Annotated in this window: 55 protein-coding genes (1 of these 55 cut by a window edge); 25 read left to right on the top strand and 30 right to left on the bottom strand. The window is 60.8% G+C overall.

The annotated features are described in order from the left end of the window. Positions 1-335 precede the first annotated feature (335 nt). The 7 genes from KHU30_RS14805 to KHU30_RS14775 all read left to right on the top strand — a co-directional run bounded on the left by KHU30_RS14805 (position 336) and on the right by KHU30_RS14775 (position 6,802). Positions 336-740, top strand: a complete 405-nt coding sequence (locus KHU30_RS14805; protein WP_211443399.1) for a hypothetical protein — start codon at positions 336-338, stop codon at positions 738-740. Between the two features lie 93 nt (positions 741-833). Continuing rightward, positions 834-2,285, top strand: a complete 1,452-nt coding sequence (locus KHU30_RS14800; RefSeq protein ID WP_211443398.1) for a bifunctional 2-methylcitrate dehydratase/aconitate hydratase — start codon at positions 834-836, stop codon at positions 2,283-2,285. A gap of 172 nt (positions 2,286-2,457) precedes the next feature. Beyond that, positions 2,458-4,350 carry a propionate--CoA ligase gene (locus tag KHU30_RS14795; RefSeq protein ID WP_211443397.1) on the top strand — a complete coding sequence of 631 codons (1,893 nt, stop codon included), beginning with the start codon at positions 2,458-2,460 and terminating at the stop codon, positions 4,348-4,350. Between the two features lie 115 nt (positions 4,351-4,465). Beyond that, on the top strand, positions 4,466-4,960 hold the full coding sequence (locus KHU30_RS14790) for an arsinothricin resistance N-acetyltransferase ArsN1 family B (protein ID WP_211443396.1): 495 nt from the start codon (positions 4,466-4,468) through the stop codon (positions 4,958-4,960). Then, positions 4,957-5,853, top strand: a complete 897-nt coding sequence (locus KHU30_RS14785) for an RluA family pseudouridine synthase (protein WP_211443395.1) — start codon at positions 4,957-4,959, stop codon at positions 5,851-5,853. Before KHU30_RS14790 ends, KHU30_RS14785 begins: the two co-directional genes overlap by 4 nt. Positions 5,854-5,901: 48 nt before the next feature. Further along, positions 5,902-6,159, top strand: coding sequence for a hypothetical protein (locus KHU30_RS14780; RefSeq protein WP_211443394.1), 258 nt, complete (start codon positions 5,902-5,904; stop codon positions 6,157-6,159). A gap of 7 nt (positions 6,160-6,166) precedes the next feature. Continuing rightward, a complete protein-coding gene (locus KHU30_RS14775; RefSeq protein ID WP_211443393.1) occupies positions 6,167-6,802 on the top strand; it encodes an esterase/lipase family protein in 636 nt (211 codons plus the stop codon). Between the two features lie 17 nt (positions 6,803-6,819). Here the strand turns inward: KHU30_RS14775 and KHU30_RS14770 are convergent, their stop codons facing one another. From KHU30_RS14770 to KHU30_RS14760, 3 genes are all read right to left on the bottom strand, one after another. Further along, positions 6,820-8,127 (bottom strand): MFS transporter, encoded by a 1,308-nt coding sequence (locus tag KHU30_RS14770; protein ID WP_211443392.1) that lies wholly within the window; start codon positions 8,125-8,127, stop codon positions 6,820-6,822. After that, positions 8,124-8,573 carry a MarR family winged helix-turn-helix transcriptional regulator gene (locus KHU30_RS14765; protein WP_211443391.1) on the bottom strand — a complete coding sequence of 150 codons (450 nt, stop codon included), beginning with the start codon at positions 8,571-8,573 and terminating at the stop codon, positions 8,124-8,126. The genes KHU30_RS14770 and KHU30_RS14765 overlap by 4 nt, the downstream gene beginning before the upstream one ends. Before the next feature lie 382 nt (positions 8,574-8,955). Next, a complete protein-coding gene (locus KHU30_RS14760) occupies positions 8,956-9,570 on the bottom strand; it encodes a hypothetical protein (RefSeq protein WP_211443390.1) in 615 nt (204 codons plus the stop codon). An 836-nt stretch (positions 9,571-10,406) separates the two neighbouring features. Here KHU30_RS14760 and xth point away from each other — a divergent pair. Then, the gene (gene xth / locus KHU30_RS14755) at positions 10,407-11,174 is read left to right on the top strand and encodes an exodeoxyribonuclease III (RefSeq protein WP_211443389.1); all 768 of its coding nucleotides are present in this window, start codon (positions 10,407-10,409) and stop codon (positions 11,172-11,174) included. A 77-nt stretch (positions 11,175-11,251) separates the two neighbouring features. Here the strand turns inward: xth and KHU30_RS14750 are convergent, their stop codons facing one another. Continuing rightward, a complete protein-coding gene (locus tag KHU30_RS14750; RefSeq protein WP_211443388.1) occupies positions 11,252-12,775 on the bottom strand; it encodes a leucyl aminopeptidase in 1,524 nt (507 codons plus the stop codon). 38 nt (positions 12,776-12,813) lie between these two features. On the opposite strand from KHU30_RS14750, the gene lptF reads away from it, so the two are divergent. Genes lptF through KHU30_RS14735 form a run of 3 tightly spaced genes read left to right on the top strand, consistent with a single transcriptional unit; the run spans position 12,814 to position 15,521 of the window. Continuing rightward, a complete protein-coding gene (gene lptF, locus KHU30_RS14745) occupies positions 12,814-13,977 on the top strand; it encodes an LPS export ABC transporter permease LptF (RefSeq protein WP_211443387.1) in 1,164 nt (387 codons plus the stop codon). Then, entirely contained in the window at positions 13,974-15,107 is a 1,134-nt protein-coding gene (gene lptG, locus KHU30_RS14740; protein ID WP_211443386.1) for an LPS export ABC transporter permease LptG, read from the top strand. Before lptF ends, lptG begins: the two co-directional genes overlap by 4 nt. Before the next feature lie 18 nt (positions 15,108-15,125). Continuing rightward, on the top strand, positions 15,126-15,521 hold the full coding sequence (locus KHU30_RS14735; protein WP_211443385.1) for a sirohydrochlorin chelatase: 396 nt from the start codon (positions 15,126-15,128) through the stop codon (positions 15,519-15,521). Here KHU30_RS14735 and KHU30_RS14730 read toward each other — a convergent pair. Next, complete coding sequence (locus KHU30_RS14730; protein ID WP_211443384.1) at positions 15,502-16,413, bottom strand: LysR substrate-binding domain-containing protein; 912 nt, start codon at positions 16,411-16,413, stop codon at positions 15,502-15,504. The genes KHU30_RS14735 and KHU30_RS14730 overlap by 20 nt on opposite strands. 133 nt (positions 16,414-16,546) lie before the next feature. Here KHU30_RS14730 and KHU30_RS14725 point away from each other — a divergent pair, with 133 nt between their 5' ends. Beyond that, positions 16,547-16,753, top strand: coding sequence for a DUF3563 family protein (locus tag KHU30_RS14725; protein ID WP_211443383.1), 207 nt, complete (start codon positions 16,547-16,549; stop codon positions 16,751-16,753). A gap of 257 nt (positions 16,754-17,010) precedes the next feature. Here KHU30_RS14725 and KHU30_RS14720 read toward each other — a convergent pair whose 3' ends face one another. Then, positions 17,011-17,319 (bottom strand): hypothetical protein, encoded by a 309-nt coding sequence (locus KHU30_RS14720; protein ID WP_211443382.1) that lies wholly within the window; start codon positions 17,317-17,319, stop codon positions 17,011-17,013. Here KHU30_RS14720 and KHU30_RS14715 point away from each other — a divergent pair. The 3 genes from KHU30_RS14715 (at position 17,318) to KHU30_RS14705 (ending at position 18,591) form a co-directional block, all read left to right on the top strand. Then, positions 17,318-17,722 (top strand): hypothetical protein, encoded by a 405-nt coding sequence (locus KHU30_RS14715; RefSeq protein WP_211443381.1) that lies wholly within the window; start codon positions 17,318-17,320, stop codon positions 17,720-17,722. The genes KHU30_RS14720 and KHU30_RS14715 overlap by 2 nt on opposite strands. Positions 17,723-18,061: 339 nt before the next feature. Further along, positions 18,062-18,268, top strand: a complete 207-nt coding sequence (locus tag KHU30_RS14710; RefSeq protein ID WP_211443380.1) for a hypothetical protein — start codon at positions 18,062-18,064, stop codon at positions 18,266-18,268. A gap of 146 nt (positions 18,269-18,414) precedes the next feature. Then, a complete protein-coding gene (locus tag KHU30_RS14705) occupies positions 18,415-18,591 on the top strand; it encodes a hypothetical protein (protein WP_211443379.1) in 177 nt (58 codons plus the stop codon). Positions 18,592-18,625: 34 nt separating this feature from the next. Here the strand turns inward: KHU30_RS14705 and cobA are convergent, their stop codons facing one another. The 7 genes from cobA to KHU30_RS14670 form a co-directional block, all read right to left on the bottom strand. Continuing rightward, the gene (cobA, locus tag KHU30_RS14700; RefSeq protein WP_211443378.1) at positions 18,626-19,417 is read right to left on the bottom strand and encodes a uroporphyrinogen-III C-methyltransferase; all 792 of its coding nucleotides are present in this window, start codon (positions 19,415-19,417) and stop codon (positions 18,626-18,628) included. A 32-nt stretch (positions 19,418-19,449) separates the two neighbouring features. After that, positions 19,450-20,802: a sulfate adenylyltransferase subunit 1 gene (locus KHU30_RS14695; protein WP_230427397.1), complete on the bottom strand. Its 1,353-nt coding sequence runs from the start codon at positions 20,800-20,802 to the stop codon at positions 19,450-19,452. Further along, the gene (gene cysD, locus KHU30_RS14690) at positions 20,802-21,737 is read right to left on the bottom strand and encodes a sulfate adenylyltransferase subunit CysD (protein ID WP_211443377.1); all 936 of its coding nucleotides are present in this window, start codon (positions 21,735-21,737) and stop codon (positions 20,802-20,804) included. Before cysD ends, KHU30_RS14695 begins: the two co-directional genes overlap by 1 nt. 62 nt (positions 21,738-21,799) lie before the next feature. Then, complete coding sequence (locus KHU30_RS14685) at positions 21,800-22,543, bottom strand: phosphoadenylyl-sulfate reductase (RefSeq protein ID WP_211443376.1); 744 nt, start codon at positions 22,541-22,543, stop codon at positions 21,800-21,802. Positions 22,544-22,545: 2 nt separating this feature from the next. Beyond that, positions 22,546-23,091 (bottom strand): DUF934 domain-containing protein, encoded by a 546-nt coding sequence (locus KHU30_RS14680; RefSeq protein ID WP_211443375.1) that lies wholly within the window; start codon positions 23,089-23,091, stop codon positions 22,546-22,548. Next, positions 23,078-24,772 (bottom strand): nitrite/sulfite reductase, encoded by a 1,695-nt coding sequence (locus tag KHU30_RS14675; protein WP_211443374.1) that lies wholly within the window; start codon positions 24,770-24,772, stop codon positions 23,078-23,080. The genes KHU30_RS14680 and KHU30_RS14675 overlap by 14 nt, the downstream gene beginning before the upstream one ends. 87 nt (positions 24,773-24,859) lie before the next feature. Further along, positions 24,860-25,633: a sulfite exporter TauE/SafE family protein gene (locus KHU30_RS14670; RefSeq protein ID WP_211443373.1), complete on the bottom strand. Its 774-nt coding sequence runs from the start codon at positions 25,631-25,633 to the stop codon at positions 24,860-24,862. Positions 25,634-25,877: 244 nt separating this feature from the next. Between KHU30_RS14670 and KHU30_RS14665 the strand changes: the two genes are divergently transcribed. Then, positions 25,878-26,819 (top strand): CysB family HTH-type transcriptional regulator, encoded by a 942-nt coding sequence (locus KHU30_RS14665; protein WP_014007481.1) that lies wholly within the window; start codon positions 25,878-25,880, stop codon positions 26,817-26,819. A gap of 67 nt (positions 26,820-26,886) precedes the next feature. On the opposite strand, the gene KHU30_RS14660 is transcribed toward KHU30_RS14665, so the two are convergent. The 3 genes from KHU30_RS14660 to KHU30_RS14655 form a co-directional block, all read right to left on the bottom strand. Next, on the bottom strand, positions 26,887-27,345 hold the full coding sequence (locus KHU30_RS14660; protein WP_211443372.1) for a hypothetical protein: 459 nt from the start codon (positions 27,343-27,345) through the stop codon (positions 26,887-26,889). 181 nt (positions 27,346-27,526) lie between these two features. Beyond that, positions 27,527-27,655, bottom strand: coding sequence for a hypothetical protein (locus KHU30_RS25395; RefSeq protein WP_268906984.1), 129 nt, complete (start codon positions 27,653-27,655; stop codon positions 27,527-27,529). 168 nt (positions 27,656-27,823) lie between these two features. Beyond that, a complete protein-coding gene (locus tag KHU30_RS14655) occupies positions 27,824-29,419 on the bottom strand; it encodes an MFS transporter (protein WP_211443371.1) in 1,596 nt (531 codons plus the stop codon). A gap of 230 nt (positions 29,420-29,649) precedes the next feature. Between KHU30_RS14655 and KHU30_RS14650 the strand changes: the two genes are divergently transcribed. From KHU30_RS14650 to KHU30_RS14640, 3 genes are all read left to right on the top strand, one after another. Then, positions 29,650-30,654: a molecular chaperone DnaJ gene (locus KHU30_RS14650; protein ID WP_211443370.1), complete on the top strand. Its 1,005-nt coding sequence runs from the start codon at positions 29,650-29,652 to the stop codon at positions 30,652-30,654. Positions 30,655-30,812: 158 nt separating this feature from the next. After that, the gene (locus tag KHU30_RS14645; RefSeq protein WP_230427396.1) at positions 30,813-32,216 is read left to right on the top strand and encodes a chloride channel protein; all 1,404 of its coding nucleotides are present in this window, start codon (positions 30,813-30,815) and stop codon (positions 32,214-32,216) included. After that, positions 32,213-32,860, top strand: coding sequence for a class I SAM-dependent methyltransferase (locus KHU30_RS14640; RefSeq protein WP_211443368.1), 648 nt, complete (start codon positions 32,213-32,215; stop codon positions 32,858-32,860). The genes KHU30_RS14645 and KHU30_RS14640 overlap by 4 nt, the downstream gene beginning before the upstream one ends. Before the next feature lie 6 nt (positions 32,861-32,866). Here KHU30_RS14640 and KHU30_RS14635 read toward each other — a convergent pair whose 3' ends face one another. The 9 genes from KHU30_RS14635 to KHU30_RS14595 all read right to left on the bottom strand — a co-directional run bounded on the left by KHU30_RS14635 (position 32,867) and on the right by KHU30_RS14595 (position 44,046). Then, positions 32,867-35,128 (bottom strand): mechanosensitive ion channel family protein, encoded by a 2,262-nt coding sequence (locus KHU30_RS14635; protein WP_211443367.1) that lies wholly within the window; start codon positions 35,126-35,128, stop codon positions 32,867-32,869. Between the two features lie 133 nt (positions 35,129-35,261). Continuing rightward, positions 35,262-36,239 (bottom strand): D-erythronate dehydrogenase, encoded by a 978-nt coding sequence (gene denD, locus KHU30_RS14630; protein WP_211443366.1) that lies wholly within the window; start codon positions 36,237-36,239, stop codon positions 35,262-35,264. A gap of 33 nt (positions 36,240-36,272) precedes the next feature. After that, entirely contained in the window at positions 36,273-37,061 is a 789-nt protein-coding gene (otnI, locus tag KHU30_RS14625) for a 2-oxo-tetronate isomerase (RefSeq protein WP_211443365.1), read from the bottom strand. 23 nt (positions 37,062-37,084) lie between these two features. Beyond that, positions 37,085-38,407: an MFS transporter gene (locus KHU30_RS14620; RefSeq protein ID WP_211443364.1), complete on the bottom strand. Its 1,323-nt coding sequence runs from the start codon at positions 38,405-38,407 to the stop codon at positions 37,085-37,087. 54 nt (positions 38,408-38,461) lie between these two features. Next, on the bottom strand, positions 38,462-39,109 hold the full coding sequence (gene otnC / locus KHU30_RS14615; RefSeq protein WP_211443363.1) for a 3-oxo-tetronate 4-phosphate decarboxylase: 648 nt from the start codon (positions 39,107-39,109) through the stop codon (positions 38,462-38,464). After that, positions 39,106-40,419 carry a 3-oxo-tetronate kinase gene (gene otnK, locus KHU30_RS14610; RefSeq protein WP_211443362.1) on the bottom strand — a complete coding sequence of 438 codons (1,314 nt, stop codon included), beginning with the start codon at positions 40,417-40,419 and terminating at the stop codon, positions 39,106-39,108. Before otnK ends, otnC begins: the two co-directional genes overlap by 4 nt. 3 nt (positions 40,420-40,422) lie before the next feature. Continuing rightward, positions 40,423-41,316 (bottom strand): L-threonate dehydrogenase, encoded by an 894-nt coding sequence (gene ltnD, locus KHU30_RS14605; protein ID WP_211443361.1) that lies wholly within the window; start codon positions 41,314-41,316, stop codon positions 40,423-40,425. 13 nt (positions 41,317-41,329) lie between these two features. After that, positions 41,330-42,088 (bottom strand): FadR/GntR family transcriptional regulator, encoded by a 759-nt coding sequence (locus tag KHU30_RS14600; RefSeq protein WP_211443360.1) that lies wholly within the window; start codon positions 42,086-42,088, stop codon positions 41,330-41,332. A gap of 299 nt (positions 42,089-42,387) precedes the next feature. Further along, positions 42,388-44,046 carry a hypothetical protein gene (locus KHU30_RS14595; RefSeq protein ID WP_211443359.1) on the bottom strand — a complete coding sequence of 553 codons (1,659 nt, stop codon included), beginning with the start codon at positions 44,044-44,046 and terminating at the stop codon, positions 42,388-42,390. 328 nt (positions 44,047-44,374) lie between these two features. On the opposite strand from KHU30_RS14595, the gene KHU30_RS14590 reads away from it, so the two are divergent. From KHU30_RS14590 to KHU30_RS14570, 5 genes are all read left to right on the top strand, one after another. Next, the gene (locus KHU30_RS14590) at positions 44,375-45,538 is read left to right on the top strand and encodes an ABC transporter substrate-binding protein (protein WP_211443358.1); all 1,164 of its coding nucleotides are present in this window, start codon (positions 44,375-44,377) and stop codon (positions 45,536-45,538) included. Positions 45,539-45,569: 31 nt separating this feature from the next. Next, positions 45,570-46,742, top strand: coding sequence for an HPP family protein (locus tag KHU30_RS14585; RefSeq protein WP_211443357.1), 1,173 nt, complete (start codon positions 45,570-45,572; stop codon positions 46,740-46,742). 731 nt (positions 46,743-47,473) lie between these two features. Beyond that, positions 47,474-49,357 carry a TonB-dependent receptor plug domain-containing protein gene (locus KHU30_RS14580; protein WP_211443356.1) on the top strand — a complete coding sequence of 628 codons (1,884 nt, stop codon included), beginning with the start codon at positions 47,474-47,476 and terminating at the stop codon, positions 49,355-49,357. 168 nt (positions 49,358-49,525) lie between these two features. Beyond that, complete coding sequence (locus KHU30_RS14575) at positions 49,526-50,518, top strand: FecCD family ABC transporter permease (RefSeq protein ID WP_230411181.1); 993 nt, start codon at positions 49,526-49,528, stop codon at positions 50,516-50,518. Between the two features lie 10 nt (positions 50,519-50,528). Next, on the top strand, positions 50,529-51,338 hold the full coding sequence (locus KHU30_RS14570; RefSeq protein WP_211443355.1) for an ABC transporter ATP-binding protein: 810 nt from the start codon (positions 50,529-50,531) through the stop codon (positions 51,336-51,338). On the opposite strand, the gene KHU30_RS14565 is transcribed toward KHU30_RS14570, so the two are convergent. The 4 genes from KHU30_RS14565 to KHU30_RS14550 form a co-directional block, all read right to left on the bottom strand. Then, positions 51,330-52,190, bottom strand: a complete 861-nt coding sequence (locus KHU30_RS14565; RefSeq protein WP_211443354.1) for a cobalamin-binding protein — start codon at positions 52,188-52,190, stop codon at positions 51,330-51,332. The genes KHU30_RS14570 and KHU30_RS14565 overlap by 9 nt on opposite strands. A 58-nt stretch (positions 52,191-52,248) precedes the next feature. Then, on the bottom strand, positions 52,249-53,088 hold the full coding sequence (gene panC / locus KHU30_RS14560) for a pantoate--beta-alanine ligase (protein ID WP_098493834.1): 840 nt from the start codon (positions 53,086-53,088) through the stop codon (positions 52,249-52,251). A gap of 88 nt (positions 53,089-53,176) precedes the next feature. Further along, positions 53,177-54,040, bottom strand: a complete 864-nt coding sequence (locus KHU30_RS14555; protein WP_211443353.1) for a segregation and condensation protein A — start codon at positions 54,038-54,040, stop codon at positions 53,177-53,179. A 21-nt stretch (positions 54,041-54,061) separates the two neighbouring features. Next, complete coding sequence (locus KHU30_RS14550) at positions 54,062-54,271, bottom strand: DUF3460 family protein (RefSeq protein WP_211443352.1); 210 nt, start codon at positions 54,269-54,271, stop codon at positions 54,062-54,064. Positions 54,272-54,435: 164 nt separating this feature from the next. Here KHU30_RS14550 and bamE point away from each other — a divergent pair, with 164 nt between their 5' ends. Beyond that, on the top strand, positions 54,436-54,942 hold the full coding sequence (gene bamE / locus KHU30_RS14545) for an outer membrane protein assembly factor BamE domain-containing protein (protein ID WP_211443351.1): 507 nt from the start codon (positions 54,436-54,438) through the stop codon (positions 54,940-54,942). 25 nt (positions 54,943-54,967) lie between these two features. Here the strand turns inward: bamE and KHU30_RS14540 are convergent, their stop codons facing one another. Next, positions 54,968-54,980, bottom strand: the 3' portion of a protein-coding gene (locus KHU30_RS14540) for a GNAT family N-acetyltransferase (protein WP_211443350.1). 467 nt of this gene lie beyond the right edge of the window; only the last 13 of its 480 coding nucleotides appear in the window; the start codon falls outside the window, past its right edge; its stop codon occupies positions 54,968-54,970.

The following is a 54,980-nucleotide window of genomic DNA, read 5'->3' as shown; positions in this document are numbered from 1 at the left end:
CAGGAAGCCGGAAGCGCTGAAATGAGATAGTGGCTTCTGCTTTAGTTGGGGCCACAAGGCAGCGCAGCTGATCCTTATGTATTGCGCCGCGGCGGCGAGATCGCTGCACTTCCGACTGGCGGGCCTATCATCGAGCAACGCATCGGTAACAAGATTATTCGTCCATCCACGAATCATGCGGGTCCAGAAGCTTTAAAATTTGTCCCGATTGGCAAACGCAAATTCTGTCTGTGGTCAGAACGACAATGCAGGCATGTGAGCGAGCCAACGGGTGGCGGCGTCGCCGTTTCTGCGATGTTGCCTATGCTTACTTATTGCCTGACGGCAGGGACCACATGATTGCTCGTAACTACCTGAATTACCGTATTGCCTCCGCCTTGACGCTCACTGCCTTGCTGGCCGCCTGCGGCTCCAGCGTGCCGCTGGCCGAAACCAAGCCGGAACCGGCCTTGCCGAACCTGCTCAAGCTGGAGCCGGCGCCGGCCGCGAACCTGCTGACCGGCAATTTCTACTGCGAGCTGGGCAACCGGGTCGATCTCGCTAGCGCCGCCGCCGACGGCAGCGTCAAGCTGAGCTGGAAGGGCCGCAGCTATTCGATGAGCACGGTCAGCACCACCACCGGCGCGGTGCGCCTGGAAGACCAGGCCAGCGGCCTGGTATGGATACAGATCCCGGCCAAGTCGATGCTGCTCAACTCCAAGCTCGGCCAGCAGCTGGCGAACGAGTGCAAGCTGCGCTGATTGCCTGAACGGGTAAGGCGTTCGAGTTGAGAGTACAAATAGAAGCATTGCGGTTCCTGGTTTTCCGTGTTGATTTTGACCTCAAGGAAAATAATGTCGGCTCCCATCTCCAACGTCCGCCCGAAATACGACAAGGTGCTGGTCGACATCGTCGACTACGTGAGCAAATACAAGATCACTTCCAAAGTGGCGTACGACACCGCGCGCAACTGCCTGATCGATACCCTGGGCTGCGGCCTGGAAGCCTTGGAATATCCGGCTTGCAAGAAGCTGATGGGGCCGATCGTCCCGGGCACGGTGGTGCCTAACGGCGCCAAGGTGCCAGGCACGCAGTTCCAGCTCGATCCGGTCCAGGCCGCCTTCAATATCGGCGCGATGATCCGCTGGCTGGATTTCAACGACACCTGGCTGGCAGCCGAATGGGGGCATCCGTCGGATAACTTGGGCGGCATCCTGGCGACTGCCGACTGGCTGTCGCGCAACGCCATCGCCGCCGGCAAGAAGCCGCTGAAGATGAAAGACGTGCTGACCGCGATGATCAAGGCGCATGAAATCCAGGGCTGCATCGCGCTGGAGAATTCCTTCAACAGGGTCGGCCTCGACCATGTGGTGCTGGTCAAGGTAGCCTCGACTGCGGTGGTAGCCGAAATGATGGGCCTGACCCGCGCAGAAATCCTCAATGCGGTATCGCTGGCCTGGGTCGATGGCCAGTCGCTGCGCACCTACCGTCACGCGCCGAATACCGGTTCGCGCAAATCCTGGGCGGCTGGCGATGCGACCTCGCGCGCGGTACGCCTGGCGCTGATCGCCAAGAGCGGCGAAATGGGCTATCCATCGGTGCTGAGCGCCAAGACCTGGGGCTTCTACGATGTGCTGTTCAAAGGCCAGCCATTCAAGTTCCAGCGCAAATACGCATCGTATGTGATGGAAAACGTGCTGTTCAAGATTTCCTATCCGGCCGAATTCCATGCGCAAACCGCGGTGGAGGCGGCCATGACCCTGCACGCGGCGCTGGTCAAGGCCGGCAAGCCGGTGGACGACATCAAGAAGATCACGATCCGCACCCACGAAGCCTGCATCCGCATCATCGACAAGAAGGGGCCGCTCGACAATCCGGCCGACCGCGATCACTGCATCCAGTACATGGTGGCGCTGCCGCTGATTTTCGGCCGACTGACTGCCGCCGACTATGAAGACCAGGTCGCCGCCGACAAGCGCATCGATGTCCTGCGCGGCAAGATCGTTTGCGTCGAAGACCCGGCCTTTACCAAGGATTATCACGATCCCGAGAAACGTTCCATCGCCAACGCGCTGACGCTGGAATGGAAGGACGGCAAGAAGCTGAAGGAAGTCGTGGTCGAATATCCGATCGGCCACGCACGCCGCCGCAAGGAGGGCATTCCGCTGCTGGAAGCCAAGTTCAAGGTCAACCTGGCGCGCCAGCTGCCGCTCAAGCAGCGGCAGAAGATCCTGGCAGTCTCGCTGGACCAGAAGAAGCTGGAAGACATGGCGGTCAACGAGTATGTCGACCTGTATGTGATTTGAAAATAGCGCCCTGTCACGACGTGGGGCAATTGCATTTGCACTTGTTTGCACTTATTTGTACGAGGACGCCCGCAGAGGCGTAGGTTGGGCGCCAGTGCCAACGCATCATTCGGCAATGCACGGGCAAGGTTTGCCTACCCTGCAATTTTTTTAAGAAAAATGAGGAGACAGCATGAGTTTCGCCACCTTTTACCAGCGCTCGATCGATGAGCCGTCAGCGTTCTGGGCCGAGCAGGCGCGCCGGATCGACTGGCACCACCCATTCTCGCAAGTGCTTGACGACAGCCGGCCGCCGTTTGCCAGATGGTTTGCCGGCGGCACCACCAACCTGTGCCATAACGCAGTCGACCGCTGGGTAGCGACGCGCGGCGAGCAGCCGGCGCTGATAGCAATTTCTACCGAGACCAATGCGGAGAAGACATACTCCTTCCGCGAACTGCATGCGGAAGTCAACCGTACCGCGGCCATCATGCAGTCGCTCGGCGTCGGCCGCGGCGACCGCGTGCTGATCTACATGCCGATGATCGCCGAGGCAAGCTTCGCCATGCTGGCTTGCGCCCGCATTGGCGCCATCCATTCGGTGGTGTTCGGCGGCTTTGCCTCGCACAGCCTGGCGAGCCGCATCGACGACGCCACGCCGAAGCTGATCGTCTCTGCCGACGCCGGTTCACGCGGCGGCAAGGTGCTGCCATACAAGGGGCTGCTGGACGAGGCCATCAAGCTGGCCAAGCACAAGCCGGCGCACGTCCTGCTGGTCGACCGCGGCCTGGCTGCGATGGAAACGGTGGCAGGCCGCGACGTCGATTACGCCGGGCAGCGCCAGTTGCATATGGACGCCAAGGTACCGGTGACCTGGCTGGAATCCAACGAGGCGTCCTATATCCTGTACACCTCCGGCACCACCGGCAAGCCCAAGGGCGTGCAGCGCGATGTCGGCGGTTATGCGGTGGCGCTGGCGACGTCGATGGATACCATCTTTTGCAGCAAGGGCGGCGGCACGTTTTTCTGCACCTCCGACATTGGCTGGGTGGTCGGCCATTCCTATATCGTCTACGGCCCCTTGATCGCGGGCATGGCGACGATTTTGTACGAGGGTCTGCCGATCCGGCCCGACGCCGGCATCTGGTGGAGCATCGTCGAGAAATACAAGGTTACGCGCATGTTCTCGGCGCCGACAGCGATCCGGGTATTGAAAAAGCAGCCGCCCGAGCTGATGAAGAAATACGACCTGTCGTCCCTGCAGGCGCTCTACCTGGCCGGCGAGCCGCTGGATGAAAGTACCTCCAGCTGGATTTCCGGCGCGCTGGGCGTGCCGGTGATCGACAACTACTGGCAGACCGAGTCCGGCTGGCCGATCATGACCATCGCCAAGAATATCGAAAACAAGGCGAGCAAGCTGGGCAGTCCCGGCCTGCCGATGTACGGCTACAAGGTGCGGCTGCTGAACGAATCCACCGGCGCGCTGTGCGGCGCCAACGAGAAGGGCGTGGTGGTGATCGAATGGCCGCTGCCGCCGGGATGCCTGCAAACCATCTACGGCGACGACCAGCGCTGCGTCGCCACTTATTGGGCGACGCAGATGCCCGACAGCGGCCGCCCGGCCTACTCGACCTTCGACTGGGGCATACGCGACGAGGATGGCTATTACTTCATTCTCGGCCGCACCGACGACGTCATCAATGTCGCCGGCCACCGGCTCGGCACGCGCGAAATAGAAGAGAGCATTTCCAGCCATCCGAATGTGTCGGAGGTGGCGGTGGTCGGCGTCGAGGACAAGCTGAAGGGGCAGGTGGCGGTGGCTTTCGTGATTCCCAAGGTGACCGAAAGCAGCGCCGAGGGACGGGCCAGGCTGGAGGCGGAGATCATGCGCGTGGTGGACCAGCGGCTTGGCAGCGTGGGCCGGCCGGCACGCGTCTATGTGGTCGGCCTGTTGCCGAAAACCCGCTCCGGCAAGCTGCTGCGCCGTTCCATACAGGCGCTCTGCGAAGGGCGCGATCCCGGCGACCTGACCACGATCGAGGACCCCGCTTCGCTGCAGCAGATCAAGGATGCCTTGCTTGGCTGAGGGTATCGGGACAATGCCATGGCGCGCATTTGAGCAATGTGGCGCCGGCGATGCAGGTTTGCGCGGTATGATGAGGGATTAGCTCTTGTAACCTGCTTTCATATCCATCCCAGCCATGACGCACATCATTCGCCCGGCCACCGTCGCCGATGCAGCAGCTATTTGCCATATCTATAATCCCTACATCCTCGACACCGTCATCAGCTTTGAAACCGAGCCGGTGACGGCTGAGCAGATGCGCCAGCGCATCCTCGACATCACAGCCAACCTGCCCTGGCTGGTGTGCGTCGAAGGTGATGAAATCCTGGGCTACGCTTACGCCACCAAATGGCGCGCGCGCGCAGCTTACCAGCATGCGGTGGAAAGCTCGGTATACCTGTCGCCGCTGGCTGCCGGCAAGGGGCTGGGGAGTGCGCTGTACCGCGCACTGATCGCGGAACTGGAAAAACTGCCGGTGCATACGGTGATCGGCGGCATCGCCTTGCCTAACGGCGCCAGCGTCGGCCTGCATGAAAAGATGGGCTACGTCAAAGTCGCGCATTTTGCCCAGGTCGGCAAGAAATTCGACCGCTGGATCGATGTCGGCTATTGGCAACGGGTATTGCGATGAAACGGGAGCCAGCGCCGCCGCTGCCGATTGTTGACGGCGTGGCGCCCAGCTATCTGTGGCTGCCGGTGGAAACCTGGCCGAACCTGCTGGCGTTCCTGGAGCAGCGCTTTCCGGCAATTTCCGCTGCGACCTGGATAGAGCGCATGGCGCGCGGCGAAGTGGTCGACGGCAAGGGCGCGCGGCTGGCGCCGGACAGCCCCTACCGCCGCGGCAGCTGCATTTTCTATTATCGCGAGCTGGACGCCGAGACGCCGATTCCGTTTGAAGAAACCATCTTGTATCAGGACGAGCGGATACTGGTGGCCGACAAGCCGCACTTCCTGCCGGTGATCCCGACCGGGCGCTTCCTGCACGAGACCCTGCTGGTGCGCCTGAAAAAGAAAACCGGCCTGGCGCAGCTGACGCCGATCCACCGGCTCGACCGCGAAACCGCCGGCGTCGTGATCTTTTCCCACGACCTCGCCAGCCGCGGCGCCTACCAGTCGCTGTTCCAGCAGCGGCTGGTCGATAAGACTTATGAGGCGCTGGCGCCGACCCGGCCGGAGCTGGCCTTGCCGCTGGTGTATCGTAGCCGCATGGTGGATGGCACGCCGTTTTTCCGCATGCAGGAAGAGGCCGGAGAGCCTAATTCGGAAACCCGCATCGAGCTGATCGAAGAACGGCAAGGCTGCAGCCTGTACCGCCTGCAGCCGCTGACCGGCAAGAAGCACCAACTGCGTGTACATTTGGCGGCATTGGGGATACCGATCATCAACGACACCTTTTATCCGGATGTCTATCCCTGCAAGGGCGACGACTGGTCGGCGCCGCTGAAACTGCTGGCGCGGGAGATTGCTTTCACCGATCCCCTGGACGGCCGCCGGCGCCATTTCGCCAGCCGGCGCCAGCTTTGACACTACACTAGGAATTTATCAGCAGATGAGCAATATCAGGAGAACGCAATGAGATCCACCCGAGCCACGGCGGCGGTCGAACGTCTCAATGCCCGCAGCACCGAGGTACGCTATTCGATGGTGCGCACCGCGGAAGAGTTGTTTTACCTGACGCAGAACGCCGGCTTTGACGCGCCCGTCAAGCTTAGCGATGCGCTGGAGCTGGATGACTTCGTACGCTTCGTCAACGCCTACGGTCCGCAAAAGCCCAAGCGCATCAGCAAGCTGGACGTGGCTTTTGAAAAGCAGCTGAAGAAAAAAGAGTAGCAGCGCCATGAACGTTCAACCGTCCAGTGCGGGCAAAGTGCACGCGATCCTGGTGCATGGCATGGGCCGCACGCCGGTCTCCATGCTGTTGCTCTCCAGGCGCTTGCGGGCGGCCGGCATCACCACCCATCTGTTCGGTTATTCAGCTGCCTTCGAACGCTGGCAGCCTTGCCTGCAGCGCCTGCGCAAATTCATCGCGAGCCGTGCCGGCGACGAACGTTTCATCATGGTCGGCCACTCGCTGGGCTGTGTCCTGACGCGCGGCGTATTGCCGCTGCTGGATCGCGCGCCGGAAATGGCCTTCCTGCTGGCGCCGCCGACCCGCGCCTCCAGCTATGCAATCAAGTTGTCGCGCTGGCGCCTGTTCCGTTTGATTACCGGTGAGATGGGGCAGCTGCTAGCCAGCCAGGATTTCATGGACAGCCTGCCGATGCCATCTATTCCGTTGCACGTATACGCCGGCATCAAAGGACCGCGCGGCAGCTGGACGCCGTTCGGCGACGAGCCCAACGACGGCATCCTGTCGGTCGGCGAAGTGCAGCTGGGAACGCTGCCGCTGCATCTGCTGCCGACCATACACACCGTCATCATGAATTCACGCCAGGTGGCCCGCGATATCGTGGCCACCGTCAAGTCTTCGTAAATCCTCGCTGCCGCGCCTTAGCGGGCCGGCGCCGGAATGCCCGGAATCAGGTCGCCGCCGGTCTGATGGCCCTTGATCCGCAGCACCAGTATCGCCGCGATGATGCAGGCTGCGCCCATCAGCATCGACGACAAGGTATAGCTGCCAAGGCTGTTGCGCAGCGAACCCGCCAGCATGGTAGCGCTGGCAGCGCCCAGCTGATGGCCGGCGACAATCCAGCCGAACACGATAGGGGCCGCCAGCCGGCCGAAGACGTCGTTGGCCAGGCGCACGGTCGGCGGCACAGTGGCGATCCAGTCCAGGCCGTAGAACAGCGCGAAGACCGGCAAGCCGAAATAGCTGAGGCCGAAGGCATGCGGCAGGAAAATCAGGGCGACGCCGCGCAATCCGTAATACCAGAACAGCAGCACGCGCGGATTGTAGCGGTCCGACAGCCAGCCCGACATGGTGGTGCCGACCAGGTCCAGCATGCCCATCGCGGCCAGGATGCTGGCGCCGCCCACCGCGGTGATGCCATAGTCGCCGCACATGGCGATGAAATGCGAACCGATGTAGCCGTTGGTGCTCATGCCGCAAATGAAGAAGCTGAAAAACAGCAGCCAGAAGTCGCGGATCTTGACTGCCTTGCCGAGGGCGCCAAAGGCGATTGTCAGCGGATTCTTCCCCTTGCTGACGGCTTCCGGCGGCAAGTCCTCATACTGGCCGTAACGCCTCATGCCGATATCCTGCGGGCGCTCAGGCAGGAAGATCGCCACCAGCGGAATCGCCAGGGCCGCCACGCTGGCTACCAGGATCGCCACCGAACGCCAGCCGAAATGCTCGACCATGTAAGCCATCAGGGGCAGGAAAACCATCTGTCCGGTGGCGGAGCTGGCGGTCAGCAGGCCCATCGCCAGCCCGCGCCGGGTCTCGAACCAGCGGCTGACGATGGTCGCCGCCAGCGTGTTGGCGGCGACGCCGCTGCCGGCGCCGACCAGGATGCCCCAGGCCAGCACCATATGCCAAGGCATCGTCATGAACGTGCTGGCGAAGGTGCCCGCCGCCAGCAGCGCCAGCGCACCCAGCACGATAGGGCGGATGCCGTAGCGCTGCATGGCGGCTGCCGAGAACGGCCCGATCAAGCCATACAGCGCGATATTGACTGAGATGACGAAGGAAATGGTGGTGACGGTCCAGCCGAATTCGTGTTCCAGCGGCAGTATCATCACCGACGGCGTTGCGCGGATGCCGGCGGCGGAAAGCAGAACCAGGAAGATGATGCCGACGACTATCCACACGTAGCTGAAACGAAGGCGCGCCATGATGGCTTGGATGGTGTTGTTCATGGGATGGAGTGCTCGTGTTGTTCGAACTTGAGGTTGGCGTTGTCGACCAGATTCATCAAGGCATGATGCGTCTCGTCGCCCAGGATTGCATTGATTTCGTTTTGCGCCTTGCGCCAGTTGGGCATGGATGCCTGCCACTTTTGGCGGCCGGCGGCAGTCAGGCTGACGCCGAAGGAGCGCTTGTCGGTCAGCATCTCCAGCGGCAGGTCGACGGTCGCTATCCAGCCGAGCGCGATCAAGGGCTTGAGCGTGCGGCTCATGGTGCTGCGGTCCATGCCCATGCTGCCGGCCAGCGGGATGGCGCCGATCGGCCCATATTTGCCTATCCTGGCCAGCAAAGAATACTGGCTGATGGTCAGTTCATCCGCCGCCAGATAGTGATCGTAGATATTGGTCATCTTGCGCGTGAGCTGTCGCAAGGTAGAGCAGCTGCATTGGTTTAGCATGTTTCACCTGTTTATAATGTATATGCATCGATGCATATGCATGATATTGCTGAGGCAAACGCTTGTCAACAAGCTTGTTGCAATTTGAGCGCAGGATATTTGATGGGAAGTGCGGCCGTGGGGGAGTCCTGATTTCAACCGGGTAATTATGCCTAGACCTGGCAGCCGGGAAGTAAGGGATATGGGCCGGCAGCAGCGAGTTGCACGCTTGAGCGGCGCGCCGAATGATTTATGCGGCAAGGCTCTTGCAGGGCCGCCCAGCTCTGAGGTCGCCGATCCGTCAATGCACGCGTTTGCAGGCGGTGCCAGATCTTCATCTCATCCTGAGGCGGAGAAATGCGTACAGGGCGCTGCTTCCTTCGCGCCCTGTACGCACATTAAGTTACTTCATCTTTCTGGAGTGCACCTCGGCAAACTGGGAGAAACCCAGGTCGCTGCGAGATTTGGACCATACTGTGAGCGTTACCATTGCAATAAATCCGGTCACGATCAGGGCAGGGTAAGCGGCCAGCAATTGCACTATCGAATATTTCCAGGCCAGTGGGCGGCCGACACCCAGCATTGCAGCGTAAAACCAGGACACGGCTGACACCGCTCCGGCGAAAATTGCCAGCATGCGTTGATTGAAGGCCATTTGCAGCAGCGAACCCGCCTTTTCCATCGCCGGCATCACCGCGCTGTGGAGAACGAAGCCGTTAAGCGTCAACAGTGCCACGATGGTTAATTTGGCCTGCATTTTTGGATTGGCAAAATACGCAGCAAATCCTTTGACTGAGACGTCAAGCCAAACGATTGCAATTCCGGTGATCCATAATGCAACGAGTGCCAGAGTAACCGTCTTTTTAAGGGAGTTCAGTTGCTCGGTTTCTTGCTTTTCCGCAGTACCGCCGTTGATAAGCTGCTTGACCATGGCGATGTCGCTGGTAAGAACAAGGCCGATTGCTACGCAGCAGGCGATAAGATGAAGATATACGATACTCAGGCGAAATAATTCCATTGGGAATCCTTATTTAAATCATGAACATAATAATAAAATGAGAACTGCCTTTTTATTTTACGAATTCTTACAAATTAAGAGACGGCATTTTTTGATTTCTCGTGGAGGAGCAACAATTAATATTGCAAAGTTAAAACTATTGCGAATAGTTGTTAATTCCGTCAAATGGGAATTGAGGCATTCGATCTCCTTTTAATTTAATAGTGAAATGCCCGGCTGACACGTTTATTCACTAGGGGATTCATCAAAAATCTGAGCGTTGAAATATATAGGCTCAAGGACAAAATTGCCGGCACGAAATGAAGATAAACACGTGTCGAGAATTTTTGAAGAGTATACCGTGATTTAGTTCAAATTAATTTAAATTAATAATTTAATAACTTTAGTTAATGGAAACTATTATTGCTGAATTATTATACGATATTTAAATATTTTCAATTTCATGTGAGTAATTTATTTCTTATTCTTGTTAATTACTATTTATCATATTTCAAGTTAAAGGTATTAATTATCGATTTGTATTTATTTAAATTCATCTCCAGTTTATGTATTGGGTATTAAGAATATCAAAGGCGTTGTTGCATAAGTAATCGCCGCCGCGATACCCTTTCCTCGGGCAAATTTAAGGTGAGGGGACGGTCGTCGCCGTACTTAAGTGGGTAGGTGATTCAAGTCGGCCGGGCGGACTTTAATAAGGCATACCCCGGCCGGCTAGCGGGTGCGGTAACATTGCTGCCTGTCACGCCGGGTAGTCATACCTGGATCAACTGGGTGGCCAGAGATCTGAAATCCGCCGGATACTCTCCGAAACCCGCGCCAAATAAGGATGTGTAGTAATGAAAAAGATCGCAACGTGGAACGTCAACTCCCTCAAGGTACGCCTGCCGCAAGTGTTGCAGTGGCTGGCCGACAACCCGGTCGACATCCTGGCCCTGCAGGAAACCAAGCTGACCGACGATAAATTTCCCGCGGCGGAAATCGAAGCTGCCGGCTACCACGTGGTGTTCAGCGGCCAGAAGACTTATAACGGCGTTGCGATTTTGTCACGTCACCCGATCGCCGACGTGGTCAAGAACAATCCGCTGTACGAAGACCTGCAGCAGCGGATCATTGCCGCCACTATCGAGGGCATACGGGTGGTGTGCGCCTATATCCCCAACGGTCAGGCGCCCGACACGGAAAAATACCAGTACAAGCTGCAATGGCTGGACGCCTTGCATGACTGGCTGCAGAGCGAGCGCCAGCAGCATGCCAAGCTGGTGCTCTTGGGCGATTACAATATCGCGCCGGAAGACCGCGACGTCCACGATCCGGCGGCATGGGTGGGGCAGAACCTGGTGTCGCCGCCCGAGCGGGCGGCGTTTGCGCGCTTGCAGGCGCTTGAGCTGACCGATGCTTTCCGCATGTTCGAGCAGCCGGAAAAACTGTTCAGCTGGTGGGACTACCGGCAGATGGGATTCCGCCTCAATCGCGGCATGCGGATCGACCATATCCTGCTGTCGCCGCCGCTGGCGGCGCAATGCACCGCATGCGTGATCGACAAGGCGCCGCGCAAATGGGAGCAGCCTTCGGATCATGCGCCGGTGATCGCTACGCTAGGCTGATTCGACGGCTGTAGAAATAAAAACGGGGTGTTGGCAGTCATGCCAACACCCCGTTTTCCATGCTATTTACTTACTGATTACTTGGCCGCCGCGGCGCGGTTCATCAGGAAAGTGGTCAGCAGCGCCACCGGACGGCCGGTCGCGCCTTTGGCCGCGCCGCTCTTCCATGCCGTGCCGGCGATGTCGAGGTGGGCCCAGGTGTATTTCTTGGTGTAGCGTTCCAGGAAGCAGGCTGCGGTGATGCTGCCGCCGGCCGGACCGCCGATGTTTGCCATATCGGCAAAATTCGACTTCAGCTGTTCCTGGTAGCTGTCTTCGATAGGCATGCGCCATGCGGTGTCGCCGGTCGCCTTGCCGGCGCTCAGCAACTCGTTGGCCAGGGCGTCATGCGCGCTGTCGTGACGGGTGAACAGGCCGGAGTTGTGATGGCCGAGGGAAGTCACGCAGGCGCCGGTCAGCGTCGCGATATCGACCACGGCAGCCGGCTTGAAGCGTTCCACGTAGGTCAGGGCATCGCACAGCACCAGGCGGCCTTCGGCGTCGGTGTTGAGGATCTCGATGGTCTGGCCGGACATGGAAGTGACGATATCGCCAGGCTTGGTCGCTGTGCCGGAAGGCATGTTTTCCGTAGCAGGAATCACGCCGATGACGTTCAGCTTCAGCTTCAGTTCAGCGATGGCGCGGATGGTGCCCAGCACCGAACCGGCGCCGCACATGTCGTACTTCATTTCATCCATGCCGGCGCCGCCCTTGAGCGAGATGCCGCCGGTGTCAAAGGTGATGCCCTTGCCGACCAGTACGGTCGGCGCATCCTTGGCCTTGCCGCCCATGTGCTTGATGATGATGAACTTCGGCGCTTCGCCGCCGCCGCGCGCGACCGACAGGAAGCTGCCCATTTTCAAGGCTTCGAGCTGCTTGCGGTCCAGTACTTCGACCGCCAGCTTGAATTCCTTGGCCAGTTTCTTGGCGGTGTTGGCCAGGTAGGTCGGGGTGCAGACGTTGCCGGGCAGGTTGCCCAGTTCCTTGGTCAGGTCGATGCCGTTGGCCAGGGCCAGGCCTTCAGCCACGGCTTGCTTGGCTGCTGCCGCATTGGCGGCGGTGACCAGGAAGGCAATTTTCTTGACGCCGGAGAGTGTTGTCTCTTTTTTACTTTTGAGTGTGTCCGAACGATAGCTGTTATCGCGCAGCACCAGGATGCTGTTGCGGATAGCCCATGCCAGGTCGCGTGCCGGGGTTTGCTTGGCCAGGCCGTCGAACGGCAGCGCCAGCAGGGCATCGTTGCCGCCCAGGGTAGCGATGGTCCGCGCTACGCACAGGGCCGCCATGGACATGGCCTTGTCGTTCAGTTCGCCGTCCGGACCGAGGCCGATCAGCAGCACGCGCTCGGCGGCGACGCCGGCGACTTTGCGCAACAGCAAAGTGGAGCCTGGTTTACCGGAAATATCTCCGGACTTTAGTGCAGCAGTGATTTCACCAGATTTGTCAAGAGCTTGCGCTTGTGGCGAGAGTTTCTTGTTTTCATAGATCCCGACTGCGATACAGCCGGCTTTCAGAGAGGCAATTGAGGTTTTTGCGTCAATGGTTTTTATGCTAAAGTCCATCACTTACTCCTTTTTTTGATCCGCAATTATATTCCCCAATGATCTTTCAGCGCGCACTCCGACGCGAATTAATTAGCACTGCCGGCGCAGTTTTCACCACGCTCTTCACAATTATCGTCACGGTAATGTTGATCAAGATTCTGGGACAAGCAGCCGGAGGCCAGATTGCGTCCCAGGATGTGGTCGCGCTGATTGGTTTTCAATCCCTCAACTACATGCCGGTCCTGCTGATCCTGACCGGCTATGTCTCGGTGCTGCTGGTGGTCACGCGTAGCTACCAGGATTCCGAAATGGTGGTCTGGTTTGCGTCCGGCCAGAGCCTGGTGCGCTGGGTCCGGCCGGTGCTGGAATTCGGTTTGCCGATCATTGTCCTGACAGCCATCCTGAGTTTCGTGGCGACGCCCTGGGCTAATAGCCAGAGCGCGCAATACCGCGAGCGCTTTGAAAAGCGCGAAGATATTTCCCGTGTTTCTCCCGGCAAGTTCCAGGAATCGGCCGCCGCCAACCGCATCTTTTTCGTCGAGGGCGTTTCCGGCGACAGCACCAAGGTCAAGAACGTTTTCGTCAATACCCAGCAGGATGGCAAGAACAGCATCGTGGTGGCCAAGGAAGGCAACCTGGAAATCGACAAGAACGGCGACAAATTCCTGATCCTGTCGAAAGGACGCCGCTACGACGTCCTGTCCGGCAAGAACGAGTTCCGCCAGATGGAGTTCGAGCGCTACGGGGTGCTGGTCGCCAGCAATTCGCAGGCCGAGAATGGCGACCGCTCGGCGCAGGCCTTGCCGACCGCCGATTTGCTGAAGGATCGCAACGGTTTCAACCTGGGCGAACTGCTGTGGCGCTTGTCGCTGCCGCTGATGGCGCTGTGCCTGATGCTGCTGGCGATACCGCTCAGCTTCGTCAACCCGCGGGTGGGCCGTTCCGCCAGCCTGCTGATCGCGCTGCTGCTGTACGTTTCCTACAGCAACGTCACCAGCATTTTCCAGGCCGCGGTGGTGCAGGGCCGCCTGTCGTTCTTGCTGGCCTGGTGGCCCATGCATCTGATCGTGCTGATCGTCGTCGGCCTGCTGTTCATGTGGCGCCTGAACGTCAACAGCCGCTGGCATCCGCTCGTGATGTGGTCCGCAATCAAGCATGCGCGCCTGCTTAAAGTTAAAAATTCGAATCGCAATTCGACTAAAAAATCGGCGGCAGCATGAAGGTATTGCAACGCTACTTTACTTCCGAGATTGTCCGTTCAGTCTTGTTTACGCTGGCGGCGTTCCTGGCGCTGTTCGCGTTCTTTGACCTGACCACGGAGCTGAAGTCGGTCGGCCATGGCGGCTACAAGCTGCAGCATGCCTTCGTGTTCGTCCTGCTGGGCCTGCCCAGCTACGCCTATGAACTGATGCCGATCGCGGCGCTGATCGGCACCATCTACACCTTGTCGCAGTTCGCCGCGCGTTCTGAGTTCACCATCATGCGCGTGTCCAGCATGTCGACCTTCATGACCGCCAAGATCCTGATCAAGATCGGCTTGCTGTTCGTGGTGGCCACTGTCCTGATCGGCGAGTTCGTCTCGCCCAAGAGCGCAGAGTTTGCCGAAAAGCTGAAGCTGCAAGCCAAGGGTTCGTCGATTTCGCAGAAATTCAAGACCGGCCTGTGGAGTAAGGACGTGATCCGCACCGACGGCACCAGCGGCGAAATCACCGGTTCGCGTTTCATCAACATCGCCGAGATCAAGCCGGATGGCCAGCTGGTCGGCGTCAAGCTGTACGAGTTCGACCGCAACCTGCACATGACCGGGCTGATCCAGGCCGGCCACGCCGACTATAAGGGCCAGCATGTCTGGCGCCTGGATGATGTGGTGCAGACCGACTTCGTCAACGGCAGCTCGACCGAAGACATCACCACGGCGATCGCCACCAAGAAATTTCCCAGCAAAGACCTGGTTTCGGAAATCACGCCGGAGATCCTGTCGGTCCTGTTTGCCGATCCGGATCATATGTCGGCCTACAATTTGTGGGCCTATTCCAAGCATCTGGAAGAAAACAACCAGCACAGCGAACGCTACGACATCGCGTTCTGGAAAAAACTGGTGTACCCGTTTTCGGTATTCGTGATGATGGCGCTGGCCTTGCCGTTTGCCTACCTGCATTTCCGCACCGGCGGCGTCAGCTTGAAGATCTTTACCGGCATCATGATCGGCGTCAGTTTCCAGCTGGTCAATACGCTGTTCTCTCATTTGGGTTTGTTGAATACCTGGCCGCCATTCTTTACCGCGGCTTTGCCCAGCACCTTGTACCTGCTGATTGCGATCGGCGCCTTGTGGAAGATTGAGCGGCAGTAGCGGCGCTCAGATCAGCGTATGTCACAAACGTCTCCGGCCCCGCATCAAGCGCTTATCCTGTTTGCCCATGGCGCGCGGGATCCTTTGTGGGCGACGCCGTTTGAAGCCTTGCAGCAGATTCTCCGGCAGCAGCGGCCGGAGTTGCGGGTCGGCCTGGCTTTCCTCGAATTGATGCAGCCGGATTTGCCGGGATTGCTGCAGCAGCTGGCGGCGGAGGGCATCCGCGAAGTAAGCGTGGTGCCGGTATTCCTCGGTCAGGGCGGCCATGTGCGGCGCGATCTGCCAGCCCTCATCGCACAGGCGCAGCAACTGCACCCGCAACTGGCAATTACGGTGGCGCAGGCGGCAGGCGAGCAGCCGCAGGTGCTCGATGCAATCGCCGCCTATTGCGCTTCTACCCTGCCGAGACCCTGATACTTTCCGAAGTCTGCCTGCCCTTGGCCTGCAGCCAGGCGATGAAGTTGCTCAGCACCGGGTCCTGCAGGCTGGCGCGGTACAGCAAGTGAAACCCCTTGTCCTGCAAGCGCAAGTGTGGAAACGGCGGCAGCAGGCTGCCGTGCGCGAGATCGTCTTCCATCAGGGCCAGCGAGCCCATGGCCACACCGAGATCGGTGAGCGCCGCCTGCAAACTCAAGAAGAAATGTTCATAGATCTGGCCCGGCAGCTGGCCTTTGATCGGCACGCCGACTTCGACGAACCAGCGGGTCCAGGTTTCCGAACGGCTTGACAGATGCAGTAGGGAAGCCTGCAGCAGATCTTGCGGCTGCGTGAGCGGATGCTGCTGCAGGTAGCGCGGCGACGCCACCGGCGTCAGCACATCGTCCAGGAAGCGTATGCATTCATAGTCGGCCCTGTGCATCGGGCTGCGCCGTATCAGCACATCGAACGGCTCCTTGATCGCCTCCACCGCCATGGTCGAGGTGGTGACGCGGATTTCCACGCGCGGATTCTCAATCTGGAACGACGACAGCCGCGGAATCAGCCAGCGCATCGCCATCGACGGCGTGCAGCTGACCCGGATGATGCGCACCTTGCCGGTATTTAGCAATTGCTCCGCTCCCAATGCGATACGGTCCAGCCCGGCTTTGACGTCGGTGAAAAACAGCCGCGCCGCCTCGGTAGGCTCGACGCCGCGCTGGCCCCTGGCAAACAGGGTGACGCCGAAATACTGCTCCAGCAGCTTGATCTGCTGGCTCACTGCGCTGTGCGTGATGTGCAGTTCGGCGGCGGCCTGGGTCAGGCTGCCGGTGCGTACCACGGCTTCGAATACGCGCAGGGGCTTGAGCGGGGGAAGTCTGGTTTTCATGTTAAATAAACTTATATTGCGGATAGAAAATACGGCTTTCAGTCTAAACTTGATGAGCCTATGCTACAAGCATTGTTCTCGAAGATTTGGCTTTCCAGCAGAGAATTTCTGGTGTTTATATTGGGGGTCTTGTATGTCGCTATCTAATAATTTTTCTAATATTAAGAACCGCTGGAAAAGAATCGTTGCCGGCACTGGCGTAACGCTGCCGGAGGCGGAGCATGCCTATCTTGCCGCGGCAGCGGATCATCAGGACCTGGAGCGCCGCATGCGGGTGCTGGACTGCCGCCACGGTTCGGTTTTGCACACGCTGCGGGTGTTGAGGATCGGTTCTTACTGAACCGTATCCGGTGGCGGACGGCGGCGAATGCTGTGGCGATTTCCAATCGCCGCAGATGTGTTGGCAAGGCACAAATTTCAGGAATTGTAAAGTCATTTACTTGACAGAATAGCCAGCCAGAAATATAATCTTGTTATTGCATTGTATGGAGGTCCATATTTTGGACAGTTGTTCTAGTAGTAGCGGTGGATGGGTCCTCAGCCCGGCACATTACGCATAGTCTTTAGCAGACCTCCGTCGTCCGCTGCAGCTTGCGTCTATGCGAGCTGTAGTATCGTCAGGTTTATCGCCCGATTTTTACATTCTGCGGTAAACATCTTGGCAACGTTGTAGCAGGTAACGCCGCAACGATACTCCCATCCTTTTTTGTAATACCGATTGTTCGTGCCGCCATCTGGCGGATCGCGTGCGACCGTGTATTTCCGGTTCCGGATCTTCCCGGGCTTGGCGTTTTTCCTGTGCATCTTGCAGGTCAGGCGTTCAGCCAGGCGACGGTCCTGGCAGGAAATGCATCCATGCGCCCGCCCGGCATGCAGGAACAACGGAAGTGGGAAGGAAATCGTCATGCCATTCAACAAACTGCATGCATTTTTTAAAAAACATCGTTCTTCGTTCGCTGCACCGCAGGAAGATCGCGACTCTGCTCTGCCGTATCGCATCGTGACCACCTGCCGCAGTTCGGAAGTGGCGCATCTGGAAGACTTGATGCGCCGGCTGCTGGCGAGCTATGACGTTACCTATCAAGCCAACGAGCCTGCGGTGCAGGCTAACCTGACTGCCATCACGGTGGAAGTCAAATGCTCGGTGCGCGAGCGTGCCGGACTGGTGCAGCTGGTGACCCGCCTGGCGCAGGAAATCAGCGTCCGCAGCGTACGCTGGGAAAGCATTCCCAAGCGTTCGGCGCGGGCGGCACAGGTCGCCTATGAACCTTCCGCGCGCAGCGCGGGTCCAACGGCACAACCGGCTTGATCTGGCTTGATCAGGCATTTTTGAATCAGGAGCTTTTGCAATGGACTGTCCCAGTTGCCCGGCTTACCGGAACAGAAATTCAGTAACGAACTCAGTAGCAAGAATACGTAAAGCAATTGTCTGCTTGCACTTGTCTGCAGCAGTCTAGCCATCCTCACTTTTCCCGTGTCGATTAGCCAGGCTGTTCAGCTTGCAATCGACTGGCGGAATATCTCTCTTTCACCGCCGCTGTCGTGCGTGCCCCAACAGGCGCGTTGCACAATCGCTTTCCATGACGATTCGGCTTCGCCAATGCTGTCGTTTATCCGACGCCTGCGAAGCCTTACATGAAGAGGTGGAATGATGACTATCAAAACCCTGCTGGGTCTGGCATCCGGCAAACACAAAAAAGCAAATAACGGTAGCGGCAGCAGCTGGACCTTCGGCTGGTCGCCTAGCCAGGCTTCGGCGTTGTCCGCCAAGGCCACGCAAGCCCGGCCCGATGCCGGCGTCGGCGATCGCGCAGTCGGCATGTATGGCGTGCTGGCGACGCGCAACGGACGTTAAACAAGAAATTGGAAGAGGTCCCTGCCGCGGCAGCGGCAGGACGGCTTTTATTGGAATGCGCTGGTTTCCCGGCAGTGCTGCATTCGTCGCAGCGCAGGCCGGAAAGCGCCGGAATTAAAGGAAATATCGCAAGTAAGGAGTCAACAATGAAATGGGAATTTTTGAATAAAAGAGTAGCAGTATTCCTGGTATTGACCGTAGTGGCCGTCGGCCTGGTCAGCTGGATCAATGTCTTGTCACCGGAAGACCGCCTGGAACAGTCCGGCCCGGTCCTGCAAAAAGCACTGGCGTCGGAAATCCACGCCAAGCCTGTCGTTCGCTAAACGAATATCCGGCGGCCTGCTTTAAGCAGCGTTCTTAGGCCGCATTCCTGGCCTTGGCCTGGGCCGATCCAGGCTGACCGATCGCCGCCGGCTGTTCGGCGCGGCTGGCCAGCGCCTCGCCAATCATCACCAGCACCGGACCTTCGCATTGCTGCAAGCCTTGCTCCAGCTGATCCAGGCGCAGGCGCAGGATGCGCTGGTTGTCGCGGCTGCAGTTTTCCACCACCACCACCGGCATTCCAGCGGAGCGGCCTTGCGCCAGCAGCCGCTGTGCAGTGGCTGCTGCTTCGCGGCCGCCCATGTATTGCACCAGCGTGTCGCAGTTCGGCATATTGACCTGATCCGATTCGCCGGGCGCGGTGCTGGAAGTGAAGAAAGCCACGCTGCGCGCCACACCCCGCTTGGTCAATGGCTGCTGCGACGTGGCGGCCGCCGCCAGCGCAGCGCTGATGCCTGGCACCACTTCGACCGCGATGCCGTGCTTTTCCAGCGCCCGCAGTTCTTCATCGGCACGGCCGAACAGCATCGGATCGCCACCCTTCAGACGCACCACCACGGCATATTTGCGGGCACTGTCGACCAGCTGCTTGTTGATGAACTGCTGCGCGGTGGAGAGCTTGCCGCAGCGTTTGCCGACTGCGATCTTCAAGGCTTGCGGACACAGCGCCAGCATGTCTTCCGTCACCAGGGCATCGTGCAGCACGACGTCGGCCTGCGCTAGCAGGCGGGCGCCGCGCACCGTGATCAGGTCGGCGGCGCCAGGGCCGGCGCCGATCAGATAGACTTTGCCATGGGCGGCTTGAGTGCTGGCGTGTGTGGCTTGCATGGCGTGGTCCGGTGCTTGGGTCAGGGGTGGGCTCAGTCGAGACGGATCATGCCAGCGGCGACGGTCTGGTGCGTGACTTCGTCGATCAGGATGAAGGCGCCGGTGGCGCGGATCTCGTCGTAGGAATCGGCAGCGATGGCTTGCTGCAGATTGAGCGAAACGCTGGCGATGTCGTTCAGTTTCAGCGATTCCGCAGGGCGGCGCTGCTGGGTATTGATGTCGAGCAGCGTATCGATCCTGGTGATGCGCGCCGCGGTTTGCTTGGTGCTGTGCTTGAGCCAGTATTTGCGGCGCAAGTCGAGCGCATCTTCCGACAGCCAGCAGAGATCGGCGCTGACGGTCTTCAGCAGGGCAGGGGCGCGCTCCACCGAAGTCAGCATGTCGCCGCGCGAAATGTCCAGGTATTCTTCCAGCAGCAGGGTCACCGACTGGCCGACCGCAGCCGACGGCAGCGAACCTTCCAGCACCAGGATGTCTTTCACGGTGGCGCTCTGGCCGCTGGGCTGCACGATCAGCTTGTCGCCCTTGCTGACCTTGCCGGCTTCGATGCGGCCCATGTAGCCGCGGAAATCGTTGGCTTCATGGCCGTTGTGGCGCGCCACCAGCTGCACCGGAAAGCGGAACGGCTCGTCGTGCGATTCGTCGTAGACGCTGAGCGATTCCAGCAGTTCGATCAGGGTCGGACCCCTATGCCAAGGCATCTTGTCGCCGGCCGCCACCACGTTGTCGCCGGCCAGCGCCGACAGCGGGATCGGACGCACATCGCGCAGGCCGAGCTGCTCGGCGAATTCCTGGTAGGCGGCGACGATGCGGTCATACACGGTCTGGTCGTAGTTCACCAGGTCCATCTTGTTGACCGCCACCACCACGTGCTCGATCTGCAGCAGGTGCGCAATGGTCGAATGGCGCTTGGTCTGTGTCAGCAGTTCAACGCTGCCGTCGTCGCCAAGCTTGACCTTGGAGACGTCGATCAGGATGATGACCGCATCGGCGGTCGAGGCGCCGGTCACCATGTTGCGCGTGTACTGTTCGTGGCCGGGTGTGTCGGCGATGATGAACTTGCGCTTCGGCGTGGCGAAATAGCGGTAGGCGACGTCGATGGTGATGCCTTGTTCGCGCTCGGCTTCCAGGCCGTCGGTCAGCAGGGACAGGTCGATGGCGTCGCCGACCGTGCGCTTGTGCTTGGCGCGCGACATGGCATCCAGCTGGTCGGCGAAGATGCCCTTGCTGTCGAACAGCAGGCGGCCGATCAGGGTGCTCTTGCCGTCATCCACCGAGCCGGCGGTAATGAAGCGCAGCAGGCCTCGTTCCTGGCCGCGTGCCTGTGGCGCAGTGTCGCTATCGCTGTTGAAGTTGCTGTTCACGTTGTTAACCACGGCGTTCATCAGAAATATCCTTCTTTTTTGCGTTTTTCCATCGAGGCTTCCGAAGTCTGGTCATCCATCCGGGTTGCGCCGCGTTCTGTGATCTGGGTCACCGCGGTTTCCGCGATGATGGCTTCGACTGTCGCCGCATCGGAGGCTACCGGGCAGGTGCAGGAAATGTCGCCGACGGTGCGGAAGCGCACTTCGCGGGTTTCCACCACTTCGCCTTCGCGCGCCGGGGTCAGGTCGGTGAGCGGCACCAGCAAGCCGTTGCGCGGGATCACCTGGCGCTGATGGGCGAAGTAGATGGGCGGCAGTTCCAGTTTTTCACGGGCGATGTATTGCCAGACGTCGAGTTCGGTCCAGTTGGAGATCGGGAACACGCGCATGTTTTCGCCCGGGTGCACGCGGGTGTTGTACAAGTCCCAGAGTTCCGGCCGTTGCGCCTTTGGATTCCATTGGCCGAATTCGTCGCGGAAGGAAAAAATGCGTTCCTTGGCGCGCGCCTTCTCTTCATCGCGGCGGGCGCCGCCGATGCAGGCGTCGAACTTGTGCTCGGCGATGGTTTCCAGCAGTGTCACGGCTTGCGCTGCATTGCGCGAATCGGTCTGCGGATTGCGCAGGCGCACGGTGCCGCGCTTGATCGAATCCTCGACCGAGCCGACGATCAGGCGTTCGCCCAGTTCCGCCACGCGCTTGTCGCGGAAGGTGATCACTTCGGCGAAGTTGTGGCCGGTATCGATATGCACCAGCGGGAAAGGAAATTTGCCGGGGCGGAAAGCCTTTTCCGCCAGGCGCAGCATCACCACCGAATCCTTCCCGCCCGAGAACAGCAGGGCCGGATTGCTGCATTCCGCCGCCACTTCGCGCATGATGTGGATGGCTTCCGATTCCAGCCAGTCGAGATGGCGGTTAGCGGCTTTGTCCAGGAAAAAATTTTCAACAACTGTGTTCATATCGGTTCTTGTCTTTTAATGAAGCGATGCATCGGGATTCAACGATGGAATGATTCAGCGATTCAGGCGTTCTGCTGCGAGACGGATTTGATGCGTATCAGTTTGCCGTCCACCACATGCAGTCCGCATTCCTTGGATTCCGGGTTTTCCCACCACCAGCGGCCGGCGCGCACGTCTTCGCCTGGCTGGATGGCGCGCGTGCAAGGTTCGCAGCCGATCGAGGGATAGCCCTTGTCGTGCAATGGATTGTACGGCACGTTGTTGCTGCGGATGTACTGCCAGACGTCTTCTTCCGACCAGTCGGCCAGCGGATTGAACTTGCTCATGCCGTGTGCTTCATCCTGCTCTTGTACATGGAGCTCGGCGCGGGTCAGCGACTGCGCCCGGCGCTGGCCGGTGATCCAGGCCTTGTTGCCGGCCAGGGCGCGCTTGAGCGGTTCGATCTTGCGGATGCGGCAGCATTCCTTGCGCATCTCGACGCTGTCGTAGAAGGCGTTCAAGCCATTCTGTTCGACATAGGCGGCAACCGCTTCCGGCTGGGGCCGGTACGGCGTGACGTCGTAATCGTAGGTTTCCTTGATGCGTTTCAGCATGCCCAGCGTTTCAGCATGCAAGCGCCCTGTTTCAAGCGTGAAGATGGAAATCTTGTCTTGCAGCTGGCCGCGCAGGATCAAGTCGGTCAGCACCATGTCTTCAGCCGCCAGGCTGGAGGCGAATACCGCCGGCGTATATTCGGCGGCGATTTTTTCCAGCGTCGCCTTGGTGGCGGCGACCAGTTCCGGCAGGGAGGGAGTCGGGCTGCTCATGATCAATCCTGGCTGACTGCTTGGCGGTTCACACGGCGGAACAGCGGCGTTTTTTCGTCCCACGAAGTCTGGTATTTTTCGGTGAAATCGGTCAGGCCCTTGAGGGCGTCATGGATGTTCTTGTCGGCGCGCACCGCAAAGGCGTCGAAGCCGACCCGCTGCATGTAGAACAACTGGTCGCGCAAGACGTCGCCGATGGCGCGCAGCTCGCCGCTGTAGGCCAGGCGTGTACGCAGGTTGTAGGCGATCGAGTAGCCGCGGCCGTCGGTAAATTTCGGAAAGTCGACGGCGACCACGGCGAAATGCGCGAGATCGTCCTTCAGCACGTCGGCCTGTGCATCGCTGCTGAGCCATACGCCGAGCGGAGCACGGCCCTGCAGCTGCGCGCGCTGGGCTTGCCAGACGCTGAACGGGACGATGACCTTGCCGCCCGGGATGCTGACGCTTTCAGCGGTTTCGCCTTCTTGCAGGCGCAAGACGCTCCAGTCGTCGCCGACCACTGCGCGGTTCTTGATGATTTCAACGTTATCAATATTAGACACAGGCATCCTCCCCATGGGTGTAACCGGTCGGGATCGGACTGGCGTAGACGTATTCCTTGAACGGCGCGACGCCGAGACGCTGCACGGTATCGATAAACAATTCTTCTTCGTGGCGCTGCTTCACATACACATCCAGCAAGCGCTCGATCACCACCGGCATCTGCTGCGCCGAGAACGACGGTCCGATGATCTTGCCGATGCTGGTGTTGTTACCCTGCGCACCGCCGATGGAAACCTGGTACCACTCGGAGCCGTCCTTGTCGACGCCGAGGATGCCGATGTTGCCGACGTGATGGTGGCCGCAAGCGTTGATGCAGCCGGAGATGTTCAGTTCGATCTCGCCGATGTCGTGCTGGAAATCGAGGTTGTCGAATTTCTCGGCGATGGCTTGCGCGATCGGGATCGACTTGGCGTTCGCCAGCGAGCAGAAATCGCCGCCGGGGCAGCAGATGATGTCGGTCAGCAGGCCGATGTTCGGCGTCGCCAGGCCTTGCGCCTTGACTGCCTGCCACACGGTGAACAGGTCGCTCAGCTTGACGTCGGCCAGCACCAGGTTCTGTTCGTGGGTGATGCGCACTTCGCCGAAGCTGTACCGGTCGGCCAGGTCGGCGACGAAATCGAGCTGGGCGGCGGTGATGTCGCCCGGCGGCACGCCGGTTTTTTTGACCGACAGGATCACGGCGGCATAGCCGTTCACCTTGTGCGCCTTGACGTTGCGCAGCAGCCAGTTGGCGAAAGCCTTGTTGTCCGCCTTGTGTTCCTCGAAGCTGGAATCGCTGGCGGGCAGGGTTTCATACGGCGGCGGCACGAAATACTGGGCGATGCGCTGCAGTTCTTCGACGGTGAGCGTGGCCGGGCCGTCCTTGATGTCAGCCCATTCGGCTTCCACCTGGCGCGCGAATTCTTCCGCGCCCAGCGCTTTCACCAGGATCTTGATACGCGCCTTGTACTTGTTGTCGCGGCGGCCGTACTGGTTGTACACGCGCAGGATCGCTTCCAGGTAAGTCAGGGCGTGCTGCCACGGCAGGAATTCGCGGATCACGCTGCCGATGATGGGCGTGCGGCCCATGCCGCCGCCGACCAGGAAACGGAAGCCGACTTCGCCTTCTGCGTTCTTGACCACGTGCAGGCCGATGTCATGCACCGCCGTGGCGGCACGGTCCTGCTCGGAACCGCTGATGGCGATCTTGAATTTGCGCGGCAGGAAAGCGAATTCGGGATGGAAGGTGCTCCATTCGCGGATGATTTCTGCGTAAGGGCGCGGATCGATGATCTCGTCCGCAGCGACGCCGGCCAGCTCATCCGAGGTGGTGTTGCGGATGCAATTGCCGGAAGTCTGGATCGCATGCATTTCCACCGTCGCCAGTTCCGCCAGGATGTCCGGCGACTGTTCCAGGTCGATCCAGTTGAACTGGATGTTCTGCCGTGTGGTGAAGTGCCCGTAGCCGCGGTCGTAGGTGCGGGCGATATGGGCGAACATGCGCACTTGCGGCGTGGACAGCATGCCGTAAGGCACCGCGATGCGCAGCATGTAAGCATGACGCTGCATGTACAGGCCGTTTTGCAGGCGCAGCGGCAGGAATTCTTCTTCTGTCAGTTCATCCGACAAACGGCGGCGTACCTGGTCGCGGTACTGTGCGACCCGTTCCTTGACTATCTGGTGATCGTATTGATCGTAGCGATACATCTTTGTCTTCCTTATGGGTTGTGGCTAGCTGCGCCACGCCTTTATGACTATTTCAAAACGGATGCAAGAGCCGCAAGCTGCGGCTCCTTAATAAATCAGTTTCACTGCGACGCTGGTCAACGTCAGCGCCAGGAGGCCGCGCAGGAATTTTTCCGGCACCGCGCGTGCTGCCAGCGAGCCGAGCGTGATGCCGGGCACGGAGCCGAGCAGCAGCGCACCGAGCAGGCTCCAGTCGATCGATCCCAGCCACCAGTGGCCGAGCGCGGCGATGGCGGTGAGTGGCACTGCGTAGGCGATGTCGGTGCCGGCCACTTCGGCCGGCGACAGGCGTGGATACAGCAGCACCAGGATGGTGGCGCCGACCGCGCCGGCGCCGATCGACGACATGGTGACCAGCGCGCCCAATGTCAGGCCGGCGACCACGGTGGCGATAGTCAGGTTCTTGCCTTGCAGCTGCTTTTCCGGATGCGCGTTCAGCCACAGCTGCAGCCTGCCCTTGAACAGCAGGGCGACCACGGTCAGCAGCACGGAAATGGCGATCGAGTAACGGATGACCTGGCCGATTTCATTGCTGATGCCGCCTAAGTACTTGAGGATCAGCGCGGTGGCGATGGCGGCCGGCAAGGCGCCCAGCGACAGCAGCCTGACGATGTCCCAGCGGACGGTTCCCTTGGAGCGATGCGCGACCGTACCGGCGACCTTTGTCACTGACGCAAACGCCAGGTCGGTGCCGACAGCAACGCTGGGATGGATGCCGAACAGCAGGGTCAGCAAAGGCGTCATCAGCGAGCCGCCGCCGACACCAGTCAATCCCACTAACAATCCGACGGCAAAACCGCTCACTACATAAGAAACAGTCATATCACCTCGTACTAAACACCTCGAATCGTAATAAACTTCACATATATCTCCAACTACAGACTATTTATTTGCTTATATGCGTATTTGATATATGTAAATACAGCAAACGCAGTTGCTGGCGGCGGGACTTTGAGTGTAGCAGGGAGTAATACGGGTAGATAGTTGCCGGGGTGAAATGATGTTTTCGTCAATATCCCGGCCGTGCCGCACATATTCTTATTAAAGAAAAAAACAAGGAAAATTCATGAATCTCCATCAGTTCCGCTTCGTCCGCGAAGCGGTGCGCCAAAATTACAACCTGACCGAGGCAGCCAAGGCGCTGTATACCTCGCAGCCGGGCGTCTCCAAGGCGATCATCGAGCTGGAGGAAGAACTGGGTGTTGATATTTTTACACGGCACGGCAAGCGTATCCGCGGACTGACGGAACCGGGGCGGGCGGTGCTCAGGTCGGTCGAACTGATCATGCAGGAAATCGATGGCCTCAAGCGCATCGGCAATGAATACGCCGCACATGACAGCGGCAGCTTCACGATTGCCACCACGCATACCCAGGCGCGCTATGCCTTGCCGAAAGTGGTGCAGGCCTTCACCCAGAAATTCCCCAAGGTGCGCTTGTCGTTATTGCAAGGCAATCCGAAGCAGGTGGCCGACATGGTGCGCAACGACCAGGCCGACCTGGCCTTGGCGACCGAAGCCATCGTCAATGCCGACGGCCTGGTGACCTTGCCCTGCTATCAATGGGAGCACGTGGTGGTGGTGCCGCCAGATCATCCTTTGCTGCAGTCGAAGGCGATCACGCTGGAAGAAATCGCTGCCTTCCCGCTGATTACCTACGACAGCGCCTTCACCGGCCGCACCAAGATCGACCATGCGTTTTCCTTGCGCAACCTGAAGCCGGACGTGCTGCTGGAGGCGATCGACGCCGATGTGATCAAGACCTATGTCGAGCTGGGCATGGGGGTAGGCATCATCGCTGGCATGGCGTTCGACGCCGAGCGCGATACCGGCCTGCGTTCGATTCCGGTCGGCCATCTGTTCGGCACCAATATCTCGCGGGCAGCGGTCAAGCAGGGCGCCTATCTGCGCAGCTATGTGTATACCTTCATCGAACTGCTGGCGCCGACCATGAACCGCAAGCTGATCGAGCAAGTGATGAACGGCGAGAAGGACATGTACGAACTGTAAGCCGGCCGGCAAAAAGGAAAAGGGGCAAGCGCGATGCTTGCCCCTTTTTATTTCAAGGCTTCAATTCTCAATAACCGGCGTCGCGTATGGCATTTTCGGTAGCATGCTTGGCCGCCTCGATGCGTTGCATGGCGTTCTGCTGCAGTCCGAACACGCGCGGATCGTCTTCGCGCTGGCCGACGTCATTGCGGGCGCGCTCCAGCGCTTCCACCGCATCATGCAGGCGGCCGCGGCGATCCGGACGGGCATCCGGCCGTTCTTCACGATAGACATCCTTGCCGACGTCCACGCCAAGCTGGGTGATCTCGCGCGTGGCGGCATCGATCTCGGCCAAGGCGATCTGTTCGCTGCGGCCCATGACCCAGTTGTCGCCAGGACGATGGTCGATCAGCCAGCGCGCCACGTGCAGATCCGCCAGTGCATGCAGGTAGGCGCCGTGATGGCCGGGTTCGTCGGCTTGCGCGGCGAGCGGCAGCACGGCTGGCGCCAGCAGCAAGGAAAGGACGAGTTTGTGGATCAGTTTCATAGAGGCTCCGTGTTTATTTTTTTGTATGGCAATGTATTTAAGCTGAAGCTCAAATCTTGTTCATTTCCTGTTCATTTGGATGATTTTCGGCTGGAAATTATACCGATGGACTTGCATTGCATAAGCCCGCTTACTTTTACTTACTACTTAGTACTTAAGAGTACTAAGTACTTGGCAGGGATCAATAGCGGTCGTACGGATGGTAGTAATGCGGGTGGTAATAACCGGGGCCGATCGGCGCCACGATACAGCCGCTCAGCAAGGTGCTGAGGATGGTGCCAAGCACCAGCGAGGCAATGAGTTTTTTCATGATCTTCGTCCTGGGTGAAGTAATGTGAGTTACCAGGACTTCAGGATGCCACCGCCGGATTGATACAGGTGCTTCGAGACGGTGTGAGATGTAACGCTTTGTGAGGCAGTGTTGAAGCAGATGTGCAGACCGTGAAAGCTCGCCGCAAGCCCGGCCTGCACTGCTTCTCTATTCGGTGACGGCGCCTGCCGCAGGCTTGATGTGCAAGGTAATCGGCGGCACCTTGCTCACCAGCCAGAGGGCAATGCCGGTGACTACCACAGCCAGTCCCACGCCCATATGGATAGCGCCGATCAATGCTTCGCGCGCCGCTTCCAGCAACAGCTGGCCCTGATGGCCGGCGCCGGCCAGCTGCGCCAGCACGGTAGCCTGGGTCTCATGGCTGATGAGGATTTGCGGGTCGGCGAAACTTGCGAACCAGTCGCCGGCTTTCTGTTCCGCCAGCGCCTGCCGCACGCTGCCGGCATACATGTGGTTGATCAGGGTGCCGATGATGGCGGTGCCCAGCATGCTGCCGATCATGCGCAAGGATTGCATCAGGGCGGTGGCGATGCCGAGATGCTCGCGGCCGGCTTCCTGCTGGATGAAGATGGTCAGGTTAGGCAGGATGAAGCCCAGTCCCAGGCCGCCGGCCAGCATGAAGCAGACGATCACGCTGTGCGAGGTCCAGCGGTTGGAAATCACCACGCCCAGGCAAGACAGCGCCAGCAGGGTGAAGCCGATGTACAGCATGATGTTGGGATTCTTCAGGCGGGGGATGATGCGGCCGTTGGAAATGCTGCCCACCATGATGCAGGCCACCAGCGGCGTGATCAGCAGCCCGGCTTCCTGCGGCGACAGGCCGAAGCCGCCCTGGTACAGCAGCGGCGCATAGAACATCAGCGAAAACATGGAGAAGCCGCTCAGCACCGACAGCAGGAACAGGGTCGAGAGCTTGCGGTCGAGCAGCAGATCGAAGGGCAGGATAGGCTGCGGCGTGTGATGTTCCCATTTCCACAGCGCGACGAAGCTGGCGATGCTGGCCGCCAGCAAGCCCAGCATGCCGAGTGACAAGCCGTGCTGCGGCAGCATTTCCACAAACAATTGCAGGCAGCCGAGCGAAGCGGTGATCAGCAGGGCGCCCGGCCAGTCGAGGCGGATCTTGGCGTCCGGGTGGGTATGGCGCAGGTGCGGCAGGTATTTATAGACGAAGAAGAGCGACAGCACGCCGACCGGCAGGTTGACATAGAACACCCAGCGCCAGCCCCAGTACTGGGTCAGGAAGCCGCCCAGCGACGGCCCGATCGCGGTGGCGATGCCGAACGCGGTGCTCATCATCACTTGCCAGCGCAGGCGCACGTGGGCGCCCGGGAACAGGTCGGGGATGCACGCAAACGCCGTGCCGACCAGCATGCCGCCGCCTATCCCTTGCAGGCCGCGGGCGATCACCAGCCACAGCATGCTGCCGGACATGCCGCACAGGATGGAGGCAGCGGTGAACAGGATGATGGAGACCAGCACAAAGGGTTTGCGGCCGTAGAAGTCGCCCAGGCGGCCGAAAATCGGCACCGTGATCACCGAGGTCAGCAGGTAGGAAGTCGCGACCCAGGCATACAGTTCGAAGCCTTTCAGCTCGGCGACGATGGTCGGCAGCGCGGTGCCGACCACGGTCGAATCGAGCGCCACCAGCATCACCACGAAGGCAATGCCTAACATGGCAAGCAAGGATTCACGGAAGGGTAAGACCTGGTCGCTCGAATGCGCGGAGGCGGAATGGATAGCCATATGATTGTTTATCGGCGGAGTCGCCGCTTGGTGGGACAGAGCATGGAATCTGTAAATGATTGCTGCAAGGCACAGCCGAATACGGATGGTTGCTTAACTTATTGCAAAGGCAAGATGATACGCCCCTTGGCTGGTTTCTGCTGCGCGCCGCCGGCGGCAACTTATAATCACGCCCTTGCGCCATATTTTTCATCTGAAAAATCGCAGTTCTACACGCCGTCAGCCAACCGATGAAAAAAACAGAAACCAAGGCGCTCAACATCGTCGAGCAGCACGGTCAGGCCAGCCTGTCGCCAGGCCAGAAAATCTTCAATGCGCTGCTCAGGAAACTGGAGACCGAACGCCAGCTGCTGGCGGCCTGGCAGGAGATGATCCCGCTGCACCAGCAGCACTATGTCAGCCAGTACCAGCCGCTGATACGCAGCTACCACGGGCTGGCGGCGCAGCTGGTGCGCTTGCTCGACGACGCTTATCTGGCAAAGGGCTTGAGCCGGCACGACCAGGAAAAAATCAGCCACATCATCTGCTCGCTCGGCGCCGCCGTCATCGGCGACAGCGATGCCGCGGACTTGAAACGGATTTATCACATGCATGGCGGCGCCGATGCCGATGCAGCGGAAGGGCGGCGGGACGACTCTGAAGAATCCGCGCAGCAGGCGGATGACGACACCAATGCGTCGGCCGGATACGGCCGCGAAGGCGCCGGCAAACGCAGGAAATCGGCCAAGGCCGCGGCCAGGGAAGCCAGGCAGCGGGAAGAATTGCAAAACGCCAGCCAGTCGGTGCGCGAAGTCTATCGCAAGCTGGCCAGCGCCCTGCATCCCGACCGCGAGCAGGATCCCCTGGAACGTATTCGCAAGACGGCGCTGATGCAAAGGGTGAATATCGCCTATGACAAGAAAGACTTGCTCGGCTTACTGGAGCTGCAGCTGGAAATCGAACAGATCGACCAGGGCCGCATCAATTCCCTGTCGGAACAGCGCCTGCAGCACTACAGCAAGGTGCTGACGGAGCAGTCGGCTGAACTGCGGGATGAGATTGCCGGACTGGAGGCGGATTTCCGCAGGCGCTTCAATTTCGGGCCGCAGGAAGCCTTGTCGCCCGCGCTGGCGATGCGCCGCCTGAAAAGCGATATCAAGGGCCTGCAGCAGCATATCGCTGCGCTGAAGAACGATTTGCTGGCGTTTGCCGATGTCAAAAACATCAAGGCCTGGCTGAAAAGCTATCAAATCTAGGCCGGTCGCTTTCCCGGGTAGCGACGATCAAGCAAGGCGATAATCGATATCCGGCTGCTTTTGCGCGGGTTTCGCCGGCATGCCGACGGCCGCCGGCAGCCTATTTGGACGGAATTGCGCGGGGATAATTTATAATCATGTCTTTGCGCCCAATTCCAATGAATCCGCTCCCCCCGAGTTTTTCCGACCAGACGCTGCGCCAGCTGCGGCGCGCCTGGCGCAAATACGGCATTTTGTGGATGGGAGCGGTGCTGGTGGGCCTGGTCGCGGTGCTGTATGCGTGGCTGATGGATGTCGGCTTCGGCATGTTCCGCTCCATGCAGCAATCGCATTCCTGGCTGCCGCTGTTCATCACGCCGGCAGCCGGCGCTCTGTGTGTGTGGGCCACGCGCCGTTATTTTCCCGGCGCCGAGGGCAGCGGCATTCCGCAAGTGATCGCTACGCTGGAAGAAGATACTACCCGGCGCGGCCAGTCGCTGCTGTCGATCAAGCTGTTGCTGGGCAAGATCGGCGTGTCCTTCATCGGCATCCTGGGCGGTTTCACCATCGGCCGCGAAGGGCCGACGGTGCAGGTCGGCGCCGCCCTGATGTTCAACCTGCGGCGCCTCTATCCGCGCGCCAGCGCAGCGCTGGAGCGACGCCTGATTTTGGCCGGGGCCGCCGCCGGCCTGTCGGCGGCATTCAACACGCCGCTGGCGGGGATTGTGTTTGCCATTGAAGAACTGACGCGCAGCTTTGAGCACCGGGCCAGCGGCGTGGTGATTACCGTGATTATTTTTGCCGGTGCGGTGGCTTTGGGCCTGAACGGCAACTATACCTATTTCGGCACCATTCATATCAATAGCGCGCTGACCGACATGCTGGCGCTGGCGGTACTGGTGACCGGGATCATTACCGGCGTCGCCGGCGGCATTTTTTGCTGGCTGCTGCTCAATGCCAGGCGCTGGATCCCAGCCCGGCTGCAGGATCTGCGCAGCAACCGCCCGATTGCCTTCGGCGCGCTGTGCGGCCTGGCGGTTGCGTTGATCGGCATCATTGCCGGCGGCGCCACCTTCGGCAGCGGCTATGTCGAGGCCAAGGGTTTGCTGGAAGGGCACCAGCAGCTGTCGGTGTTTTATCCGTTCCTGAAGATGGCGTCGATGGTGTCGTCCTACCTGCCGGGGATTCCGGGCGGGATTTTCGCACCGTCCTTGTCGATAGGTGCCGGTTTCGGCAACTTGCTGCACCAGGTGTTCGGCAATACCTCCCTGGAGATGCTGATTGCGCTGGCGATGGTGGGCTATCTGGCGGCGGTGACGCAGTCGCCGATCACCGCCTTCGTGATCGTGATGGAAATGATCAACGGCCATGCCCTGGTGATTTCGCTGATGGCGACTGCGCTGATCGCCAGCCGCGTCTCGCGCTTCTTTGCGCCGCCGCTGTATGACGCGCTGTCGGAGCGTTACCGGGCGGCCTGCGCCGAAGCCATGCCGCCGGCTGTTGAAGTGCAGCAAACAGAAATGAAAGAAGTTGAAGAAGTGAAGGAATTGAACAATGAACCGGGAAGCGGAACGCAAAAATGATTAATACCGATATGGCGGCGTACTACGCCAAACGTGCTGCGACTTACGAAGAGATCTACCAGCGCCCCGAGCGCCAGGACGAACTGCTGACCTTGCAGGTCAGGGTGCAGGAACTGATGGAAGGCCACGATGTGCTGGAACTGGCATGCGGCACCGGCTTCTGGACCGAACAGATCGCCGCTACCGCGAAATCGGTGCTGGCGACCGACATCAATCCGGAAATGATTGCTCTGGCCGAAGCCAAGCAGCTGCCGGCCGGCAAGGCGACGTTTGCGCAGCAAGACATCAATACTTTCCAGGCTGACCGCAAGTTCACCGCCTGTTTCCTGGGCTTCTGGTGGTCGCATGTGGGACGCCAGGACCAGGTCCGGTTCATCGCCCAGCTGCGGGAAAAGCTCGGCAAGGATATCTTGCTGGTGATGATAGACAACAGCTACGTCGAAGAGCAGAGCACGCCGATCGCCCGCACCGATGCCGACGGCAATACCTACCAGTTCCGTACCTTGCCCGACGGCGAGCGCTACGAAGTCATGAAGAACTTCCCGACCGACAGCGGCCTGCGCAAGAAGCTGTCGCCGATCACGCGCGAACTGCGCATCCTGCGGCTGGAGTACTACTGGCTGCTGAGCTGCCGCATCAAGTAATCTTCATCAGGCCTTGCCGCCGGCGCCGGCGGCGGGCGGCTCCGGCGCGCCGCTTTCTGCCGCTGCCGGCGGCTCCACCGCGGTCAGCGGGAAATTCGCCCATTCATTGGCGAAGCGCACCTTCGGATCGTCATCCACCTTTTTCTTGATGCGCAGGTTGAAGCCGCGCGTGACTTCGTTCTGGGTTTGCGGCTTGGTGCGGATGCCGGCCAGCAGCGCCACGCCGTTCAAGTCGAAACCATTGACCCCGTAGATCTCGATAGGCTGCAGCAGCAGCCGGCGCAGGCGCCGGTCCTCCAGCATCTCGGCGCCGGTTTCGCGCATCAGCCGCAGCGCCTGGTCGACGTCCGAATCGTGGGTGATGCTCAGCTTGAGCGAAGCATATGTGTATTCGCGCGAATCGTTCTTGATCGCCGTGATCTGCGAAAACGGCACGCTGTGCACCGAGCCGTTGCTGTCGCGCAGGCGCACGGTGCGGATGGTCAGGTTCTCGACCGTGCCGGCATGGCCGTTGCCGACGTCGACCCAGTCGCCGACCGACATCGAATCTTCCATCAGGATGAAGACGCCGGTGATCAGGTCTTTCACCAGCGATTGCGAGCCGAAGCCGAAGGCCAGCCCGACGACGCCGGCGGAAGCCAGCAGCGGCGTCACATTGATGCCGAGATTGGCCAGCGTGGTGATCACCGTGATGGTCAGGATCAGCAGCATCAGCGCATTGCGCAGCAGCGGCAGGATGGTGCGCATGCGCGTGCTCGGGTTCTTGCGCGCGTAGCGGCTGTTGCGGGTCGGGTTGATGGCTTCCTGGATGAAGGTGTCGAGCAGGATCCAGACCAGCCAGGCGACCACCAGCGTGAGGCCGATCTTGCCCAGCGCCGAGACGATCATCTTGCCGATCAGGGTGGCGTTGGCGAATTCCAGCAGCGAATGTTCCCAGATCCTGGTCAGCAATTCGAAAAAACCAATCCACAACGCCAGCTGCAGCAGGCTGAAGCCGACGTTGCTGAGGCGCAGGATATAAGGCGACTGGCGCCGTGTCGCCTTCGCAGTCGTCTTGCGGGCGCGTATGCGCTGCAGCAGCGCGCCGATGAAAAACATGGCGATCAGCAGTGCCGCGCTGGCCAGCGCATGGTTGAGCGCGGAATTATTGCTCGACAAATCGAGGATGGTGGCGACGCTGACGGTGATGCTCAGCAGCAGTATCGGCAGATACCAGAAGGCGGCGACGATTTCCAGCGTTTCCATGCGCGCCGGATGGCCGCGCCGCACCGCTAGAGGCCGGTTGCGGATGATGTGCGCCACCGGGCGCCGGAACAGCAGGGCGAACACGCCGCCCAGTATCGCCGCCACCAGGCTGGCCAGGGTCGCCGCCACGCTGGCCAGGTGGACGCCGATGATCTGGTTCACATGAGGATTGTCCAGGGCGTCGCCGAGCCAGCCGGCGCAGCCGATCACATACAGCAGGTTGAAGCCGCGCTGGTACAGGATATGCACCGCGACCATGCGGTGGCCGCCGTGCGACAGCGAAAAAATGATGGCGCAGATGGCCTGGAACAGGCGCGCGCCGACCAGGGTGTACAGCAGCACCGTGGCCAGGGTCCGTCCCAGCGATTGTCCGTGCGCGCTATCCAGGCTGATGGTGACAGAGATTTCCACCACCAGCGCCAGCAGTATCGGCGCGATGTGGCGCCATATATACAGCAGCAACTCCTTCATGCTGGGATCGGAGGACAGCGTCGTCTCGACATTGAAATGCCGTTGCACCCGCTTGCCGATATAGTGCAGGGCGATAGCGACCGCGCCGAACAAGGCCAGCATTTCGAGAAAGCCTGCCAGCGCCTGCCATCCGGTTTCCGACTCCTGGCGTTGCAGGATGGTCGACAGGTCTTGCCAGGCCAGCGAAAACTGCTGGTTCCAGAATTTTTCCGGCGTGATCACCTGCTGCAGATGCGCCTGGAAAGTGTCGAGGCTATTGGAAATCAGGCCGATGAAACCTTTTTGCTCGGGCGAGGCTTTGCTGTTCTGCTGCTCGGCCTGGATCAGCGTGGCTACCAGGCTGCCGGTGGCGGGGTTGCTTTGCAATGCCTTGGATAGAGAATCCAGCGGCGATGGCGCAGCGGCGGGAGCGGCCGGCGTGCTGGCCGCGGTGCCGGCGCTGGCGGCGGTTGCCGCTGCCCGGGCTGGAGCGCCGTTTGCCAGCAGCAAGCAAAACAGCAGCAGCGAGCCCGATAGCAAGCGCACTAGATGCTGGGGAGAGCTGGTCTTCATGTCGGCTAGGCAAAAGTCGTAAAGTGACAATCTTACCGTACCGAGGACAAGCCGAGGACAAGTTCAGGCCGATTGGCGCATGTCAAAAAAACATCGCGCGGCCAGCTGTCACGGGCAGCCGGCTGCGCTTGCTTCATGCTGCCGGCAAATCGTCTTCGATATAGGCGCGCACCACATCGTCGAAGCTGCTTTCACCGACGAAGCCGAGATCGACGGCGCGGCTGGCGTCCCAGGCGCCCGGCCAGCTGGAAATGATGCGGTCTATGGCGGGATCGTGTTGCCATTCAATGCGTGCGGCGACTTCCTTGCCGGCGACGCGCTCCAGCGCCGCCACCATCTCCGCCACGCTGACCGAGATCCCCGGCAGGTTGACGGTGCGGCTTTTGCCCAGCACATCGGCCGGCAGCGCATAGCCATGGACCAGGCAGGCGATCACCTTGCGCGGCGACAGCAGCCACAGGCGCACGTCCGGCGCCACCGGGCAGATCGCCGGCTGGCCGTTGAGCGGTTCGCGGATGATGCCGCTGGCGAAAGAGGAGGCGGCCTGGTTGGGTTTACCGGGGCGTACGCTGATGGTCGGCAGGCGCAGCACGCGGCCGTCGACGAAGCCCTTGCGGCTGTAGTCGTTGAGCAGCAATTCGGCGATCGCTTTTTGCGCGCCGTAGGACGATTGCGGATTGAGCGCGGTATGGTCTTGCACCACAGCCGGCAGGACGCCGCCGAATACCGCCACCGAACTGGTGAAGATCACCCGCGGCACGTGGCCGCAGGTGCGGCAGCGTTCCAGCAGCAGGCGCGCCGCATCCAGGTTGATGCGCATGCCGAGATCGAAATCCGCTTCCGCCTGGCCGCTGACGATCGCCGCCAGGTGGAAGATCGCCGCGGTCTGGCTGGTGATCACGCGTTCCAGCAAGGCGCTGTCGGTGATGTCGCCGGTGACTTGTTCGATCCGGCTGTCGTCGAAGCCGCTGGCGGCAACCACGTCCACCAGGACGATCTTGCTGATGGCTTGCAGCTGGCCGCCGCGGTCGGGCAGGCTGCCCTGTTGCAGCAGGCTGCGCGCCAGGCGCTGGCCGAGGAAGCCGGCGCCGCCGGTGATGACTACTTGCATGATGATCCTTTTTTATTCAATGGTGTTTGCGTTCTACAGCCAGGGCTTTAGCCAGCCCAGGCCGGCGGACGTAGCGCCGCGCGGCCGGTATTCGCAGCCGACCCAGCCCTGGTAGCCGAGCTCGTCGATCAGCGCGAACAGATAGGGATAATTGATCTCGCCGCTATCCGGCTCATGCCGCTCCGGCACGCCGGCGATCTGGATATGGCCGATGCCGGCTTGCGGACGCAGCATGTCGCGCTTGAGCTTGACGGCCAGGTCGCCTTCGACGATCTGGCAATGATACAAATCGAACTGCACCTGCAGGTTAGCGGCGCCGACCTCGGCGCAAATCGCCTGCGCCTCGTCCTGGCGGTTCAGGAAGAAGCCGGGAATGTCGCGCGTATTGATCGGCTCGATGACGATGGTGACGCCATGGGCGGCGGCCTGGGCCGCGGCATAGGCCAGGTTCTCCAGGTACACCGCGCGGTGCCGGGCACGGTCCTGCTGCGGCTGGATCAGGCCTGCCATCACATGCAATTTACGGTTGCCCAGCACTTGCGCATATTCCAGGCCGGCGGCGACGCTGCGCTTGAATTCATCTTCCCGTCCAGGCAAGGAGGCAAGGCCGCGTTCACCGCTCGCCCAGTCGCCAGGCGGCGCGTTGAACAGCGCCTGGGCCAGGCCGTTGTCCTGCAGTCTTGCCTGCAGTTCAGCGGCGGCATGGTCGTAAGGGAACAGGAATTCAACGGCCTTGAAGCCGTCCCTGGCCGCGGCGGCAAAGCGGTCGAGGAAAGCATGTTCGTTGTACATCATGCTCAGGTTGGCGGCAAAACGCGGCATTGCAGGCTCCTAAAAAATAAGTGTTATCGATTGACCATTTTAGGTGGTGTCTTCAGGATCGCAATGGCGCCGATCACCAGCATCCCCGCCAGCATGAACATGCCGGTCTGGTTGTTGTGCGTAGTGTCTTTCAGCCAGCCGACCAGGAACGGGCTGGCGAAACCGGCCAGGTTGCCGACCGAGTTGATCACCGCAATGCCGGCCGCGGCGCCGGTGCCGGACAGGAAAGCGGTCGGCAGCGACCAGAACAGCGGCGAGCAGGTCAGCACGCCCATCGCCGCCAGCGACAGGAAGGCGATGGCGATCACGGTATTGTCGGCGGCCAGCGCCGAGACGATGAAGCCGACCGCGCCCAGCAGGGCTGGCACGATCAGATGCCAGCGCCGTTCCCGCATGCGGTCCGAGCGGCGGCCGATCAGGATCATGGCGAACACCGCGCAAAGGAAGGGAATCGCGCTGATCAGGCCGATCTTGAAATCGCCCACTACGCCGGAGGCCTTGACCAGGGTCGGCAGCCAGAACGTCAGTCCGTACTGGCCCATGACGATGCAGAAGTAGATCAGGCACATATGCCAGATGCGGATGTCCTTGAACACTGCCGCGGTCGTTTTCGGGCTGTGCATGTCCTTCTGGTCGGCGCGGATTTCAGATTCCAGGAAATCCTTCTCCGCTGCCGTCAGCCATTTGGCCTTGCGGATGCTGTTGTCCATCACGAAGAACACGGCGACGCCCACCAGCACCGCCGGCACTGCTTCGATCATGAACATCCATTGCCAGCCGTGCCAGCCGCTGGCGCCATGGAAAGCCTGCATGATCCAGCCCGACAGCGGATTGCCGAAGATGCCCGAGATCGGAATCGCCGCCATGAAAGTGGCGACTACCTTGGCGCGCCGATGCGAGGGAAACCAGTAGGTCAGGTAGAGGATGATGCCGGGATAGAAGCCCGCCTCCGCCAGGCCCAGCAGGAAGCGCAGGACATAGAACTGGGTGGGAGTCTGCACCCAGGCGAAGCAGGCCGACAGCAAGCCCCAGGTAATCATGATGCGGGCGATCCACAGCTTGGCGCCGACCCGGTTCATGATCAGATTGCTGGGCAGCTCGAACAGGAAGTAGCCGAGGAAGAAGATGCCGGCGCCGAGGCCGAAGATGGTTTCGCTGAAGCCCAGGTCCTGCGACATCTGCAGCTTGGCGAAGCCGACGTTGACGCGGTCCAGGTAGGCCACCACGTAACACAGCATGATGAATGGCACGAAGCGCCAGAATACTTTCTTGTACAGATTTTCCGCTTGTTCAGCCGGCAGGCTGACGCTGGCCTGTGCGGCCCTGTTGTCTATCGTTGCTGACATCTTGTCTCCACCAATGTGATTTTTATGTATGCGGTTGTTTCTATTGCTTGAAACTTACCAGCCTGCGCCAAATACCCGATACAGCTCGTCCAGGGCCGCGGCGCTGAGCGGCTCCGGTTTGTTTTCCAACATCAGCCAGAGCCGCGCGGTTTCCTCCAGCTCTTCCAGCGCGAACGCCGCCTGCGAAACGCTCTCATGCCACAGCACCGGCCCCAGCCGTTCCAGCAGGACGCCGCGCACCGAGGCCGCCAGCAGCTTCACCTGTTCCGCCACCTGCGGATCGCCGGGGCGGCAATAGGGAATCAAGGGAATCTGCCCGACCTTCATCACTTGATAGGGCGTAAGCGGCGGCAGCACGCATTGGTCGTGCCAGACGCCGGCCAGCGACAGCGCCACCAGATGGGTCGAATGAGTGTGCACCACGGCCTGCGCCTGCGGGTTGTTGTCGTAGACCGCGCGATGCAGCGCCAGCGTCTTCGACGGCTTGTCGCCGGCTACCCATGTTCCGCTCAGGTCGACCTTGGCGATCTGCGCCGGCGTCAGGCGGCCGAGGCAGGCATCGGTCGGCGTGATCAGCCAGCCATCGTCCAGCCGGGCGCTGATATTGCCGGCGGTGCCGACGGTGTAGCCGCGCTGATACAGGCTGGCGCCGGTTTCGCAGATTTCCGCGCGCAGCGCCTGCTCTTTCAATGTCGTGTTCATAGACGGGTTTCGCCCAGCTGACGCAGCGCCTTTTCAAAAAAATCCGTGCTGCCGAAGTTGCCTGACTTTAGCGCCAGCGCCAGCGCTGGGGAACCCTCTGCGGCTATCGACGCGGTCGCCGGCACGCCCGGATCGATTTGCGCGCCTATGCGCAGGGCGCGTATGCCTAGCGCCTTGACCACCGCGCCGGAAGTTTCGCCGCCGGCAATCACGAAGCGCCGCACGCCGCCGGCCTGCAAGGCGACGGCGATATCGGCCAATGCCTGTTCGATCAGCAAGCCGGCGCGTTCCACGCCGAGCTCGGCCTGCACCTGCCTGACCTGCTCCGGCGTGGTGGTTGCGTAGATCAATACCGGCTGCCGTTCGAGATACTGCTTGGCGAAAGCCAATGCCTGCGCCACCACAGCTTCGCCGCGCGCCAGCGCCAGCGGATCGAGACGGAACGCCGGACGCTTTTCCATCCATGCAGCGACCTGGCCATTGGTTGCCTTCGATGCGCTGCCGGCCAGCACCGCCGACCAGCCTGGAACGCCAGGCAATGCGCCGGCCTTGGCGCCTTGCTGCGCTGGCAGCAGGCCGGCCCTGACGAAATTGGCGGGCAGGCCGAGTGCAATACCCGAGCCGCCCGTCACCAGCGGTAGGTCCGCGCAAGCGGCGCCGATGGCGTACAGGTCCTGGTTTTCCAGCGCATCGACGATCGCCATCCGCACGCCTTGCCGGCGCAGGCCGGCGATTTCTTCATGGATCTTCTCACTGCCCTGAGATACTGCCGGATAGCCGATCAAGCCAACCTTGGATGGCGTCTGCTGCTGCAGCACGCGCACCAGGTTGGCGTCGGTCATCGGCGTCAGCGGATGATTCTGCATGCCGGATTCATTCAGCAGCTGGTCCTGGATGAACAGATGGCCGCGATACAGGGTGCGCCCGGTTTCCGGGAAGACCGGGCAGGCAATAGTGAAATCACTGCCCAATGCCTGCAGCAGAGCGTCCGTCACAGGACCGATATTGCCCTTGGCGGTGGAATCGAAGGTGGAGCAGTATTTGAAAAAGAACTGGCGGCAGCCTTGCTGCTGCAGCCAGTGCAATGCGGCCAGCGAATCGGCTACCGCTTCGGCTGCCGGAACCGTGCGCGACTTCAGCGCCACCACGATGGCGTCGACATCCTGCGGGGCGGCATCCGGCACGCCGATGGTCTGCACGGTGCGCATGCCTTCGCGCACCAGCATGTTGGCGAGGTCGGTGGCGCCGGTAAAGTCATCGGCGATGCAGCCGAGCAGCGGGCCTGTTGTTGTCTTTGATTGCTCTGGCATGGCTTACTCCTGCGCCGCCGGCAGCGTGATCCCGGGGAAAATCTTGATCACGGCGGAATCGTCCTCGCCGCCATGGCCGGCGGCTGACGCCGTCATGAACATCTGATGGGCGGCGGCGGACAGCGGCAACGGGAATTTGCTGGCGCGCGCGGTATCCAGCACCAGGCCCAGGTCCTTGACGAAAATATCGACCGCCGAGAGCGGCGTGTAATCCGCTTTCAGGATATGCGGCACGCGGTTCTCGAACATCCAGGAATTGCCGGCGCTGTTGGTGATGACTTCGTACAGCGCGTCGGCGTCGACGCCTTCGCGCAGGCCCAGCGCCATCGCTTCGGCAGCGGCGGCGATATGCACGCCGGCCAGCAGCTGGTTGATGATCTTGACCTTGGAGCCGACGCCGTGGGCGTCGCCCAGCCGGTACACCTTGCTCGCGATCGCCGCCAGCACCGCTTCGCCCTTGGCGTAAGCGGCGGCGGGGCCGGACGTCATCATGGTCATTTCGCCGGAAGCGGCGCGCGCGGCGCCGCCGGACAGCGGCGCATCCAGAAACAGCAGCTGCAGCGCGGCCAGCCGTTCGCCCAGCTTGGCCGCGTACTCCGGCGCCACCGTGGCGCTGGCGATCACCAGGCTGCCGGGGCGCATCGCCGCGGCAGCGCCTTGTTCGCCGAACAGCACCTGCTCGGTTTGCGCGGCATTGACCACCACTGTGATCACCACATCGCATTGCGCGCCGAGTTCGGCCGGCGTGCCGCAGGCAATGCCGCCTTCGCTGGCGAACTGCTGCAAGACTTGCGGGCGCACGTCGCAGGCATAGGTGCGGAAATCCGCGCGCAGTAAAGAACGGGCAACGCCCAAGCCCATGGCGCCAAGGCCGATAACACCTACATTGATAGTCATTTGCTGGTCCTGATTAACGGGTTTTTGTCGTGCTCTTGGCTTTGGCTTGCGGCGCCGCCTTGGCCGCGACCGCGCCTTGCGATAGGCGGCGCGCCGCGTTGAACATATGGTTTTGCGCGGCATTGCGCGCTGCCAGCGCATCGCCGGCGGCGATGGCGGAAGCGATGGCGGCATGCTCTTCATAGACCTGGCGCATGAAGTCGTCGCGCCGCGCTTCATTGCTGCGGGTGACGGCGGTAGCGGCTTCCAGGTACTGGCTCAGGAAAGCCAGCGTCTGCAGCAGGAAAGGATTGCCGGTGGCCTCGGCGATGCTGCGATGGAACATCACGTCGGCCATGACGCCGTCGCCGCCGGCGTTGACGTCGGCTTCGATGCCTTTCAGTGCCGTTTCAATGGCTTTCAGCTGGCGCGGTGTGCGGCGGGTGGCGGCCAGCGCCGCGACTTCGGCATCAATGGCGCGGCGCAGCTCGACGATCTGCAGCACGGCGTCGGCGGAGGACGCCTGGTCGAACTGGATGCGCAAGGGCCGCAGATGGCCTTGCTCGCTGACATACACGCCGCTGCCCTGGCGCGGCTCGACCGCACCCTCGTTCTTCAAACGGGAAATCGCTTCGCGCACCACGGTGCGGCTGACGCCGAACTGCTCCGACAGCACAGGTTCGGTCGGCAATCTGGCGCCGGGGCCGAACTCGCCGGTTTGTATCTTTTTCAGCAATTCCTGGGCCACGGTGTCGCTCAGGGACGTGCGGTTGGCATTCAGTTTATTGAACATATCGTCTCGTCCGCCTGCATATTTTTATCGTAATGTGACCATATCATCATACGAATTTCTGGAGAAATCAAGGCCTGTTGCAAATACTATGTTGCCGCAGCGACAGAAAATGAGGGAAAAGGCGGACTTTGACAGTGCAATTTGTCGAAGATGGCAGATGTTTTAGCTACAAACTTGCAGCGCATCTTGTGGCGGCAATTTCTGCATCCGTTAAATATCGGACGGACACAGAAATTGCTATGTCTGATTCAAAACGGCTGCGCAGGGCTATCGAACCCTTGACACCCCCCCGCAATCAATCAAAGCTTAAGCATGTAAATACCCTGTTGCTTGTTATCGCAGCTGAGGGCGACCGCCGGCGCGGTACGCTTGCAGTTGACGGGGCCCGCCCAAGTGACAAAGGCGTCTCCTGCTTCGCTTACCGCTACGTTTGGCACGCCAAGAGTGTAGGCTCCGGCAACCAGTTTCCATGGTGAGAAGCCTGCCTGTACGCTATATAGGGATGTGGCCAGATAGATATTTCCATTTGCATAAACAACCATTGCGGCAACGCCCTTGCCGGCGCGATTCATGGCAAAGCGCAGCGGAATATTGGCTATTTTCTTGCCTATGGATTCGTAGTTGGAGCCAAGCAATTGCGGCGAAGACAAAGCGTTGCCGGGCAAGGCATTGGCGAACACAGGTCGTGCGCTTGGGCGCGATAGGTCACCGGATAATTCTTCCCATACCACTACCCCATTGCCGCTTTTATCCATCGCCAGTATCGGCGGTTGGAATATAAAAGAGGCTGGCGTCATGCCCACGGTATAGTTGATTTGCCCGGTAGCCGCATCGCGCGTGACCAAGCGTAAGGAACAGGTGCTCACGGCCGGGTCAATCACGGTATATGCATAAATCGAATAGCGTGCATTGGCTACCGCGACGTTGGGAGAGCGCCATGGGTTTGATCCGCATGAACCGCCGACCACATTGCTGCGGATGTTTTTGGCAGGTTGCGATACGGCGCTGGCAATATTCAGGTCGAAGGCATTCAAGTTGCCGTCCGAATATACCGCAACCGCATTGCCGGCAGGATCTGAGGCGAAGGCCTGGTAACTTGCTTGCGAACTGTTTGCCAGCATGGCAATGGCGCTCGGCGCGGCGTTGCCGCTTTGGCGATATATCTGGACTGTCGGGATATTGGGAATATAGTCCGAGAAGGTGATACGGCTATCGTCGAGTATTTGCAGGTCGCTGTTGTTGGCTTCGCCCGCAAAAATCGTGACTGGAGATAGCATATCGGTCGCGCTTGGCGACCAGCCGGTGTCATGTGCGTAACGCAGGATGCGGCTCTTGTGGTTGAACCAGGTGGCAACCTTGCCTGGCAACGGCTCGGTCCAGCCGAGCACTGCATCGCCACTGGCGTTCATGCGCAGTGCGAATCCGGTACTGAGCGTATCTATGCTGAGCGTATCGCTGGCGACCGGGTCGAATTGTCCTACTTGTGTCAGCTGCTTGCTTGCGCCCCACTGTCCTGCACTAGTTCCCTCGGCAAAATAAGCAGTATTTGCTGAGCCGGTGCGTTCCCTCCACACGGCAAGGACTTTGCCGCCCGGACCCGCTGCGACTGACGGTTGCACAATGACGGCATCGCTGCCGGCGCCGATGGCGCCGCTGATATTTGCCATCGGGATGGTACCGCTGTGTGCTAAGCCAACCTGCACTGTTCCTGACGTTTGTCCGCTTGCATTCAGGCCATCGTTGAAGGTGACGTTAGGATCGGGCGTGGCCGGGGGCGGTGTCGGGGTCGTGGTTGGCGGCGAGACTGGAGGCGTAGTCGGAGCGGTTGGAGGCGGAGCATTGGTGACTGGAGCTGGAGTACTGCCGCCGCCGCCGCCACCGCCGCCGCATCCGGTGAGGACAAGGGTCAATAAAGCCAGGGGCGCAAACTGGCTGACTTTTTCATGTAATTTGAGCATCGATTCTTCCAATTTTAACTATATTTATTGAAATATTATGTTACGCAACGTTACATTTTGGCAAATAATTTATCTCATGCAATTACAAAGAGTGGCTTTCAAAGTGGCGCGGGGTAGCTCGGGCTTTGCTGCCGCTTGCAGAAAACAGCAGTCTGTGAAAACGGTTGAAGGGCGCATGCAGGAAAGGCCGGTCCTTGCTTTGTGTTAATGGACTCAGAAAGGCTGCTGATTAAGATGGCATGCCATGTGCAAGGCCTGGCGTAGTGCTTGCGGTAGAATCCTGTCCTTGTGGAAATACGCCTGTTCACCTTGCTGTCACGGATATTTGATGAATAAAATTGCGCGCCCCATCCTTGTTGTGCCGCTCATGGCGTTGGCCATGCTAAGTAATTCGGTGCTGGCGCAAATCAAGATCGGCGTCGACATCGCCGTCACCGGCCCGGCAGCAGCCATCGGCGCACCCACCAAAAACGCCATCCTGCTGTGGCCGAAAGAGATCGCCGGCCAGAAGGTCGAGTACATCATCCTGGACGACGCTTCCGATCCGACCAACGCCGTGCGCAATGCGCGCAAGCTGGTCAGCGAAGAAAAGGTCGACCTGATCGTCGGCCCCAACACGACGCCGGCTGCGCTGGCGCTGCTGGACGTGGCGGCCGAGTCCGGCACGCCGATGCTGGCGCTGGCGGCTTCGGCCTCGATCGTCGAGCCGCAGGACGCCAAGCGCGCCTGGGCCTTCAAGCTGCCGCAAAACGATTCGCACATGGCTACCATCCTGACCCAGCACATGGCCGACAACGGCATCAAGACCGTCGGCTTCATCGGTTTTGCCGACGCCTACGGCGACAGCTGGTGGCGCGAGTTTTCGCACCTGGCCGAGCTGCGCAAGATCAAGGTGGTCGCCGGCGAGCGCTATAACCGGAACGACAGCAGCGTGACCGGGCAGATCCTCAAGATCATGGCGGCACAGCCGGATGCGGTATTGATTGCCGCTTCGGCGACGCCGGCGGTGCTGCCGCAAAAGACCCTGGTCGAACGCGGTTATAAAGGACGGATCTACCAGACCCATGGCATCGCCACCGCCGATTTCCTGAAGGTGGGCGGCAAGGATGTCGAGGGCACTTTCTTCCCCACCGGCCCGGCTGTGGTGGCCAAGCAGCTGCCGCTGTCCAATCCGGTCAGGAAGATCGCGCTCGATTTCACCCGCCGCTATGAAGCCGCCTATGGCGCCGACACCATGACGCAGTTTGCCGCCGATGCCTGGGGTGCCTATATGCTGATCGCCAACGCCGTGCCGCAGGCGCTGACAGCGGGGCCGCCCGGCAGCAAGCAATTTCGCGCCGCGCTGCGTACCGCATTGGAAAACACCCATGACCTGACGATCCCGCAAGGCGTGGTCAACATGAGCCCCAAGGATCACGTCGGACTGGACCAGCGCTCGCGCGTGATGGGACGCATCGTCAACAATAAATTCAGCTACGCCTACGGCGGTTGAGCCCTATCAAGAAAATCGAAAGCAAAAGAAGATGAATTCGTTTGGTTTGTGGTTGCGCGGTTTTATTCCAGGTCCTGTGGTGGTCAACGCCACTGAACGCATGCGCGCCTGTTGCGGCGCTTTGCTGGGAATTCTGCTGACCGGGCTGGTGAGCCACTGGGCGCTCGGTCCGGGCGCTCCCTTGCCCATGCTGATTGCGCCGATGGGGGCTTCGGCGGTGCTGCTGTTCGGGGTGCCGGCCAGTCCGCTGGCGCAGCCCTGGTCCATCATCGGCGGCAACCTGGTGGCCGCCGTGATCGGCGTCGCCTGCGCGCGCTGGGTCCACGATCCGGTGTTTGCCCCGGCGCTGGCGGTGTCGCTGGCGATCGGCGCCATGTTCGCCTTGCGCTGCCTGCATCCGCCCAGCGGCGCGGTGGCGCTGACGGCGGTGCTGGGCGGACCTGCGGTGACCAGCCAGGGCTTCCATTTCGTTTTGACGCCGGTGTTGCTGAATTCCTTCCTGCTGCTTCTGGTCGCGCTGCTGTTCAATAACGCCACCAAACGCCGCTACCCGCACAGCGCCCACCAGGATCCGGCCAAGCTGCACAAGACCAGCGACCAGCCCAGCGGAGCCCGGGTCGGTTTCACGCAAGAAGACCTGGACTACGTGCTGCAGCAATATAACCAGGTGCTGGATGTCAGCCGCGACGACCTGGAAAGCCTGATCCTGCAGACCGAGATGCACGCCTACCAGCGCCGCTTCGGCGCCATCACCTGCGCCGACATCATGTCGCGCGATGTGGTCAGCGTCGAGTACGGCACTTCGCTGGAGGATGCCTGGGCCCTGCTGCTGAAGCACCGCATCAAGGCCTTGCCGGTGATTAACCCGGCGCGGCGCCTGGTCGGCATCGTCACCCAGACCGATTTCATGCGCCAGGTGGATTTGCAGCTGTACGCCGGTTTCGAACAGCGCCTGAAGCAATTCCTGCGGCGCACCACCGGCATGCATTCGGACAAGCCGGAAGTGGTCGGCCAGATCATGACCGCTGCGGTGAAGAGCGCAGCGTCGGCTATGCATATCGTCGAGCTGGTGCAGCCGCTGTCCGATTCCGGGATCCACCATATTCCGATTGTCGACGATGAGAACCGGCTGGTCGGCATGGTGACCCAGTCCGACATGGTGGCGGCCTTATACCGGGGCAACGCAAACCTGGCTGCGCTTTAACCACACTTTAGGCAGCGGCGATTGCCGCCAGGCCGCGCCGGCCTTACAATGGCGGGGTTTTGGTGCACGCGGACATGCCCATGTCCGCAGTTAAACGGGAAACACGGCGCTAGGCGATATCCAGTGGATTGGAACAGCCGAATCGAGAGTGCAAGGCGCGTATCCGACGCGCAGGGCAAGGCGCACAGCGGAGCAATAGCGGGACTATTGCGAGCATGTGCAACGCCGCCATGCGTGTCGGATACGTGACAGGCGCTCTTGATTTGGTTGTTACAGTCCGCTAATCCGCCAGCCAACGTGTGCTGCCCCCGCAACGGTAAAACAAGCGCCGCCAGTCCGTCTCCAACCAGGGGGCGGCAGGCGGCAGAGCGCATCTCGTACCACTGTGCTGGTGAAGTATTTCGCAAGTGAGGGAGCCGCAGAAGTGCTGAATTTTTGTGCCAGGCTAGGCGGATGGCCGCCCCGCGCAAACCGGAGCGATAGTAAGACTATCGCGAGGATTTGCAACGACGCATGGCGCAAAAAGGCAGTGCTTATGTGGCTTCATCATTTGCGAAACACTTCACCATTGGCATGGGAAGGTTATGCGCTCCGACTTGTTAGCCCGGATACCGGCCAGATCAGGGGGAGCGAGATAGCGGCGGGGTCACGTTTGTGCCACGTCTGTGCCTTGCGACTGTTGCAACCGGGCTTGCGGGGAAGCAGGCCGGGGACTCTTATCGTATCCAAACATGACTTTATCTTTATCACGCCGCTCCGGCGCGACCCTGAAGCCGCTCGCGCTGGCTTCCGCCATTCTTTCCTGCAGCGTCGGCTCTGCTTTCGCCCAAACCGTTCAGGACCAGAATCTGGGGCCGGTGGTAGTGACCGCTGCCCGCGTCGAGCAGCCGCAAACCGATGCCTTGCCGCACACCACGGTGATCAGCGCCGAAGACATCCGCAATTCGCAAGCGCCTGATTTGCCGGCCTTGCTGGAGCGCCAGGCCGGCATCCAGATTACACGCGTCGGCGGCCCCGGCCAGCAGGCCTCGCTGTTCATGCGCGGCGCCAATACCACGGAAACGCTGATCCTGATCGATGGCGTGCCGATCCGCCGCCAGGCATCCTTCGGCTTGCCGGCGCTGGAAAATATCCTGCCTGAGCAGATCGATCATATTGAAATCGTGCGCGGCAACGTCTCGGCGATCTACGGTTCCGGCGCCATCGGCGGCGTGGTGCAGATTTTCACCAAGCGCGGCAATGGCGCGCCGGCGTTCAATGCGTCGGTCGAAGCCGGTTCGCGCGGCACTTATCAAGGCAACGTCGGCGTCAGCGGCAAGAGCGGCGACACCCGTTACGCCCTGGCCCTGACCCGTTTCAAGACCGACGGCTTTTCGGCGCAGAACCCGCTGCAGAACCCGAACGTCAATCCCGACCGCAACGGCGATGCCAACACCAGCGTCTCGGCATCGGTATCGCAGGAATGGCGCAAGGGCAATGAAGTCGGCGCCCGCATTTACGCCAACGACGCCAAGTACACTTTTGACGACGCCTACGGCACGCCGACCGACCAGAATCGCGGCCATTCCAAGAGCCAGTCGATCGCCGTGTTCTCCAAGAATAGCTTTACCCAGGACTGGACTTCGACGCTGACGCTGTCGCAAAACGTCAACCGCGACAACCTCGACGACCTGAGCTTGTTCGGCAACAGCAGCAATGGCTACAAGAGCACGCAAAACCTGCTGCAATGGGCCAATGAATTGCGCGTGTCGCCAATGTGGACAGCGACCGCCGGTATCGACGCCGGCCGCGAAAAGGCGGACGTCAATGCCAACAGCAGCTTCGGCAATTCCAGCAACAGTTTTTCGCGCTCGACTTCCAGCGTGTATGCCGGCGCGCTTGGCAAAATCGGCGCGCATCAGCTGCAGCTCAATCTGCGCCATGACGATGTCGGCGGTTCCGGTTCGGACAATACCGGCTACCTCGGCTACGGCTTTGCGCTGACCGACAGCGTCAAGCTGATCGCCAATGCCTCGACCGCATTCAACGCGCCGACGCCCGTGCAGTTGTTTGACCCGTTGTACGGCAACGCCAATCTCAAGGCCGAGCGTTCCAAGTCCTATGAGCTCGGTGTGCAGTATGCAGCCGGCGCTACCTTGTTGCGCGCCACCTTGTTCGATACCCGCGCGCGCGACCAGTTCGGCTACGATCCTGTGACTTTCCGGGCCATCAATATCGCCCGCGCCAAGAACCAGGGACTGGAGCTGAGCGCCAGCGCCACACTGCTTGAAATCGACTGGCGCGCCAGCCTGACCTTGCAGGACCCGAAAGACGAATCGACCGGCAAGACCCTGGTGCGCCGCGCCAAGACGCTCGGCTCCTTCGGCGCGGCGAAGAGCTTCGGCGCCTGGCGTGTCGGCACGGATGTGCAGTACACCGACAGCCGCTCCGATATTCCCGGCAACCCGCAGCTGGCGCCGTACTGGCTGACCAACGCCAATGCGCGCTATCAGCTTACCAAGCAGACTTCGCTGTTCGGCCGCGTCGATAACCTGTTCAACCGCGACTATCAAACCGCCTACGGCTATAACCAGCCGTCACGCGGCTTGTTTGTTGGTGTAAATTGGCAGCAGTAACTCTTTAGGCCTGCTGCGCGCCTCAATCTCCGGCCTGTGATGCTCACTGTACTAAAGTACGGTTGCGCGTCCCGGCCAGACCTTGAGGCGAAGTCGGCGTAGCTGAGGCTACGGCTGAAAGAGCCACTGCAATTTGCGAATAAACTGACCTGCGAAGCGACTCGTTCATTGACTAGCATCACTACACTGCGCCGCGCCATCCTGATCCTGTGCTGCCTGACGGCAGCCGCAGGATTGGCGCTGTCGCTCGCGGTGCTGTGCGGCAGCAGCGGCTGCGGGCGGCCTTTGCTTGCAGACCAGATCTATCTTTCCTTGCGCCTGCCGCGGGCGCTGACTTCTTTCGTCGTCGGCGGCCTGCTGGCGCTGGCCGGGGCGCTGATGCAGGTGTTGCTGCGCAATCCCCTGGCCGATCCTTATGTACTGGGCTTGTCCGGCGGCTCGGCCGCTGGCGCCTTGTCGGCCTTGCTGGTGGCCAGCCATTTCGGTTTCGTCGGCGACACCGCCGCTGCGCTCGGCGCCGCCCTCGGCGCGGGGCTGGCGGTATCGCTGCTGTTCGGCCTGGCGCGCCAGGCTTTGCGGCGCCTGCCCAGCGTGGCCCAGCATAGCGGCCATCGCTTGATTCTTACGGGCGTGATGATCGCCGCCGGCTTTGGCGCGATCGTGACGCTGGTGCTGACCCTGGCGCCCGATGCACAGCTGCGCGGCATGCTGTTCTGGCTGATGGGCGACCTGGAAGACGGCCGCCTGCTGTTGCCGGCGGCGCTGCTCTTGCTGCTGCTCTTGCTCTGGAGCGTGTCCAAGGCGCAGCAGCTCAATTTGCTGGCGCGCGGCGAGGGTTTCGCCCAGCTGCTTGGCGTACCGGTTTTGCGCTTGCGCTGGATGACCCTGGCGGCGGCGTCGCTGGCGACCGCGGCAGCGGTGACGGTGGCCGGTACGATCGGCTTTATCGGACTGGTTGTGCCGCACGCGATCCGCCTGCTGGTCGGCAACGATCAGCGCATCCTGCTGCCGGCCAGCGTGCTGGCGGGCGGCGCCGCGCTGGCGCTGGCCGATCTGGCGGCGCGCACCGCGGTGGCGCCGACGCAGTTGCCGGTGGGCGTGATTACCGCCCTGGTCGGTGTGCCGGTGTTCCTGTGGCTGCTCTCGCGCAGCCGTGCATGAGGACGCGCTCATGAGTGAATTTTCCGCACCGCTGCTTGCCGCCGAACAGCTGAGCGTCGGCGTCGATCATAAAATCCTGTGCAAGCGGCTGGACTGGCAAGTGATGCCGGGCCAGTTCTGGTGCGTGCTGGGCCGCAACGGCATCGGCAAAACCATATTGCTGCATACGCTGGCGGGCCTGGCGCAACCCGCCAGCGGCCGCGTGGCGATCCAAGGCAATGCCATCGGCAGCATCAAGCCGCAGCAGCTCGCGCGCCTGCGCGGCTTGCTGGCGCAGCAGCAGGCCGACGCCTTTTCCAGCAGCGTGCTGGCGGCGGTGATCGCCGGCCGCCATCCCTATCAGTTCGGTTTCGGCTGGGATCGCGAGGAAGACCGCGCCCAGGCCATGCAAGCCTTGCAGCGCGTCAGGATGGCCGCTTTCAGCGAGCATGACGTGATGCGCCTGTCCGGCGGCGAGCGCCAGCGGGTGGCGCTGGCGACGCTGCTGACGCAGGATCCATTGCTGTTGATGCTGGATGAGCCGACCGCGCACCAGGACGCCGCGGCGCAAATCGTGGTGATGGAATTGCTGCATAAGGTAGCAAACGCATTGCCGCGGGAAAAAGCGGTGATCGCAGCCTGTCACGACATCAACCTGGTGGCGCGCTACGCCAGCCATGTGCTGCTGCTGGGAGATGGCCAGACCTGGCAGGGCAGCGTCGACAAGGTGCTGCAGCCCCAGCTGCTGCAGGCGGCGTTCGGCTGTGCGTTTGAAGTGCTGGATATCGGTACGCGGCGCATGTTCATGCCGCTTGCCGATACTGTCTCAGTATCAGCCTGAGTTATGCCGGTGGCTGCGCGCCAGGTCGAGCTTCCGGCACAGTTCGGCGGCGCCGTCCAGTATGCGCGGGCCGGGGCGGCTCATCCAGTCCGGCGTCAGCGTAAACAGATTGCCGCCGGCCACTGCCGCCAGTTTGGGAAAACGGCGCCAGCCGGTATCCGGGGCATTGCTGCCGTCGGCAGCGAAGATCACTTCCGGATTCGCCGCCAGCACGGCTTCGGTGCTGACCGTGGGCGCCAGCTGTGGCAGCTGGCCGAACACGTTTTCGCCGCCGCACAGGCGGATTACGCTGGACACCATGTGGCTGCCGTTGAGGGTCATCAGCGGCTTTTGCCAGATCTGGTAAAACACCCGCACCGGCGGCCTTTGCTGATAAGTTGCGCCCAGCTGCGCTAGCCTGGCGTTGAAGGCCTTGGCCGCTGCCGCGCCGCTATCCGGGACGCCAGCCAGTTGCCCCAGGCGCTGCAGCGACGAGGCGATTGCTTCGAGCTGGTGCGGTTCGCTTTCAAATACAGGAATTCCGAGTGCGCGCAGCCTGGCGAGCTGGCTGGCGGAATTGCCGCTGCTCCAGGCTATTACCAGGTCCGGCTTGAGGGCGGCGATGCGCTCGATGTCCAGCGCGCTGCTGCTGCCGACCGAGGGGAGTTGCCTGGCGGCTGGCGGATAGTCGCTGTAGTCGCTGGCGCCGACTACGTAGCCGCCGGCGCCGGAGGCGAACAGCAGTTCGGTGGCGTGCGGCGCCAGGCTGACGATGCGCCGGGCCGGCTGCGGCAGGGTGACTGTGTGCCGGGCATCGTCCTGGACCGTGATGGGAGCGGCGGACACGGCAGGCGGAGCCGCCAGACTCGCCATGCAGAATGCGGCCGCAGCTGCCAGCTTGTGCGTTCCTCGATGGCAGGAGTGGCGCAGCTTATATCTCCAGGTTGTCGATCAGGCGCGTGGTGCCCAGCTTGGCAGCGGCCAGCACCACCAGCTTTTCACCTTGCGCCAGGTCGCCGGCGGCCGGCGCCTGCAGGTCGCAGCGCTTGCGGATCGAGATGTAGTCGGGCTTCCAGCCGCGGCTGCCGAGCTGCGCCATTGCTTCCTTTTCCAGCTCGAAGATGTCCAGATGGCCGGCGCGCACTTCTTCTGCGACCTGGTTGAGCGTCTTGAACAGGGCCGGCGCTTCTGCGCGTTCCTCGGCCGACAGGTACATATTGCGCGAGGACAGCGCCAGGCCGTCGTCGGCGCGCCAGGTTTCGGCGGCGATGATTTCGGTCGGCAAGGCGAACTGCTTGGCCATGTTGCGGACGATCATCAGCTGCTGGTAGTCCTTCTTGCCGAACACCGCCACGCGCGGCTGCACGCAGGAAAACAGTTTCAGCACCACGGTCGTCACACCGGTGAAAAATCCCGGGCGGAATTCGCCTTCCAGCGTATTGCCGAGATCGTCGGGCGGCCGCACGCGGAATTCCTGCGGTTCCGGATACAAGTCTTTTTCGGTCGGGGCGAAGAGGACGTAGACGCCTTCCTTTTCCAGCTTCTCGACGTCGGCGGCGAAGGTGCGCGGGTACTTGTCGAAATCTTCGTTGGGACCGAACTGCAGGCGGTTCACGAAGATGGAAGCGACGATAGGATCGCCGTGTTTCTTGGCCAGGCGCATCAGCGACAGGTGGCCCTCATGCAGGTTGCCCATGGTCGGCACGAATGCGGTGCGCAGTTGGCCGCGCAGCTGGTCGCGTAGCTCTTCGATCGAGGAAATGATTTTCATAAATAATATATTTGCGAGACTGAGTTGATGCGCCGCCTGGGTAACGCTTGCGGCAAATCAGCCTGGCCTCAACTGGCTAAAAAAAGAATTATGCCGGAGCGTAGCTTGGCGAATAGGCTAGCCGCACGTAAATCGGCGCAAAAGGTTCGGCCTGGGTAATCTCGATCAGGGTTTCCTTGGCCAGCTCCAGCAGGGCGATGAAGTTCACCACCAGCACCGGCACGCCGCGCGCAGGATCGAACAGTTCGGCGAACTCGACGAAGCGCGCCGATTGCAAGCGCCGCAGGATTCCGGTCATGTGCTCGCGCACCGACAGTTCTTCGCGGCTGATGGTGTGGTGGGCGGTGAGTTTGGCGCGCTTGATGACGTCGGCCCAGGCTGCCTGCAAATCGTCCAGGTTGACGTCCGGCCAGCGCGTGATCGTGTTCTGCTCGATGTAGATCTGGGTGCGCACGTAGTCGCGCCCGAGCAGCGGCAGGGCGTCGATTTCGCGCGCCGCCAGCTTCATCTGCTCGTATTCCAGCAGGCGCCGCACCAGCTCGGCGCGCGGGTCCTCGGCTTCTTCGCTGTCGGTCTTGCGCACCGGCAGCAGCATGCGCGACTTGATCTCGATCAGCATGGCCGCCATCAGCAGGTACTCGGCCGCCAGCTCCAGGTTGGTGATGCGGATCTGGTCGACGTATTCCAGGTATTGCAGGGTCACCTGCGCCATCGGGATGTCGAGGATGTTGAAATTCTGCTTGCGGATCAGGTACAGCAGCAGGTCGAGCGGACCTTCGAATGCTTCCAGGAAGACTTCCAGCGCATCCGGCGGAATGTACAGATCGGTCGGCATGCGGAACAGCGGCTCGCCGTACAGGCGCGCGAAGGCGACGCCGTCGATCACGTTCGGGGTCGAATCGGGTTGGCCTTCCAAGGTCAGTTCGGCCGCATCCGACGAATTCTGGCTCATCTGATCGTTACCACGGCTGGATTAGTGATTGTTCTGATACACGTAGGGTTGCTGCTCGACGCGCGATTCCTCGGTGCGATGCTGGCTGTCGAGGTCGATCGGCGTCTTGTCCCACAGCAGGGCGCGGCCGGCCAGCTGCTGTTCTTCCAGCTTTGGATTCTTTTCCTTGAGTTCTGCAACGAACTTGGTGATGTCGGATTCGTAACCGTAAATTTGTTTGGAAAATTTCATGGGTGCTTTGATAATGGGCTGGGATTAGGCGCTATTTTATGCTATTTCGGGGTCGTCCAACGGTTTGTCGTTGGCGGCGGCGAGGATTGTTTCGTGTCTATGTGACAACTATTGAGCAGGGAAAGGGCGATATACTTGGAGAATCATCGTAAGCGGGAGGCGGCATGAAATCATGGGTACGCAAGGTCGTGCTATTGCTCGCGCCATTGCTGGTCGCAGCTTGCGATCAGAACGGCAACTTCATACAGGAGGCGGGCTTGGAAAAACTCAACCGCGGCGTATCGTCGGAAGCCGACGTGCGCAACGCCATGGGCCAGCCGGATACGGTCTGGGAAAAGGAAAACGGCGAGCGTACGCTGGAATATCCCAAAGGGCCGTCCGGCACCCGCACCTGGATGTTCTATATCGGCCCGGATGGCAAGCTGGCCGACTACAAGCAGGTGCTGACCGAAGAGAATTTCGCCAGGATCAAGGTTGGCATGCGCAAGGAAGAGATCCGCCAGATGCTGGGCAAGCCGCGCACCGTGGTGCAGTTCACCCGCAAGAACGAGGAAGTGTGGGACTGGCGCTATATCCAGAGCGACGCCAGCCAGGCTTTCTTCAATGTTCATATGGATATCACCAGCGGGCTGGTGACCGGTACTTCAGTGTCGCAAGTCTACGGGCATTGACCCCGTACCTTGCGCCGGCGAGGCCCTAACGCCTGAGC

It is taken from the genome of Collimonas humicola, assembly GCF_018304945.1.
Lineage (GTDB): Bacteria > Pseudomonadota > Gammaproteobacteria > Burkholderiales > Burkholderiaceae_D > Collimonas > Collimonas humicola.
This window is presented reverse-complemented; position numbering and strand designations above follow the sequence as displayed.

What these genes read in the sequence shown, in the direction of transcription:
- KHU30_RS14805 (WP_211443399.1), top strand. Translation starts at nt 336, where the DNA reads ATGATTGCTCGTAACTACCTGAATTACCGTATTGCCTCCGCCTTGACG.
- KHU30_RS14655 (WP_211443371.1), bottom strand. Translation starts at nt 29,419, where the DNA reads ATGGCTATCCATTCCGCCTCCGCGCATTCGAGCGACCAGGTCTTACCC.
- KHU30_RS14695 (WP_230427397.1), bottom strand. Translation starts at nt 20,802, where the DNA reads ATGAACGCCGTGGTTAACAACGTGAACAGCAACTTCAACAGCGATAGC.
- KHU30_RS14645 (WP_230427396.1), top strand. Translation starts at nt 30,813, where the DNA reads ATGAATCCGCTCCCCCCGAGTTTTTCCGACCAGACGCTGCGCCAGCTG.
- ltnD (WP_211443361.1), bottom strand. Translation starts at nt 41,316, where the DNA reads ATGACTATCAATGTAGGTGTTATCGGCCTTGGCGCCATGGGCTTGGGC.
- KHU30_RS14790 (WP_211443396.1), top strand. Translation starts at nt 4,466, where the DNA reads ATGACGCACATCATTCGCCCGGCCACCGTCGCCGATGCAGCAGCTATT.
- KHU30_RS14555 (WP_211443353.1), bottom strand. Translation starts at nt 54,040, where the DNA reads ATGAGCCAGAATTCGTCGGATGCGGCCGAACTGACCTTGGAAGGCCAA.
- KHU30_RS14600 (WP_211443360.1), bottom strand. Translation starts at nt 42,088, where the DNA reads ATGTTCAATAAACTGAATGCCAACCGCACGTCCCTGAGCGACACCGTG.
- KHU30_RS14720 (WP_211443382.1), bottom strand. Translation starts at nt 17,319, where the DNA reads ATGACGATTTCCTTCCCACTTCCGTTGTTCCTGCATGCCGGGCGGGCG.
- KHU30_RS14800 (WP_211443398.1), top strand. Translation starts at nt 834, where the DNA reads ATGTCGGCTCCCATCTCCAACGTCCGCCCGAAATACGACAAGGTGCTG.
- KHU30_RS14590 (WP_211443358.1), top strand. Translation starts at nt 44,375, where the DNA reads ATGAATAAAATTGCGCGCCCCATCCTTGTTGTGCCGCTCATGGCGTTG.
- lptF (WP_211443387.1), top strand. Translation starts at nt 12,814, where the DNA reads ATGATCTTTCAGCGCGCACTCCGACGCGAATTAATTAGCACTGCCGGC.
- KHU30_RS14670 (WP_211443373.1), bottom strand. Translation starts at nt 25,633, where the DNA reads ATGACTGTTTCTTATGTAGTGAGCGGTTTTGCCGTCGGATTGTTAGTG.
- KHU30_RS14730 (WP_211443384.1), bottom strand. Translation starts at nt 16,413, where the DNA reads ATGAAAACCAGACTTCCCCCGCTCAAGCCCCTGCGCGTATTCGAAGCC.
- bamE (WP_211443351.1), top strand. Translation starts at nt 54,436, where the DNA reads ATGAAATCATGGGTACGCAAGGTCGTGCTATTGCTCGCGCCATTGCTG.
- cobA (WP_211443378.1), bottom strand. Translation starts at nt 19,417, where the DNA reads ATGCAAGCCACACACGCCAGCACTCAAGCCGCCCATGGCAAAGTCTAT.
- otnC (WP_211443363.1), bottom strand. Translation starts at nt 39,109, where the DNA reads ATGAACACGACATTGAAAGAGCAGGCGCTGCGCGCGGAAATCTGCGAA.
- KHU30_RS14680 (WP_211443375.1), bottom strand. Translation starts at nt 23,091, where the DNA reads ATGCCTGTGTCTAATATTGATAACGTTGAAATCATCAAGAACCGCGCA.
- KHU30_RS14735 (WP_211443385.1), top strand. Translation starts at nt 15,126, where the DNA reads ATGTCACAAACGTCTCCGGCCCCGCATCAAGCGCTTATCCTGTTTGCC.
- KHU30_RS14635 (WP_211443367.1), bottom strand. Translation starts at nt 35,128, where the DNA reads ATGAAGACCAGCTCTCCCCAGCATCTAGTGCGCTTGCTATCGGGCTCG.
- KHU30_RS14580 (WP_211443356.1), top strand. Translation starts at nt 47,474, where the DNA reads ATGACTTTATCTTTATCACGCCGCTCCGGCGCGACCCTGAAGCCGCTC.
- KHU30_RS25395 (WP_268906984.1), bottom strand. Translation starts at nt 27,655, where the DNA reads ATGAAAAAACTCATTGCCTCGCTGGTGCTTGGCACCATCCTCAGCACC.
- KHU30_RS14550 (WP_211443352.1), bottom strand. Translation starts at nt 54,271, where the DNA reads ATGAAATTTTCCAAACAAATTTACGGTTACGAATCCGACATCACCAAG.
- KHU30_RS14640 (WP_211443368.1), top strand. Translation starts at nt 32,213, where the DNA reads ATGATTAATACCGATATGGCGGCGTACTACGCCAAACGTGCTGCGACT.
- panC (WP_098493834.1), bottom strand. Translation starts at nt 53,088, where the DNA reads ATGAAAATCATTTCCTCGATCGAAGAGCTACGCGACCAGCTGCGCGGC.
- KHU30_RS14710 (WP_211443380.1), top strand. Translation starts at nt 18,062, where the DNA reads ATGATGACTATCAAAACCCTGCTGGGTCTGGCATCCGGCAAACACAAA.
- KHU30_RS14705 (WP_211443379.1), top strand. Translation starts at nt 18,415, where the DNA reads ATGAAATGGGAATTTTTGAATAAAAGAGTAGCAGTATTCCTGGTATTG.
- KHU30_RS14650 (WP_211443370.1), top strand. Translation starts at nt 29,650, where the DNA reads ATGAAAAAAACAGAAACCAAGGCGCTCAACATCGTCGAGCAGCACGGT.
- xth (WP_211443389.1), top strand. Translation starts at nt 10,407, where the DNA reads ATGAAAAAGATCGCAACGTGGAACGTCAACTCCCTCAAGGTACGCCTG.
- otnK (WP_211443362.1), bottom strand. Translation starts at nt 40,419, where the DNA reads ATGCCAGAGCAATCAAAGACAACAACAGGCCCGCTGCTCGGCTGCATC.
- KHU30_RS14595 (WP_211443359.1), bottom strand. Translation starts at nt 44,046, where the DNA reads ATGCTCAAATTACATGAAAAAGTCAGCCAGTTTGCGCCCCTGGCTTTA.
- cysD (WP_211443377.1), bottom strand. Translation starts at nt 21,737, where the DNA reads ATGAACACAGTTGTTGAAAATTTTTTCCTGGACAAAGCCGCTAACCGC.
- KHU30_RS14715 (WP_211443381.1), top strand. Translation starts at nt 17,318, where the DNA reads ATGCCATTCAACAAACTGCATGCATTTTTTAAAAAACATCGTTCTTCG.
- KHU30_RS14770 (WP_211443392.1), bottom strand. Translation starts at nt 8,127, where the DNA reads ATGAACAACACCATCCAAGCCATCATGGCGCGCCTTCGTTTCAGCTAC.
- KHU30_RS14725 (WP_211443383.1), top strand. Translation starts at nt 16,547, where the DNA reads ATGTCGCTATCTAATAATTTTTCTAATATTAAGAACCGCTGGAAAAGA.
- KHU30_RS14780 (WP_211443394.1), top strand. Translation starts at nt 5,902, where the DNA reads ATGAGATCCACCCGAGCCACGGCGGCGGTCGAACGTCTCAATGCCCGC.
- KHU30_RS14665 (WP_014007481.1), top strand. Translation starts at nt 25,878, where the DNA reads ATGAATCTCCATCAGTTCCGCTTCGTCCGCGAAGCGGTGCGCCAAAAT.
- KHU30_RS14750 (WP_211443388.1), bottom strand. Translation starts at nt 12,775, where the DNA reads ATGGACTTTAGCATAAAAACCATTGACGCAAAAACCTCAATTGCCTCT.
- KHU30_RS14585 (WP_211443357.1), top strand. Translation starts at nt 45,570, where the DNA reads ATGAATTCGTTTGGTTTGTGGTTGCGCGGTTTTATTCCAGGTCCTGTG.
- KHU30_RS14675 (WP_211443374.1), bottom strand. Translation starts at nt 24,772, where the DNA reads ATGTATCGCTACGATCAATACGATCACCAGATAGTCAAGGAACGGGTC.
- KHU30_RS14565 (WP_211443354.1), bottom strand. Translation starts at nt 52,190, where the DNA reads ATGGCGAGTCTGGCGGCTCCGCCTGCCGTGTCCGCCGCTCCCATCACG.
- denD (WP_211443366.1), bottom strand. Translation starts at nt 36,239, where the DNA reads ATGCAAGTAGTCATCACCGGCGGCGCCGGCTTCCTCGGCCAGCGCCTG.
- KHU30_RS14570 (WP_211443355.1), top strand. Translation starts at nt 50,529, where the DNA reads ATGAGTGAATTTTCCGCACCGCTGCTTGCCGCCGAACAGCTGAGCGTC.
- KHU30_RS14685 (WP_211443376.1), bottom strand. Translation starts at nt 22,543, where the DNA reads ATGAGCAGCCCGACTCCCTCCCTGCCGGAACTGGTCGCCGCCACCAAG.
- KHU30_RS14775 (WP_211443393.1), top strand. Translation starts at nt 6,167, where the DNA reads ATGAACGTTCAACCGTCCAGTGCGGGCAAAGTGCACGCGATCCTGGTG.
- KHU30_RS14660 (WP_211443372.1), bottom strand. Translation starts at nt 27,345, where the DNA reads ATGAAACTGATCCACAAACTCGTCCTTTCCTTGCTGCTGGCGCCAGCC.
- otnI (WP_211443365.1), bottom strand. Translation starts at nt 37,061, where the DNA reads ATGCCGCGTTTTGCCGCCAACCTGAGCATGATGTACAACGAACATGCT.
- KHU30_RS14785 (WP_211443395.1), top strand. Translation starts at nt 4,957, where the DNA reads ATGAAACGGGAGCCAGCGCCGCCGCTGCCGATTGTTGACGGCGTGGCG.
- lptG (WP_211443386.1), top strand. Translation starts at nt 13,974, where the DNA reads ATGAAGGTATTGCAACGCTACTTTACTTCCGAGATTGTCCGTTCAGTC.
- KHU30_RS14620 (WP_211443364.1), bottom strand. Translation starts at nt 38,407, where the DNA reads ATGTCAGCAACGATAGACAACAGGGCCGCACAGGCCAGCGTCAGCCTG.
- KHU30_RS14765 (WP_211443391.1), bottom strand. Translation starts at nt 8,573, where the DNA reads ATGCTAAACCAATGCAGCTGCTCTACCTTGCGACAGCTCACGCGCAAG.
- KHU30_RS14795 (WP_211443397.1), top strand. Translation starts at nt 2,458, where the DNA reads ATGAGTTTCGCCACCTTTTACCAGCGCTCGATCGATGAGCCGTCAGCG.
- KHU30_RS14760 (WP_211443390.1), bottom strand. Translation starts at nt 9,570, where the DNA reads ATGGAATTATTTCGCCTGAGTATCGTATATCTTCATCTTATCGCCTGC.